At 43.8% G+C, this 47,942-nt stretch carries 50 protein-coding genes, 2 tRNA genes and 1 other annotated feature; of the genes, 41 read left to right on the top strand and 11 right to left on the bottom strand.

The annotated features are described in order from the left end of the window. Positions 1–53: 53 nt before the first annotated feature. The 16 genes from Hs20B_RS09050 (at position 54) to Hs20B_RS08975 (ending at position 13,262) form a co-directional block, all read left to right on the top strand. Positions 54–127 (top strand) — tRNA-Asn (locus Hs20B_RS09050). 62 nt (positions 128–189) lie between these two features. Further along, positions 190–840, top strand: coding sequence for a phosphatase PAP2 family protein (locus tag Hs20B_RS09045; protein WP_172357756.1), 651 nt, complete (start codon positions 190–192; stop codon positions 838–840). 5 nt (positions 841–845) lie between these two features. Continuing rightward, positions 846–1,763 carry a tRNA modification radical SAM protein MnmL/YtqA gene (gene mnmL, locus Hs20B_RS09040; protein WP_172357754.1) on the top strand — a complete coding sequence of 306 codons (918 nt, stop codon included), beginning with the start codon at positions 846–848 and terminating at the stop codon, positions 1,761–1,763. Next, positions 1,757–2,296, top strand: coding sequence for a tRNA 5-(aminomethyl)-2-thiouridylate-methyltransferase MnmM (mnmM, locus tag Hs20B_RS09035; RefSeq protein ID WP_172357752.1), 540 nt, complete (start codon positions 1,757–1,759; stop codon positions 2,294–2,296). The genes mnmL and mnmM overlap by 7 nt, the downstream gene beginning before the upstream one ends. Positions 2,297–2,399: 103 nt before the next feature. Next, positions 2,400–2,620: a binding site (T-box leader), on the top strand. A 69-nt stretch (positions 2,621–2,689) separates the two neighbouring features. Then, positions 2,690–3,742 (top strand): histidinol-phosphate transaminase, encoded by a 1,053-nt coding sequence (hisC, locus tag Hs20B_RS09030; RefSeq protein WP_172357764.1) that lies wholly within the window; start codon positions 2,690–2,692, stop codon positions 3,740–3,742. After that, positions 3,742–4,716, top strand: coding sequence for an ATP phosphoribosyltransferase regulatory subunit (locus tag Hs20B_RS09025; protein ID WP_172357750.1), 975 nt, complete (start codon positions 3,742–3,744; stop codon positions 4,714–4,716). The genes hisC and Hs20B_RS09025 overlap by 1 nt, the downstream gene beginning before the upstream one ends. After that, complete coding sequence (gene hisG / locus Hs20B_RS09020; protein ID WP_172357748.1) at positions 4,713–5,354, top strand: ATP phosphoribosyltransferase; 642 nt, start codon at positions 4,713–4,715, stop codon at positions 5,352–5,354. Before Hs20B_RS09025 ends, hisG begins: the two co-directional genes overlap by 4 nt. Before the next feature lies 1 nt (position 5,355). Next, entirely contained in the window at positions 5,356–6,642 is a 1,287-nt protein-coding gene (hisD, locus tag Hs20B_RS09015) for a histidinol dehydrogenase (RefSeq protein WP_172357762.1), read from the top strand. Between the two features lie 8 nt (positions 6,643–6,650). Further along, complete coding sequence (gene serB / locus Hs20B_RS09010; protein ID WP_172357746.1) at positions 6,651–7,304, top strand: phosphoserine phosphatase SerB; 654 nt, start codon at positions 6,651–6,653, stop codon at positions 7,302–7,304. Beyond that, a complete protein-coding gene (gene hisB / locus Hs20B_RS09005) occupies positions 7,301–7,885 on the top strand; it encodes an imidazoleglycerol-phosphate dehydratase HisB (protein WP_172357744.1) in 585 nt (194 codons plus the stop codon). Before serB ends, hisB begins: the two co-directional genes overlap by 4 nt. Further along, positions 7,882–8,505: an imidazole glycerol phosphate synthase subunit HisH gene (hisH, locus tag Hs20B_RS09000; RefSeq protein WP_172357742.1), complete on the top strand. Its 624-nt coding sequence runs from the start codon at positions 7,882–7,884 to the stop codon at positions 8,503–8,505. The genes hisB and hisH overlap by 4 nt, the downstream gene beginning before the upstream one ends. Then, the gene (gene hisA / locus Hs20B_RS08995) at positions 8,483–9,196 is read left to right on the top strand and encodes a 1-(5-phosphoribosyl)-5-[(5-phosphoribosylamino)methylideneamino]imidazole-4-carboxamide isomerase (RefSeq protein WP_172357739.1); all 714 of its coding nucleotides are present in this window, start codon (positions 8,483–8,485) and stop codon (positions 9,194–9,196) included. The genes hisH and hisA overlap by 23 nt, the downstream gene beginning before the upstream one ends. A gap of 1 nt (position 9,197) precedes the next feature. Continuing rightward, positions 9,198–9,959 (top strand): imidazole glycerol phosphate synthase subunit HisF, encoded by a 762-nt coding sequence (gene hisF, locus Hs20B_RS08990; RefSeq protein WP_172357737.1) that lies wholly within the window; start codon positions 9,198–9,200, stop codon positions 9,957–9,959. After that, a complete protein-coding gene (gene hisI / locus Hs20B_RS08985) occupies positions 9,956–10,309 on the top strand; it encodes a phosphoribosyl-AMP cyclohydrolase (protein ID WP_172357735.1) in 354 nt (117 codons plus the stop codon). The genes hisF and hisI overlap by 4 nt, the downstream gene beginning before the upstream one ends. A 1-nt stretch (position 10,310) precedes the next feature. Continuing rightward, a complete protein-coding gene (gene hisE / locus Hs20B_RS08980; protein ID WP_172357733.1) occupies positions 10,311–10,625 on the top strand; it encodes a phosphoribosyl-ATP diphosphatase in 315 nt (104 codons plus the stop codon). A gap of 138 nt (positions 10,626–10,763) precedes the next feature. Then, positions 10,764–13,262, top strand: coding sequence for a hypothetical protein (locus Hs20B_RS08975; RefSeq protein WP_172357666.1), 2,499 nt, complete (start codon positions 10,764–10,766; stop codon positions 13,260–13,262). A 523-nt stretch (positions 13,263–13,785) separates the two neighbouring features. On the opposite strand, the gene Hs20B_RS08970 is transcribed toward Hs20B_RS08975, so the two are convergent. Next, the gene (locus Hs20B_RS08970) at positions 13,786–15,474 is read right to left on the bottom strand and encodes a hypothetical protein (RefSeq protein WP_172357731.1); all 1,689 of its coding nucleotides are present in this window, start codon (positions 15,472–15,474) and stop codon (positions 13,786–13,788) included. A 115-nt stretch (positions 15,475–15,589) separates the two neighbouring features. On the opposite strand from Hs20B_RS08970, the gene Hs20B_RS08965 reads away from it, so the two are divergent. Further along, on the top strand, positions 15,590–15,970 hold the full coding sequence (locus Hs20B_RS08965; protein ID WP_172357729.1) for an LPXTG cell wall anchor domain-containing protein: 381 nt from the start codon (positions 15,590–15,592) through the stop codon (positions 15,968–15,970). Between the two features lie 87 nt (positions 15,971–16,057). Here Hs20B_RS08965 and lepB read toward each other — a convergent pair whose 3' ends face one another. Together lepB and rnhC are read right to left on the bottom strand one after the other, a co-directional pair. Further along, a complete protein-coding gene (gene lepB, locus Hs20B_RS08960) occupies positions 16,058–16,654 on the bottom strand; it encodes a signal peptidase I (protein WP_172357727.1) in 597 nt (198 codons plus the stop codon). Continuing rightward, positions 16,651–17,529, bottom strand: coding sequence for a ribonuclease HIII (gene rnhC / locus Hs20B_RS08955; RefSeq protein WP_172357725.1), 879 nt, complete (start codon positions 17,527–17,529; stop codon positions 16,651–16,653). Before rnhC ends, lepB begins: the two co-directional genes overlap by 4 nt. 170 nt (positions 17,530–17,699) lie before the next feature. Here rnhC and rplM point away from each other — a divergent pair, with 170 nt between their 5' ends. Further along, positions 17,700–18,146, top strand: coding sequence for a 50S ribosomal protein L13 (gene rplM, locus Hs20B_RS08950; RefSeq protein WP_172357723.1), 447 nt, complete (start codon positions 17,700–17,702; stop codon positions 18,144–18,146). 13 nt (positions 18,147–18,159) lie between these two features. Beyond that, complete coding sequence (gene rpsI, locus Hs20B_RS08945; RefSeq protein WP_172357721.1) at positions 18,160–18,552, top strand: 30S ribosomal protein S9; 393 nt, start codon at positions 18,160–18,162, stop codon at positions 18,550–18,552. Between the two features lie 108 nt (positions 18,553–18,660). On the opposite strand, the gene Hs20B_RS08940 is transcribed toward rpsI, so the two are convergent. Further along, on the bottom strand, positions 18,661–19,062 hold the full coding sequence (locus tag Hs20B_RS08940) for a MarR family winged helix-turn-helix transcriptional regulator (RefSeq protein ID WP_172357719.1): 402 nt from the start codon (positions 19,060–19,062) through the stop codon (positions 18,661–18,663). 113 nt (positions 19,063–19,175) lie between these two features. Here Hs20B_RS08940 and Hs20B_RS08935 point away from each other — a divergent pair, with 113 nt between their 5' ends. Beyond that, positions 19,176–19,730 carry a LysE family transporter gene (locus Hs20B_RS08935; RefSeq protein WP_172357717.1) on the top strand — a complete coding sequence of 185 codons (555 nt, stop codon included), beginning with the start codon at positions 19,176–19,178 and terminating at the stop codon, positions 19,728–19,730. A gap of 22 nt (positions 19,731–19,752) precedes the next feature. Here the strand turns inward: Hs20B_RS08935 and Hs20B_RS08930 are convergent, their stop codons facing one another. Next, a complete protein-coding gene (locus Hs20B_RS08930; protein ID WP_172357715.1) occupies positions 19,753–20,547 on the bottom strand; it encodes a putative ABC transporter permease in 795 nt (264 codons plus the stop codon). Between the two features lie 73 nt (positions 20,548–20,620). On the opposite strand from Hs20B_RS08930, the gene Hs20B_RS08925 reads away from it, so the two are divergent. The 4 genes from Hs20B_RS08925 (at position 20,621) to Hs20B_RS08910 (ending at position 23,398) form a co-directional block, all read left to right on the top strand. After that, positions 20,621–21,124 carry a YbhB/YbcL family Raf kinase inhibitor-like protein gene (locus Hs20B_RS08925; protein ID WP_172357713.1) on the top strand — a complete coding sequence of 168 codons (504 nt, stop codon included), beginning with the start codon at positions 20,621–20,623 and terminating at the stop codon, positions 21,122–21,124. A gap of 56 nt (positions 21,125–21,180) precedes the next feature. Next, positions 21,181–21,924 carry a tRNA1(Val) (adenine(37)-N6)-methyltransferase gene (locus tag Hs20B_RS08920; RefSeq protein WP_172357760.1) on the top strand — a complete coding sequence of 248 codons (744 nt, stop codon included), beginning with the start codon at positions 21,181–21,183 and terminating at the stop codon, positions 21,922–21,924. After that, a complete protein-coding gene (locus Hs20B_RS08915; protein ID WP_172357711.1) occupies positions 21,917–22,384 on the top strand; it encodes a GIY-YIG nuclease family protein in 468 nt (155 codons plus the stop codon). The genes Hs20B_RS08920 and Hs20B_RS08915 overlap by 8 nt, the downstream gene beginning before the upstream one ends. Before the next feature lie 129 nt (positions 22,385–22,513). Further along, positions 22,514–23,398 carry a hypothetical protein gene (locus tag Hs20B_RS08910; RefSeq protein WP_172357709.1) on the top strand — a complete coding sequence of 295 codons (885 nt, stop codon included), beginning with the start codon at positions 22,514–22,516 and terminating at the stop codon, positions 23,396–23,398. A gap of 48 nt (positions 23,399–23,446) precedes the next feature. On the opposite strand, the gene Hs20B_RS08905 is transcribed toward Hs20B_RS08910, so the two are convergent. Genes Hs20B_RS08905 through Hs20B_RS08895 form a run of 3 tightly spaced genes read right to left on the bottom strand, consistent with a single transcriptional unit; the run spans position 23,447 to position 26,059 of the window. Further along, positions 23,447–23,671, bottom strand: a complete 225-nt coding sequence (locus Hs20B_RS08905) for a DUF1797 family protein (protein ID WP_172357707.1) — start codon at positions 23,669–23,671, stop codon at positions 23,447–23,449. 29 nt (positions 23,672–23,700) lie between these two features. Beyond that, positions 23,701–25,041 carry a glycosyltransferase family 4 protein gene (locus Hs20B_RS08900; protein WP_172357705.1) on the bottom strand — a complete coding sequence of 447 codons (1,341 nt, stop codon included), beginning with the start codon at positions 25,039–25,041 and terminating at the stop codon, positions 23,701–23,703. A gap of 16 nt (positions 25,042–25,057) precedes the next feature. Next, positions 25,058–26,059 (bottom strand): LTA glycolipid anchor biosynthesis glycosyltransferase, IagA/BgsA family, encoded by a 1,002-nt coding sequence (locus tag Hs20B_RS08895; protein ID WP_172357703.1) that lies wholly within the window; start codon positions 26,057–26,059, stop codon positions 25,058–25,060. 182 nt (positions 26,060–26,241) lie between these two features. Between Hs20B_RS08895 and Hs20B_RS08890 the strand changes: the two genes are divergently transcribed. Both Hs20B_RS08890 and Hs20B_RS08885 read left to right on the top strand, forming a co-directional pair. Further along, positions 26,242–26,313: transfer RNA gene (locus Hs20B_RS08890), tRNA-Glu, on the top strand. Between the two features lie 91 nt (positions 26,314–26,404). Beyond that, entirely contained in the window at positions 26,405–26,743 is a 339-nt protein-coding gene (locus tag Hs20B_RS08885) for a bacteriocin immunity protein (RefSeq protein WP_172357701.1), read from the top strand. Positions 26,744–26,842: 99 nt separating this feature from the next. On the opposite strand, the gene Hs20B_RS08880 is transcribed toward Hs20B_RS08885, so the two are convergent. Beyond that, the gene (locus Hs20B_RS08880) at positions 26,843–28,114 is read right to left on the bottom strand and encodes a S1C family serine protease (protein WP_172357699.1); all 1,272 of its coding nucleotides are present in this window, start codon (positions 28,112–28,114) and stop codon (positions 26,843–26,845) included. Positions 28,115–28,390: 276 nt separating this feature from the next. Between Hs20B_RS08880 and rlmH the strand changes: the two genes are divergently transcribed. From rlmH to Hs20B_RS08855, 5 genes are all read left to right on the top strand, one after another. Next, positions 28,391–28,867, top strand: a complete 477-nt coding sequence (gene rlmH / locus Hs20B_RS08875; RefSeq protein ID WP_172357697.1) for a 23S rRNA (pseudouridine(1915)-N(3))-methyltransferase RlmH — start codon at positions 28,391–28,393, stop codon at positions 28,865–28,867. Beyond that, on the top strand, positions 28,864–29,541 hold the full coding sequence (locus Hs20B_RS08870) for a DNA alkylation repair protein (protein ID WP_172357695.1): 678 nt from the start codon (positions 28,864–28,866) through the stop codon (positions 29,539–29,541). Before rlmH ends, Hs20B_RS08870 begins: the two co-directional genes overlap by 4 nt. Continuing rightward, positions 29,534–30,211, top strand: a complete 678-nt coding sequence (locus tag Hs20B_RS08865; RefSeq protein ID WP_228407539.1) for a YoaK family protein — start codon at positions 29,534–29,536, stop codon at positions 30,209–30,211. The genes Hs20B_RS08870 and Hs20B_RS08865 overlap by 8 nt, the downstream gene beginning before the upstream one ends. Positions 30,212–30,341: 130 nt before the next feature. Further along, entirely contained in the window at positions 30,342–31,823 is a 1,482-nt protein-coding gene (gene guaB, locus Hs20B_RS08860) for an IMP dehydrogenase (RefSeq protein ID WP_172357692.1), read from the top strand. Between the two features lie 175 nt (positions 31,824–31,998). Next, a complete protein-coding gene (locus tag Hs20B_RS08855; protein ID WP_172357690.1) occupies positions 31,999–32,883 on the top strand; it encodes a GRP family sugar transporter in 885 nt (294 codons plus the stop codon). A gap of 38 nt (positions 32,884–32,921) precedes the next feature. Here the strand turns inward: Hs20B_RS08855 and Hs20B_RS08850 are convergent, their stop codons facing one another. Next, a complete protein-coding gene (locus tag Hs20B_RS08850) occupies positions 32,922–33,833 on the bottom strand; it encodes a magnesium transporter CorA family protein (protein ID WP_172357688.1) in 912 nt (303 codons plus the stop codon). 152 nt (positions 33,834–33,985) lie between these two features. Between Hs20B_RS08850 and Hs20B_RS08845 the strand changes: the two genes are divergently transcribed. From Hs20B_RS08845 to Hs20B_RS08820, 6 genes are all read left to right on the top strand, one after another. Further along, complete coding sequence (locus tag Hs20B_RS08845) at positions 33,986–34,429, top strand: MarR family winged helix-turn-helix transcriptional regulator (protein WP_172357686.1); 444 nt, start codon at positions 33,986–33,988, stop codon at positions 34,427–34,429. Continuing rightward, positions 34,422–36,194, top strand: a complete 1,773-nt coding sequence (locus Hs20B_RS08840) for an ABC transporter ATP-binding protein (protein ID WP_172357684.1) — start codon at positions 34,422–34,424, stop codon at positions 36,192–36,194. The genes Hs20B_RS08845 and Hs20B_RS08840 overlap by 8 nt, the downstream gene beginning before the upstream one ends. Before the next feature lie 50 nt (positions 36,195–36,244). Next, complete coding sequence (locus tag Hs20B_RS08835) at positions 36,245–38,056, top strand: ABC transporter ATP-binding protein (RefSeq protein ID WP_371863854.1); 1,812 nt, start codon at positions 36,245–36,247, stop codon at positions 38,054–38,056. 192 nt (positions 38,057–38,248) lie between these two features. Continuing rightward, a complete protein-coding gene (locus tag Hs20B_RS08830; protein WP_172357680.1) occupies positions 38,249–39,520 on the top strand; it encodes a PTS sugar transporter subunit IIC in 1,272 nt (423 codons plus the stop codon). A gap of 11 nt (positions 39,521–39,531) precedes the next feature. Then, positions 39,532–40,980, top strand: a complete 1,449-nt coding sequence (locus Hs20B_RS08825; protein ID WP_172357678.1) for a glycoside hydrolase family 1 protein — start codon at positions 39,532–39,534, stop codon at positions 40,978–40,980. Between the two features lie 44 nt (positions 40,981–41,024). After that, positions 41,025–41,987, top strand: coding sequence for an AEC family transporter (locus Hs20B_RS08820; protein ID WP_172357676.1), 963 nt, complete (start codon positions 41,025–41,027; stop codon positions 41,985–41,987). Positions 41,988–42,022: 35 nt separating this feature from the next. On the opposite strand, the gene pbp3 is transcribed toward Hs20B_RS08820, so the two are convergent. Then, on the bottom strand, positions 42,023–43,309 hold the full coding sequence (gene pbp3, locus Hs20B_RS08815) for a D-alanyl-D-alanine carboxypeptidase PBP3 (protein ID WP_172357674.1): 1,287 nt from the start codon (positions 43,307–43,309) through the stop codon (positions 42,023–42,025). A 303-nt stretch (positions 43,310–43,612) separates the two neighbouring features. Between pbp3 and rpsL the strand changes: the two genes are divergently transcribed. The 4 genes from rpsL (at position 43,613) to purR (ending at position 47,747) form a co-directional block, all read left to right on the top strand. Next, complete coding sequence (gene rpsL, locus Hs20B_RS08810; RefSeq protein ID WP_172357672.1) at positions 43,613–44,026, top strand: 30S ribosomal protein S12; 414 nt, start codon at positions 43,613–43,615, stop codon at positions 44,024–44,026. 19 nt (positions 44,027–44,045) lie between these two features. Further along, positions 44,046–44,513, top strand: coding sequence for a 30S ribosomal protein S7 (gene rpsG / locus Hs20B_RS08805; protein ID WP_003140269.1), 468 nt, complete (start codon positions 44,046–44,048; stop codon positions 44,511–44,513). A gap of 219 nt (positions 44,514–44,732) precedes the next feature. Continuing rightward, positions 44,733–46,808, top strand: coding sequence for an elongation factor G (fusA, locus tag Hs20B_RS08800; protein WP_172357670.1), 2,076 nt, complete (start codon positions 44,733–44,735; stop codon positions 46,806–46,808). A 126-nt stretch (positions 46,809–46,934) separates the two neighbouring features. Next, on the top strand, positions 46,935–47,747 hold the full coding sequence (gene purR, locus Hs20B_RS08795) for a pur operon repressor (protein ID WP_172357668.1): 813 nt from the start codon (positions 46,935–46,937) through the stop codon (positions 47,745–47,747). The last annotated feature ends 195 nt before the right edge of the window (positions 47,748–47,942 follow it).

The raw sequence follows: 47,942 nt of genomic DNA, 5'->3' as shown, positions 1-47,942 counted from the left end.
CCGGAAGTAGTTGGGGGTTGCCCCCTGTGAGATATGGTCGGTGCCAAGCTTATTCCGCTTTAGCTCAGTTGGTAGTAGCGCATGACTGTTAATCATGATGTCGCAAGTTCGAGTCTTGCAAGCGGAGTCATAAATAATACTGACACATCTATTGTTTCAATAGATGTGTTTTTTTGTTATAATGGAGAGATGAAACTGAAAAAATCTTATCATTTATATGCTAGTTTTGGGCTAGTTTTATTTGTCATGTTGGGGTATTTGGTGAAATTTTATCCAGATACTTTGCATGGCGTGGATAGTAGTGTTCAATCTGCGGTTAGGAGCTGGATGTCTGCGAACATGACTCATTTTTTTCGCTTTGTAACTAATTTTGGTGGTTATATTTTTGTACCTGTAATCGTGATACTTTGTCTTTTTTTCTTTATTTTCAAGAAATGGTATGTGGAAGTTATCTTTCTTGTGGGTAATGTGATAGTTGTGGCGCTGCTGGTTCAATTTTTGAAAGGTGTTTATGGGCGTACTCGGCCTAGTTTGAAACATTTGGTTGTTGAAAATGGCTTGAGCTTTCCGTCTGGCCATGCCAGTGCAAGTATTGTTTTATATGGTGCATTAATGGTGCTAATATGTCAGCGACTACAGTCATCAGAGCTAAAATGGCTTGTTCGTGTGATATTCAGCATTATCATTGTCTTAATCGGTTTATCGCGGATTTATCTGGGGGTCCATTTTCCGACGGATATTTTAGGTGGCTGGTTGCTTGGCGCTAGTTTACTGCTTGCAACTTTTCCTTTTTATGATGAAATTCGATTTAAGTGGCGGTTTAAAGGGGTTCAAAGGTGAATATGATGAGCAAACGATATACGACATGGAATGATTATTTGCGTGATAGTTTTGGGGAGAAGATTTTTAAGGTGCCGATTGATGGCGGGTTTGATTGTCCAAATCGAGATGGAACTGTAGCGCATGGGGGCTGTACTTTTTGTACGGTTTCAGGCTCTGGTGATGCGATTGTGGCCCCAGATGAGCCGATTCCTGTCCAGTTTGATAAGGAAGTTGAATTTTTGCATCAGAAGTGGCCAGGTGTTAAAAAATATATTGCTTATTTTCAAAATTTCACGAATACCCATGCGCCTGTTGAAATCTTGCGGGAGCGTTTTGAGCAGGCGGTAAATCGACCTGATGTGGTGGGTATCAACATTGGGACACGGCCTGACTGTTTGCCTGAAGATGTGCTGGACTATTTGTCTGAGCTCAATGATCGTATGACGGTTTGGGTGGAGCTTGGTTTGCAGACGACCTATCAGGCGACGAGCGATAAGATCAACCGAGCGCACGATTATCAGACTTATCTTGATGCTGTGGCGAATTTGCGAGCTCGTGGCATTTTGGTCTGTGTTCATCTGATCAATGGATTGCATGGTGAAACGCTAGAAATGATGGTGGAAAATGTTCGCCGTGTGGTCACGGATTCTGATATTCAGGGCATCAAGCTACATTTGCTACATCTGATGAAAGGGACGCGGATGCAGCATGACTTCCATCGAGGCGACTTGCAGTTGATGCGATTTGATGATTATGTTACTGTTATCTGTGATCAACTGGAGATCATTCCACGGGAGATTTCGATTCACCGGTTGACGGGGGATGCGCCACGTGAATTATTGATAGGGCCAATGTGGAGTTTGAAAAAATGGGAAGTGCTGAACGCCATTGACGCAGAAATGACGCGCCGAGGTGCTGTGCAAGGAGATAAGGCATGTTAAGACCACTAGATTTGGCGCATGAGTTGCTAGAGGCGGTCATCGAAGTTGGTGATACAGTCGTTGATGCAACTATGGGGCAGGGGTATGATACGGTTTTTTTAGCGAAATTAGGCGCTAAAGTTGTTGCATTTGACGTGCAGGCGCAGGCACTTGAAATGACGCAAGCCTTACTTGAAAAGGGAAATGTTTCAGCAGAGTTGATTTTATCTGGGCATGAACATGTGACAAACTATGTCAAAGTGCCGATAAAAGCTGGTATTTTCAACTTGGGCTATCTACCAAAGTCGGATAAGCAAGTCATCACGCATGCTGAGACGACGTTGCAAGCACTTGAAAGCTTGCTTGATCTGCTTGTAAAGGGCGGTCGGATTGCTGTGATGATTTATTATGGTCATGAGGGAGGTATTGATGAGCGTGATGCGGTTGTTGATTTTGTGTCAGCTTTGCCTCAGCAAACTTTTCAGGTCATGCAGTATGGTAGTCTTAACCAGGTGAACCAGCCGCCGTTTTTGGTGATGATTGAGAAGCGGTGAGTAGGTAAATTACTCGTCGCACAATAAATGCTTGCTCCTGCGATTACTCGTCGCATATAAATGCTTGCTATTTTCTGAATTTTCTAGTAAAATGAAGTCAATAGAAAAATCGACGATGGAAAGAGACTTCTGATGAGTCGGCAGAGAGCGTTTGGTGGTGAAAAAACGTGTCTAATCAGAAGTTACACATTCCTGAGAGTTTTGCTGAACTCAAGTAAGCAAGAACGTGGTCAGCGTTAATGACAGAGTTTGTAAAAACTCGCTGAGAAAGCGGCGGTGACGTCGTTTTGAATAAAGGTGGCACCACGTTCAAACGTCCTTGTGAAGAAATTTCACACGGGCGTTTTTTGCTAAAATCGTCGAATTAGAGCGAGCTTGGCTGATAAAGGAGGCATTATCATGAAAGGTCTGAGAAAGATTGCGCCGTATGTTGCGGGAGCGCAGCCGCAAGAAAAAAATATCATCAAAATCAACACAAACGAAAACGCATTTGCGCCGAGTCCACGTGTGATAAAGGCTTTGTCAGATTTTGATGCGAATAACTTACGCCGTTATTCATCTTTGACAAACGATGACTTGCGTGATGCGTTGGCTAAAAATCTGGGCGTTTCACGCGATCAGCTTATTATTGGTAATGGTTCTGACGATATTTTGGCATTGGCGTTTTTGAGTTTTTTCAATTCTGATGCGCCGATTTTGTTTCCAGATGTGACGTATGGTTTTTACAAGGTCTGGGCAGAGCTTTTTAGGATTCCGTTTACTGAGGTTGACTTGTCTGATGACTTTGAGATTGTGACGTCTGACTATATTGGACGTGATAATGGCGGCATCGTCTTGACAAATCCTAATGCACCGACGGGAATTCATAAGACTTTGGATGAGGTTGAGAAAATCGTTGCTGCCAATCAAGATATGGTGGTTATTATCGATGAAGCCTATATCAATTTCGGGGGAGAAAGTGCCCTACCGTTACTCAAAAAATACGAGAATATCTTTATCACACGAACATTTTCAAAAGACGCGGCGCTTGCGGGCTTGCGCGTGGGTTATGGTATCGGTTCACCCAAGCTGATGGCGGTCCTAAATGCGGTAAAAAACTCCTACAATCCCTACTCGGTGGACATGGTGGCGGAAAGACTTGCCCTTGCTGCTACTGAGGATGTGGCTTACTATGCGCAGGTCAATCATGAAATCGCTGAGACGAGAGATTGGTTTTCTGATGAGTTGCGTGCACTCGGATTTGACGTTTTGCCGTCTCAGACCAACTTTATTTTGACCAAGCCTGCGGGAATTTCTGCGGCGGATCTGTTTGCATTTTTGCAAAGTAAAAAAATCTATGTGCGCTATTTTGGTGGCACAACACGGTTGAGCGACTATCTGCGAATCTCTATCGGGACACAAGACGAGATGGCAAAAGTCGTTCAAGTAATAGGAGATGTATTTTGATGAAAAAGAAACAACTGGCACCAGGAATGCACGACAAGCTTTTCAAACGGGCGAGAAGTGTCTATCAGATCGAGACGCGAGTCGCAAATTTTCTGATGGCAAATGGCTTTAACCGGATTGACACGCCGATGATTGAGTATGCAGGCGTTTTCGAGGATGAGCTTGATACGCACAATTATCATCTGTTTGATAAGCATGGAGAGCTTTTGGTGGTGCGTCCCGATGTGACACAGGCGATTGCGCGTGTGGTGACAACGACAAAAGTGACGTTGCCAGTCAAGTTTTCATATAGCGGTAAGGTTTTTCGCAATCACGATGAACTCAAGGGGCTGCAAAATGAGCGAACGCAGGCGGGAATTGAGATTATCGGATTTGATGCGGATACGGCGATTACTGAAGCTTTGGACCTTGCGAAAACGAGTTTGACAAAGTCTGGTGTCAAGGATTATCGGATTGAGCTCAGCCATGCGGGCATTTTACAGACGATTTTTGCGACATTTGATGCAGCTCAGGTGTCTGAGTTGTCAAAATGCATTAAAAACAAGTCTATTACGGGTCTGACGGAATTTGTCAAGCAAAACCCGAGTGAATTTGACGCCTTTTTACAGGCGCTGCCACGGTTATTTGGACCGTCAGAACGGGTGATTGCTGAGGCGAAAAAATTGGTCAGCAATCCTACCATCTTGGGGAATCTGACGGAAATCGAAAATCTCAGCCATAGCTTTGACAACTCGACCATTGACCTGGGGATGCTTGCAAAGCGTGATTACTATACGGGTGTGATGTTCCGCGTTTTTAGCGATAAGGTGCCCTATGCCTTTTTAAGTGGCGGGCGTTATGACAAGCTCTTTGAGCGTTTTGACGAGAAGGCGGGTGCGATTAGTGCGGTTGGCTGGGCGCTTGACGTTGATGCGATCTATGAAGAAATTCGTGATAGCATTATTTTTGATAAAAATGGAGGGCAAGAAGCATGATTACCATTGCATTGACTAAGGGGCGAATTGAAAAAGACACGGTCAAAATTCTTGCTGAGGCAGGGTTTGATATGAGTTTTATGGCGGATAAAGGTCGGAATTTAATCTTTTTTGACAAGGCTCAGGATTTGCGATTTTTGTTGGTCAAGGCGCCTGACGTTGCGACTTATGTGGAACATGGCATTGCAGACTTAGGTGTTGTGGGCTCTGATGTTCTTTATGAGCATCCTGGGAGTTATCTGGAGATGCTGGATTTGAATATCGGTCTATGCAAGTTTGCGGTGGCAAGTATTCCAAGTTATGACCCGCTAGATCATAAACGGAAGAAAATTGCGACCAAGTATCCGAATATTGCAACGGATTATTTTCGGAGTAAGGACGAGGACGTGGAGATTGTCTCAATTCAAGGCTCTGTCGAAATTGCACCCGTTATCGGTCTGACAGACGCCATTGTCGATATTGTCGAGACAGGCAACACCCTTGTCGCAAACGGTTTGGTCGAGTTTGAGGACATCATTCGCGTGTCATCGCGGTTGATTGCAAATAGCGCGAGCATCAAAAAAAATCCAGAAATTATGACATTGATTGGCCGACTTGAAGCGGTCGTTGGAAATGAAGAGGTGGCTTTTAATGGTTAAAATGAAACGTTTGACAGGTTCAGCTAAAGAAATTTCAGAGATTTTGGACGCCGAATATGCGGCATACTCAAAATCACAAGACAACTTTGATGGCATTGTCGCAGACATTATCGCAGATGTTCGTGAAAATGGGGATGCGGCGCTTCGCGCCTATTCTGAAAAATTTGATAAACAAACGGTGACCGACTTTGAGGTTTCACGTGAAACCATCGATCAAGCATTTGCTGAAATCGACGCAGATGTTCTAGAAGCGCTCAAAAATGCCAAGGCAAATATCGAGTCATATCACAAGCATCAGATCGAGCCAGGCTTTGTTGATGCGCAAACAACAGGCGTCGTCAGAGGTCAGCTGGTTTTGCCCATCGCAAAAGTGGGTGTCTATGTGCCAGGCGGTACGGCGGCGTACCCATCAAGTGTTCTGATGAATGTCCTGCCAGCTAAAATCGCAGGCGTATCAGAAATCTACATGGTGACCCCGCCACAAACTAAGTTCAATCCTGCGATTTTGGTTGCAGCGCAGCTAGCTGGTGTCACAAAAATCTATCAAGTCGGTGGTGCACAAGCCATCGCAGCGCTTGCTTACGGTACGCAGTCGATTCCAAAAGTTGATAAAATCACGGGGCCTGGGAATGTCTTTGTTGCCACAGCTAAAAAACAAGTATTTGGTCAAGTTGGGATTGATATGATTGCAGGACCGTCAGAGATTGGTGTCATCGCAGATGATTCAGCCAATGCGGCTTATGTGGCGGCAGATCTGCTTTCGCAAGCAGAACATGATAAGTTAGCCCGTGCGATTCTCGTTACAAACTCAAAATCGCTTGCTGATGCCGTTGACATTGAGCTCGAAAAGCAGCTACAAACCTTGCCACGTGAAGAAATTGCGCGCAGCTCAGTTTCGGTCAATGGTCGCACGATTATCGCAAATTCAGTCGATGAGATGTTTGAGCTGATGAATGAAGTCGCACCAGAGCATCTGGAAGTTGCCATGGACAATGCTATCGAGTATCTGCCAAAAATCAAAAATGCTGGGAGCATTTTCCTAGGCCATTTCACGTCAGAGCCGATTGGCGACTACTATGCAGGAACAAATCACGTTTTACCAACGTCTGGCACGTCTCGTTTTTACAGTGCCTTGGGTGTTTACGACTTTGTCAAGCGTAGCCAGTTTACTTATTACAGCAAAGATGCAGTTGCGAAAGCAACGAAAGATATTACGACGCTTGCTTATTCCGAAGGTTTGCAGGCACACGCGCGCGCCATTGAGATTCGTGGCGAGATTGAAAAATGAGTGATTTTATGACGAAAACAAAAGGCCTTCTGGTCATGGATGTGGATAGCACCTTGATTCAGGAGGAAGGCATTGATTTGCTGGGCGAAATCGCAGGTAGCGGTGCAGAGATAGCGGATATTACCAGTCGTGCGATGAACGGCGAACTTGACTTTGCCGAGGCCCTTGATGCGCGAGTGGCATTGCTAAAAGGCTTGCCGGAGACAGTTTTTACTGACCTGCGTAGGCAGATTCATTTTACAGACGGGGCGCGTGACTTGGTTGAGACCTTGCATGACAATGGTTGGAAAATCGGCGTTGTGTCGGGTGGCTTTCACGAAACGGTTGATATGCTAGCCAAAGAACTCGGGATTGATTATGTTCGTGCCAATCATCTGGCAGTCGAAAATGGGCATCTGACAGGTCGTGTGACTGGCGATATTGTCACCAAAGATGTGAAACTCGCAAGCCTAAAGGCATGGTCGCGTGAACTTGAGCTCGACTTGTCGCAGACAGTTGCCATGGGGGACGGTGCAAATGATTTGCCGATGATTTTGTCGGCTGGCGTAGGCATCGCCTTTAACGCAAAACCAATCGTCAGAAAACAGGCGCCTTATCAGATTAATGAACCAAATCTGGCGCTTGCGCTAGACATTATCACAGAAGTGAGAGGTGGATTATGAGAAAAGCAGAAATAACACGCAACACAGCAGAAACAAAAATCACACTTGCAGTCAATCTGGACGCGCAAGAACCGGTTGACATCGCGACGGGTGTAGGATTTTTTGACCACATGTTGACGCTTTTTGCGAGACATGGCAGGCTCAGCCTCGTTGTCAAAGCTGACGGCGATCTTTGGGTAGACAGCCACCACACGGTCGAAGATGTTGGCATTGCGCTAGGTACTGCACTACGTGAGGCGCTCGGAGACAAGGCGGGCATCAACCGCTACGGGACCTCTTTTGTGCCAATGGATGAAACACTTGGTATGGCAAGTCTTGACTTATCTGGTCGGTCATACCTTGTGTTTGACGCTGAGTTCACCAACCCGACGCTAGGAAATTTTGACACGGAGCTTGTCGAAGAATTTTTCCAAGCCCTTGCTTTTAACGTGCAGATGAATCTGCACCTGAAAATCCTGCATGGTAAAAATAATCATCACAAGTCAGAAAGTTTATTTAAAGCAACTGGCCGTGCGCTACGTGAGGCAGTGACGCTGAACCCTGAGATTCACGGGGTGAACTCGACGAAAGGCGTGCTATGATTATTGTCATTGACTACGATGCAGGCAATACTGCAAACGTGCTGCGAGCGCTTGAAAAAATCGGTGTGGCTGCAGAGTTGAGCGCGGATCAGGAAAAAATTCGTCAGGCTGATGGCTTGATTTTGCCTGGTGTTGGTGCTTTTCCAGCTGCTATGGCGGAGCTTGAAAAACGTGATTTGATCACGACGATCAAAGACACGGTTGCGACAGGCACACCGTTTTTGGGTATTTGTCTGGGCATGCAGCTTTTGCTCGACGCGTCAGAAGAACACGTTCTGACAAAAGGGCTTGGCTTGATTCCAGGTGTTTGCCGCGAGATTCCAGCGACACCAAGTCTGAAAGTGCCACACATGGGCTGGAACGCACTAGACATTCAGAGAGATACGGCGCTGACGTCAGATTTATCAGGCAAATATGTCTATTTTGTCCATTCTTACTTTACAGATGTGCCCGCAGCATTTTGCGATGTGACGGCCGATTACGGCATCAAAGTGCCAGCCATGATTTCTCGGGGAAATGTCTACGGGGCACAGTTTCATCCTGAAAAATCAGGCGACGTTGGACTTGGTATCTTAGCAAAATTTAAGGAGGTTGTCTATGCAGATTCTACCCGCAATTGACATAAAAAATGGCCGTGCTGTGCGACTTTTCAAAGGCGACTTCGCACAAGAAACCGTGGTAAATGCAAGTCCACTTGAACAGGCAAAGGTCTTTGCAGACGCAGGCATTGATTATATCCACGTGGTTGACTTGGATGGAGCGCTTGACGGTCGTGCGACGTCAGCTGCGATTATCAAAGACATCGTTACTGAAACGCAGCTCAAAATCGAGGTAGGTGGCGGTATCAGAACGCTTGAGCAGATTGCTGAGTATCTGGAAAATGGGGTTGCCCGTGTGATAATAGGCTCGATGGCAGTCAAAAGTCCAGACTTTGTCAAAACGGCTATCCAGGCTTTTGGTGCTGACAAGATTGTTGTTGGGATTGATGCTAAAGCTGGCAAGGTCGCAACAGAAGGTTGGCTTGAGACGTCAGATGTTGATTTTATCAGTCTGGCACTTGAGATGGAAAAAATCGGTGTTCGCTTGTTTGTCTACACAGATGTGGATCGGGATGGCACCCTGTCAGGACCAAACTTTGCCCACTATGAGCAGTTACAAGCAGCGCTTACTGATGCATCTGTCATCGCAAGTGGCGGGATCGCTCAGCTGTCCGACTTGACAAGATTAGCCGAAATCGGTGTTTCTGGTACTATTGTTGGCAAAGCCTACTATAACGGTAATATCACACTTGACGAATTAAAGGAGTTCTGACATGTTAGCAAAACGAATCATTCCCTGCCTTGATGTCAAGGACGGTCGTGTGGTCAAGGGCATCAACTTTGTCAATCTGGCAGATGTTGGAGATCCTGTTGAGACGGCGCGCAAATACTACGAAGCAGGGTGCGACGAGCTGGTTTTCTTGGACATTACGGCGACGCACGAGGCGCGTGACACCATGGTTGATGTTGTCAAAAACGTGGCGGATCAAGTTTTTGTGCCCTTTACTGTGGGGGGCGGCATCCGCACGGTTGACGACATGAACGCCATGTTAAAAGCTGGCGCGGATAAGGTTGGCGTCAACTCAGCGGCAGTGGCAAATCCTGATATCATCAGACAAGGTGCAGAAAAGTTTGGCAATCAATGTATCGTTGTTGCCATTGATGCGAAAAAGCAAGATGACGGCACTTGGCACGTCTATGTGGCTGGCGGGCGAAAAGATACAGGACTTGATGCACTTGAGTGGGCGAAAAAAGCCGTGTCACTTGGTGCTGGCGAGATTCTACTGACCTCTATGGACAAGGACGGCACCAAATCAGGCTATGACCTAGAGCTGAATCAGGCTATTGCCTCAGCGGTCAATGTTCCTGTCATCGCATCAGGCGGTGCGGGAACGGCTGCGGATATTGTTGATGTATTTGAAAAAACGCCTGTCACAGCAGCGCTTGCAGCAAGCGTCTTTCATTATGGCGAGATCGAGATCAGCGACGTCAAAAAAAAGATGCGAGAAAATAAAATCGAGGTACGCTTGTCATGACAAAAGAACAACTAACGCCAGACTTTAGCAAAAGTCCCGACGGTCTCATCCCAGCTATCATCACGGATGTGGAAAACGGGCAGGTTTTGATGCTTGCCTACATGAACGCTGAGAGTTATCAGCTGACACTTGAGACAGGGGAGACCTACTATTGGTCACGTTCTCGCAGTGAACTATGGCACAAAGGCGAGACGTCTGGACATTTTCAACATGTCAAAAAGATTGCACTTGACTGTGATTTGGATACCATTTTGATTGCAGTTGAGCAGATTGGTCCCGCCTGTCATACAGGGGCACGGAGCTGTTTTTTCAATGACGTTGACCTGATAAACACGAAAGAAGAAAAATAAAATGATAAATGAACTCTATGAACAAGCTATTGATCGCAAAAATGCGCCAAAAGAAGGCTCATACACAAACTATTTGTTTGACAAAGGATTAGACAAGATTCTCAAAAAAGTAGGAGAAGAAGCAACAGAGGTCGTCATTGCCGCAAAAAATGCCGATAAAAATGAAATCGCAAATGAAACGGCAGACGTCTTGTATCACATGGCTGTCATGCTGGCTGAAACAGGTGTCACGCCTGACGATATCCAAGCCGTATTGGATGAACGCAATGGTAAACAAAGTCGCGTGCATGACAGACCTGAAATTAAGGAATATTGAGATTGAGATGAAGGCCGTAAGGTCTTTTTCTTTTTTTCAAATTTTACAAAATATTGATATAACCACTAACACAAACCATGTAAAATAGTGTATAATAAAGAAAACTAAGAATAATATATTGGGAAAAGGGTATTATTTATGAAACGAAAACGACTAAATCAAATTTTAGCTATTTTTGTTGGCTTTTTATTAGTTGGTGCTGTGATTGGTGTGAGGCAAGTAGTTGCTGAAGACACGCAGCCATCTGCAGAGAAAGTACAGACAAATAGCGCACCTGCAACAAGTGGACCTGTGTTAGTCAATCAAGGGACACGAATCGCAGTCGGACAACCAAACTATGTAGTAAAAATCAGCACAGATATCAATAGCTATACGGATTTTAAGGTAACATCTGCAAATCCGCTGATTGCTGATGCACTAGAAAAAGATTTCGACCATGCCAATGGGACATTTGTGATAAACGGTAATAGCGCAGGTACGACAAAATTTCAAGTTAGTATTTTGAGTACAAATGGTACTTGGTATACCACGAGTTTTTCTCAGACGGTAACTCAGTACTATCCGCTTTCAGTCGCGATTGGTGCTCAAAAAATTGTCAAAGGAGATACTCAGAAAATCCCTGTAAAAGTGTCTGATACACCATCAGCAAATGGTGTGCCCGATAGTTATAAACACGTTGATATAACAGATGCAAACTTAACATTTTCAAGTAGCGATACCAACATTTTTACGGTAGATGCTGATGGCAATATCACAGGCGTTAACTACGGCACTGCTAACCTGTATACGGTATTTTCTACAGGTTATGGTATAAAAAGAACAGTTACAACTAAAATCACGGTGATCAATGCTAACCCGCTGTTTGAGCAACTCTATCTTGCTTATTACGTCCCACCGTATGTCGAGCCAAACAACGATAAAAATATCATTTTACGGACATCTGAAAAGCAGGTGACAGCCCAAGATTTGGCTGATAATCACCTGACTGTGACTTACAGCACAAGTGATAGTAATGTCGCCTTTTTCAAGGATCCAACAAAACCAGTTGTAACTGCGGCAGCAAACCCAGACTATACTAAACCCTTTGTTGTGACGGCGACCATCACAGACACAGAGCAAAATATCAGCCGAACCCTCAACCTGTCACTACTCAATGGTGTGAAATCTCACTGGATTTCACAAGCGGTGTCAATCCACAAAGATGACGACTGGTCGGGAGTAATCAACGACGATGAAATGGTTCTAGGACTAAAAGATAACCTAACCATTGACTCAAAAGTAACAAAAAATCCCGACTATGATACCACAAATGGCGGAAAATACACTGTTTCATTTTCAAGCAGTAACGCCAAAGTCGCACAAGTAGTCTCAAATGGTGATGACACAGCATCGGTTCACGGTTTATCTGAGGGATCAACGATGATCACCGTGACCTTAACCGACCAGTGGGGGCTGCAACAGCATACCTATCTGACTGTTTATGTACGCTCTGCGGTATTGGCTAATCCAGGAGATCCTGTCCCACCACAGTATATGCACGTGGGGGACGTCTTCTATGTGTACACCCAGGTGGAAAATGAAGAAGCAAACTATCTTGCAAAAGTTACGCCAGCAGATAGTAAGCAAAGCTACCTTAGATTAAGCGGTGGGGATGATAGCGCAACATCAAACCAAAAAATTGGTAGTATCAAATCAGTTGTTAGAGTAACAGCTAGTTTAGAAACACCAGAAGTAGGAACTGATCTAAAAGTAACCTACCATAATGCAGAAGGTGAGGATCAGGTAAGCCTGATTACAGTGCATGTCCTACCAAATGAACAAGCCTTGCCACCCAAAGTAGCAGATACCGACTTGACAAAGGTCTATGTTCATTATCTTGATGAGCAAAATAACGAAATCGCACCTGTATCAGTTGTCGGCACAACAAATGGCTCATGGAATGGTGGCTTACAAGCCATGCCAATCCCAGGTTACACCTACCTGAGTTATAGTGCAACATTATCAGGTGGCACACTGCCTGATAACTTGCAAACACCGGTAACGATTGCCTTTGTTTATCGCAAAGATACAGATACGACACCGACCGATAACTACGCTTTTTTGAAAGCTTACTATTTGTTTGAAGATGGGACAAAAGTCCCTGTGACTCAAAACTTTTTTGACGTAAAACAAGCAACTACTCAACCCGTTCAGTACAACGTTTCAGACGCACGTGCGCAAGTCGCAGCGGCCGGCAACCTTGTTTATAACGAGGAGAGTGAGTTGACCTTGGTTGATCCAGCAGGAAATACTAAGCCACTTGCAGGTGCAACGCTTTCAAATACTGCACAAGTTCAAGAACTTGATATTCCAGTCAAATCAGCCAATAAAACTAAAAAAACAGATTATGTCCCCGTGAATGTCTACGTTGTAGACAAGTCCGGTAAGATGACTACTTTGGTAGAGGCGATGAGTAATACAGTTGAACAGCTAGAAGGCTTTTCAGACGAGTTGATCCAGTCTTTAGGAAAACAAGCAATCTTACAAGGAGCATTAGGGACGAAAGTTATTAGCACGACTTATAATGGTTTTTCACAAACTAATTTTTATAAGTACTATATAGGGGGTGCAGTCAATATCGTGCTGTACTTAGGGTAAAATTTATGAAAACAAAACGTATTGGGAAGTACCTTTTTGTGGTCCTTCTGTCAAGTGGCTTGTTAAAAGCACCGATGATGCTAGAGTCAGTTCATGCGGAAGATACTATTGGTTGGACTGATATGGCACCTCTAGAGTTCGAAGGAATTGGAGATTACTTTACTCCGGGCCCAAGGGGCAAAAATGTACGCGTTAAATTTGTTTACTATTTTTTTGTAGTCAATTCACCTACATTTAATATACACTCTGAAGTACAAACTGGTATATTCTTTGGATATGATCCAGATACAGGACAGCCAAGATATCGTGTTACAGGTACAAATCCAGTAGATTTCACAACAGATTTCTACAGCTCGGAAGCAGCTCAACAGTTTCCACATGTGACACCATTACCGGAACTAACTGTTGCTCTTGAGGTTGAAGGGAGGGAGGCAGCTTATGCAGAGAGGGAATCATTTCGTACTGAGGCCTTTTATAAGTACATTCCTGAGGGTTATACCTTTGACCTGGCGGATCAGCCAGATTATGTATTAGATTTTGGAGTTTGGGGTGACGGGACAAATGATGTATGGGCGGTTTTTTCGCGTGAAGTTATCATAAGACCTATCGTTCCGATAGAATCTACGGCACCACCGTCTTCAGAAGCATCTACAACAGTTTCAGAGCCAGAAACGACATCTGAGTCGTCTACTGAAGCTGAAGAACCATCAACAAGCTCAGAGTCATCGGAAGCGCCAAGTGTTCCAGAACCAAGCTCATCCCCAGAAGAGACACCAGAAACGACAGCGCAACCACCAGTTGAGTCTGAAGCACCATCAACAAGTTCAGAGTTATCTGAAGCACCGAGTGTTCCAGAACCAAGCTCAGACCCAGAAGAGATACCAGAAACGACGACAGCACAACCACCAGTTGATTCTGAATCTCCATCAACAAGTTCAGCCCCAACGGAAGCACCAAGTGCTCCAGAATCGAGCTCATCCCCAGAAGAGACACCAGGCACGACGACAGCACAACTGCCAGTTGATTCTGAATCTCCATCAACAAGTTCAGCCCCAACGGAAGTAGCAAATACTCCAGAAACAGAATCCGAACCAGAGGAAATACCAGACACGACGACAGCGCAATCACCTGTTGAATCTGAATCTCCATCAACAAGTTCAGCCCCAACGGAAGCATCAAGTGCTCTATCATCGAGCTCAGCCTCAGAAAAAACACCAGACACGCCGACAGCGCAACCCCCTGTTGATTCTGAAGAACCATCAACAAGTTCAGAGTCAGCAGAAGAACCAAATGTTCCCGAAACAAGTTCAGAAACACCTTCTGAATCCGTTCCCAACTCGGAAGAATCACCAGAAACAACGACAGCGCAACCACCAGTTGATCCTGAGGAACCATCAACAAGTTCAGCCCCAACGGAAGCGCCAAGTGTTCCATCATCGAGCTCAGCCCCAGAAGAAACACCAGACACGCCGACAGCGCAACCCCCTGTTGATTCTGAAGAACCATCAACAAGTTCAGAGTCAGCAAAAGAACCAAGTGTTCCCGAAACAAGTTCAGAAACACCTTCTGAATCCGTTCCCAACTCGGAAGAATCACCAGAAACAACGACAGCGCAACCACCAGTTGATCCTGAGGAACCAGAAACAAGTTCAGCCCCAACGGAAGCGCCAAGTGTTCCATCATCGAGCTCAGCCTCAGAAAAAACACCAGACACGCCGACAGCGCAACCCCCTGTTGATTCTGAAGAACCATCAACAAGTTCAGAGTCAGCAGAAGAACCAAATGTTCCCGAAACAAGTTCAGAAACACCTTCTGAATCCGTTCCCAACTCGGAAGAATCACCAGAAACAACGACAGCGCAACCACCAGTTGATCCTGAGGAACCAGAAACAAGTTCAGCCCCAACGGAAGCGCCAAGTGTTCCATCATCGAGCTCAGCCCCAGAAGAAACACCAGACACGCCGACAGCGCAACCCCCTGTTGATTCTGAAGAACCATCAACAAGTTCAGAGTCAGCAAAAGAACCAAGTGTTCCCGAAACAAGTTCAGAAACACCTTCTGAATCCGTTCCCAACTCGGAAGAATCACCAGAAACAACGACAGCGCAACCACCAGTTGATCCTGAGGAACCAGAAACAAGTTCAGCCCCAACGGCAGCAGCAAGTGTTCCATCATCGAGCTCAGCCCCAGAAGAGTCACAAGAACCAACCACGGCTCAACCTCCAGTTGAATCTGAATCCACATCTACAAGTTCAGAGTTAACGGAAGCACCGAGTGCTCCAACGTTAAGTCCAGAATCAACAGACTCAACTTCGACGCCAGCGAAGTTGACATCTGAGCCAGTTTCAAAAACAGAAGAATCGTCTGAACCGACGACAGCATCTGTTGATTCCAGCGAAGTAGAAAAAAGTACAAAATCAGCGGAAAATCCAAGTACCCCGGCATCAACTGAGACAAAAGCCTCAGCAAATGCTGCAAAAAAATCGACACCGCAAAAAGAGCAATCAGATGTCAAGCTAACACCGACTTATGAAGTGCTTCCTACGACGGCAAGGCCAGTGAGTAACGCAAATAAAGTAGTACAAACTCAACAAAATATCCTCCCCGCAACAGGAGAGGACATTGAGAACAAGACACTATTTTCTGGCGTGTTTACCCTGATGTCACTTGGTCTAGGCTACATTATCAATCGCAAACGTCAGTCATGATTGAGAGAGTCTTGTCAAATTATTAAATTCATTTTATCAAAAGTAAAACACCTACTCATATCTTGTGAGTAGGTGTTTTACTTTTTCTTATTTCAAACCACCGATTGATTTGAGTGGCCAAATACGAAGTTTGGCTTCACCAACGATGTCTTTTTTCGGGAAAGCCCCGACACGTCTGGAGTCGTTTGACACGATTCGGTCATCGCCCATCAGGAAATACTGACCTTTCGGCACTTTTATGGTAAAGCTAACGTTACCATTTGCTGCCGTTGTAAACGCTTTGGAACTACTTGCCAGACTTTGGAAAAATGTACTGTAACTGTACGTTTTTTGTAATTTATCATCGGCAAATTTTTTCTTGTAATCTGCTAAGTAAGGCTCATCAACAACTTTGCCATTGATCGTCAGAACGTCTTTGTTATAACTAATCGTGTCGCCCGGCATGCCAATGACACGTTTGACGATATTTTTTTCTTTACGGTCATCGGTGTCAAACTCTTTTGCGACAACGATGTCAAAACGAGAAATTTTCGCCGTTTTGATGATGATCAGGCGCTGTTTATCAGCAAGCGTCGGGTCCATCGAGTGCCCCTCAACAAGGACAGGCTGCCACACAAAGACACGTAACAAGATGATAATGATGATAAAAAGGCTGAATGGCCCCCACTCTTTTAAAAATTTCATTTGGATAGTTTCCTCGCTTTTTCGGTGTTGGCAAAATGCAGTTTCGCCACATTGGCTAGGCTCGTTTCGCCGAATTGTCGGATGACCTTTGCGGCTATGGCATCTGATGCGTGTCCCGCCCCACTAGGCAGCTTTAGGCCAATCATGTGGGATAATTGGTCAAGTTCGTCTAAAAACAGGCTACGCGCGATAACAGAGGACGCAGCGACCGCGTAAAACTGACTTTCAGCTTTTTGGATCAATGTGATCTGCCCACGTGTGTGATTTTTTTCATTTTTGAGATACTTTGTATAATTTTTTTCAGTCGTAAAGGCATCAATGATGATGTTGTCAGCAGGACTTGCCAGCTTTTTTTCAAGCAAATAAATGGCTTGATTGTGCAGCGCTACTTTGACAGAAACCGCATTATAGCCTGAGGCAATGACCTCGTTGTATTTACTGGGCGTCAGAAGTAAGGCCTGATGCTGCAACTTGTCGATTAAAATCGGCGCAATCTGACGAATCTTGGTATCAATGAGTTTTTTCGAATCGTCAACGCCTAGTTTTTTTATCAAGGGCAAGTCAGTGTCAGACAGATAAGTCGCAACAACAGCTAGGCCACCAAAGTAGGAGCCATTGCCAACTTCATCTGTGCCAATGAGGTTGGTTTGTGCGATCATATGCGTTTCAATTTTTTGATAACCATAGTGGCTCGCATAATCACTAGCCTTCTCACCTTGAAACATGACCTTGCCAGACGTATAGACGGTGATGACACAGCCTTGTGGTTTGGCTAAAAACTGGACATATTGACCATTTGACGGCTGTGCAAAGTCTTGAAAATCTGTCATAAGATTTGCTATTTTTTCAGATGATAATTTCAAAACAATGTTCATAAGAACTATTATAACAAAAAAAACTTGACAAAACCTACAAAAATATGATATTATATTAAACGGTATTGTTTACCCCATTTTTTAAGTCCCGGAAACTTGAAAATACCGCGAAAGGATAAGGAACGATCCGATCGCACCTAGTAAACTACAGTAAAAAAATTGGAGAAATCATGAATAAAACAACATACATGGCTAAGCCAGGTGAAGTTGAACGCAAATGGCACGTTGTTGACGCAACAGATATTCCTTTGGGACGTCTGTCAGCAGTCGTTGCTAGCATCCTTCGCGGCAAAAACAAACCTCAATTCACACAACACACGGACACTGGCGATTTCGTCATCGTTGTCAATGCTGAAAAAGTGAAATTGACAGGTAAAAAAGCATCAGACAAGATCTACTACAAACACTCAATGTACCCAGGTGGATTGAAATCAATCACTGCTGGTGAGTTGCGTGAAAAAAATGCAGTTCGTCTTATCGAAACTTCTGTAAAAGGCATGTTGCCACATAACACGCTTGGTCGTGCACAAGGCATGAAACTTAAAGTATTTGTTGGCGCTGAGCATACACACCAAGCTCAAAACCCAGAAGTGCTTGACATTACAGGATTAATCTAAGGAGGACTAGACATTGGCACAAGTACAATACCTCGGCACTGGACGCCGTAAAAACTCAGTAGCTCGTGTACGTTTGGTACCCGGCACTGGTAAAATCACAGTTAACAACAAAGATGTTGAAGAATATATCCCACACGCAGACTTGCGTTTGGTCATCAACCAACCATTTGGCGCAACTGAAACTGTTGGCGCTTACGATGTACTCGTAAACGTAAACGGTGGTGGTTACGCAGGTCAAGCTGGCGCAATCCGTCACGGTATCTCACGTGCATTGCTCGAAGTTGACCCTGACTTCCGCGCATCACTTAAACGCGCTGGCCTTCTCACACGTGACGCTCGTATGGTCGAACGTAAAAAAGCAGGTCTCAAAAAAGCCCGTAAAGCATCACAATTCTCAAAACGTTAATATCATGTTTGGACATCTTGCTTGCGAGGTGTTTTTTTGTGCGAAAATAAATAGAAAAAGGCTGTAAACTGATCGTCTACAACCTCTTAAAATTGATAGTTACACCGCTCAATATCGCAATTTCCCAATCAAACGAGTCAATTCGTTGATTTCATCACTTGTGAGATCGACTAGAAGTTGGTCGGATTGAGATTTTTCGTAGTCATGGAGTAGGGGATAGATATCCGCTGCTTTTTTTGTTGGAAAAATGCGTCTGATTTTCTGATTGTCGGGATCATTTTCCAGTGTGACATAACCTGCTTTCTCTAGTTTTTGAACAGTGCGAAAGCTGGTTGTTCGGTCGATTTGAATGGCATCAGCAAGCTCGGCTAAAAACATGCCAGGATTTTCTGTGACACGGATGACGTAGATAAATAGGTTATTTGATAAGCCCAGTGACTTGAACTGATGATTACTGTCTGATTGGATTTTGCGCGTGATGCCACCGATAGTTCTGATGATTTTAAACATGACAACTCCTTTTGAAAAAAATTTTACAGATATGATTGCATTTACAATCATACCATGATATAATGACTTTAGCAAATATAATTGCAAATACAACAAAAAGGAACAACAAGAAAATGATACAATTTTTGATATTTCTCGTTATTATGAGTGTGACACCTGGACCAAACACGATTTTAGCCATGTCGGCTGGCGCAGAACAAGGATTTAAAAAAACGTTGCCATATCAGCTTGGCATTGGTATTGGCGTCTTTGTGATTGCACTGATTGCCATGGTTTTTGGTGAGCTGATCAAGGATAATCACCTGCTTATGACACTGATGAAGCTCGTTGGCACAGGCTATCTGCTCTATCTCGCCTATCATGTGCTGAAAAGCCAGCAGCTCTCTGACGGCACGCATCAGGCAGTCACGCTAAAAACAGGACTATTGCTGCAGTTTACCAACGTCAAGGTTTATCTTTATGCTGTGACGGGGCTGACGGGATTTGACGTGATGCACGATTTTACTTTTGGCAAGATCCTGCTCATGGTAGTGATTGGCGTTGTAGGGACACTCATGTGGGCAGCTTTCGGACACGGGCTCAAAGATGTTTATAATCGTCATTTTACAGGCATCAACCGCGTGATTGCTGTCTTATTGGTGTTTTCTGCGCTTGATTTATGGCGCTAAAAAACAGCCACTCGGCTGTTTTTTATGAGTTGTTTTTCTTGTAACTGTCGTAAGCCTTGCGCATGCTTGCCAGTGCCTTTGCCTCGGTGTCGTGCTTGGCTTTAGGAAAGGCCGTGAGTAGGCGTGTGCGGACATGGCTGCGCTTGCTGAGTAGCTCTTCTTTTTGTTTTTCAAACTCAGCTTTTTGCGCTTCAAACTTGTCAGCTGCATCGACCGCAAGTGTGCCGATATTTTCAGCGAGACTATCGCTACCGTGGCGAATCATGCGGGAGAGCTCGTGAACTTGTTTGAGATCACGATTGAGGTGAGAGATTGCGATCACAGTCACGGTGATGTCGCTGACAAATACTAGGTAAAAAACGATCAGAAGAAGGATGACAGGCAAGATTGGCAGTTTGAAGAGTAGATGTGAAATGCCAGGTTGGATGATTTTCATCAGAAAGACACCAGCAAGTCCCCACAATAGTGAAAATTTGAGGCAGATAAAACCGCCGATATTAAAAGGCTCGTCAGAATAGTCCCACCAGCGCATGTGAAACAGTTTTTCAAGCAGGTAACCGCCAACAAGTTCAAGTAAACTTGCTATCAAAACGGAGATGAGATATAAGAGCGCAACATTGTCAACAAGTGGCGTCAGAAGTAGAATGAGTAAACTCGCACCGAGGCCATAGATCGGACAAACGGCGCCGTTCAAAAATCCCCGATTGACAAATTTTCCGGTATTGACCGAGGCGTAGACGACCTCAAGACACCAGCCTAGAAAGGCGTAGACGGGAAAATAGGTCAAAAAAGTTAATATAATGTGTTGACTAATCATAAAACTATCTTAACATAAAGTGATAAGTTTGTGATAAAATAAAGTGACAAATAAACTAAAAAAGGATGATTTCATGAAAATAATAGTAAAACTTGACGATCAGGGCTTGCTCCCAGATCAATATGGCAAATATGCGGCTGATGATTTAAAAGTATCAGGTCACCCGATTTTGTCATTTCCTTTTGAGTTGGTAGATGTCCCTGCTGATGCGCAATTTTTATCGTGGTCTTTGGTTGACTATGACGCGGTGCCAGTTGCAGGTTTTCCGTGGATTCATTGGCTGGTTGCGGACGTTCCAGTGACAAGTCAGATTGCTGAAGATTTTTCGAGGAAGACGCGAGCTGCACAAGGTAAAAATAGCAATGCCTCACGCTTTTTGACAAAGTCGAGTGAGCGCATCATCAATCGCTACACGGGTCCCTCACCGCCAAATGAAACGCACGATTATCAGCTCATCGTCTATGCGCACAAGGATGCGTTGGGACTTCAAGAAGGCTTTTATCTCAATGACTTGATGAAAGCAGTCGAGCCAATTGCCCTAGCTCAGGCGAAGATTTATCTGCCGTCACGTTCTTGATTGATTTTTTTGCTTATATGCTACACCACAAAATTTGCTATAATAGTAACATGACTATGCCCACTATCAACCTCAAACCAAACGAGCGAATTGACCAGCTTACGACAAATGATGTGAAAATCATCCAGTCGCGAGATGTTTTTTCCTATTCTGTAGATGCGGTTTTGCTTAGCCGTTTTCCAAATATCCCAAAACGTGGGCAGATCGTTGATTTGTGTGCGGGAAATGGCGCGGTGGGCCTGTTTGCAAGCGTCAGTACAAACGCTAATATCATAGCAATTGAAATCCAAGAACGCTTGGCAGATATGGCACAAAGAAGCGTGCAGCTAAACGAGCTTGAGCAGCAAGTGCGCGTGATAAACGCAGATTTGAACAAATCGCTCGACTACCTAAAACCGTCAAGTACAGACTTGGTTTTCTGCAATCCGCCTTATTTCAAGCTTGATGAGATGTCGCGGGTCAATGAAAGTGAGCATTATTTGCTTGCACGCCATGAACTTGCGACTAATCTGGATGACATCTGCCGGATTAGTCAACAGCTGCTCAAAACAAATGGACATCTCGCCATGGTGCATCGCCCGGAGCGATTTTTTGAGATTATTGAGACCATGAAGCAGTACAACCTTGTGCCCAAACGGATTCAGTTTGTCTATCCCAAAGCCGATAAAGACGCAAATATTCTCTTGATTGACGCCATAAAAGACGGCAAACCAGGCGGCGAAAAATTTCTGCCCCCCTTGATTTTACATAAGGCTGACGGCAGTTACACAGACGAGGTGCACCAGATTTATTATGGCTAACCACTATTTTTACGTGTTGCTGTGTGCAGATAACACGCTTTATGGCGGGTACACAAACGACCTTGACAAGCGTTTAGCTGCGCACAATGCAGGCCAGGGCGCAAAATATACCAAGGCACGACGACCTGTAGAGATGATTTATACTGAGGCATTTGCAGATAAATCTACCGCCATGAAACGTGAGTATTGGTTCAAAGAAACGCTCAAAACACGACCTAAAAAACTGAAATTTTTGAAAGAAAATGGTATTATAGTAAAAAAAGAAGGAGGCATCATCAAAATGGACAACCAAACAAAAGTACTTGAGGCATTCAAAGCTGTCGCAGGCCCAGCACGCCCAGGCGAAATCGCAGAAACGACAGAGATTGACAAAAAAGAAGTCTCAAAAATCATCAAAGTTTTGAAAGAAAACGGGGAGATTTTTTCACCCAAACGTTGTTTTTATCAGTATAAAGCGTGAGATTTTACACCTAGCGATGAGCTGGGTGTTTTTTTGTTGGTGGGGAAAATTCTGATGAGTTTGACAATTCTTTAAAATTAATATAGAACAAATCCAGGACATGTCAATAAATTGAAAAAGAGGTAGCATATGTGGAGAAATATTTTCAAAAAACGTTTTTATCTATTTATCTTGATTGCAATCATCAGTTTTGTGATGAACTTTGTCGTTTGGAACAACATGAGTATTGTGATAAAAGATTTTCCAACAATGATGAACCTAAGGGCTCATCGCCACGACAAGAAGTTTTATGAGCTAGAATATACCCCAATAACAGCTGATAAATCTGGCTATGTGCGAGAGTTTACGGACTCTGAAAAGGTAAATATAGAAAAATTTATCAGTCAAGAATTTTACCATAAAGCAGGCCCAGTTAGGCTATATACTGGAAAAAGCGATTTTCTCAACTCTGGTAAAATACCCCAAGAAATAAGTGAGTCTGACTTTTTGGATTTGCTATATTTAGAGTCAGAGAACCAATCTGATATGGATGAAATTTTAGTATCGGGTCTATCTACCTCTGATGTGGCACGGTTGGAGGATAAGGCACAATCAGTTAAATTAGGCTTGAGTGCGAAGACTTTTGAAAAAAGTTACGAGTCAGAGTATCGCTATTTTCTGAGTACGGTTTTGTTCACGCTACTCATAGTTGTTATATCGGTGATAATTGAACTGATTACGATGAGGATACTGGTGCTTTCCAGCTTAAAAATACTAGAAAAAGAAATTCGTTTATCACGATTAGTAGGACAGTCACAAAAAAGTATAAAAAACGCTTTAACGCTACTTTTTCTAACACCAATTTGGGCAGGACTTGTAGCCATCCTTATTTTTGTAGGTGTTATCATAACAGCGAGTGTTCATAGTCACCAATTAACAGTAATTGATTTTGGTTATTTAGTGCTAATGGCTATTCTGACAAGTTTGTTAATCGCTCAAGTGGTAGGCAAAATGGAACAGAAGTTTTTAATTTAAAACACAAAAAAACGCCTTTCAACTGAAAGGCGTTTTCGCATTATCTGATTAGTAAATCAAGTCAAAGATTTCCATCGCAACAAGGTCGATGCTGTCAAAGTCAGATGTTTCTTTGACTTTTGGATATTTGACGATGAAGACTTGGTTTTCGCCGTCAAAGCTGACGGTGATTTGGACTTGTTCGTCTTTTTCAAAGTTAAAGGTGTCTTTTGGGTCACCTGATGCGATCAATTTTTCAAGACGGTTGATAATAGCAGAGAGATGAGATTTCATTTTATACAGTTCCTTTGATTTTTCTAGTGTTACTTTATTTTACCATACTTGCGCAATATTTTGGCATGTTTGACGGTTTTTTTCGCAATTAGTGCTAATTTTTTTGGTGTTCTGACGACAGTTTTGACTGTTTTTGCAGGTGCTTGTCTGACAATGCGTGCTGTTCGTCTTGGCACGGACTCGCCTATTGTCTCAAGCTCTTGCGTGTTTGAGATGATTTTGTCAAGATAAAATTCATAGACTTGCTTGGCAAAATACTCAGCAGAAATCTCGTAGAGCTTGGTATCATATGCGGCCTTGTCATAGTTATCTGTGCTTTTTGCTGCTTTTAGGATGACGTCTGCAATCTCATCGTCATTGTCAAAAAGGTAACCGAAAGTAGGTGCAGTTACGAGTGTTTGCAGGTAAGCGTTGTTGGTTGCAAGGACAGGCGTACCGGATGCAAGCGCCTCAATATAGGTCAGCCCCTGCGTCTCGCTTGTCGACGCCGAGATGAAATAGTCGGCAGCCTTGTAGTAGTAGGCAGTCAGGTTGTTTTCGACAAGACCTGTAAAGGTCACGATGTCAGCCAGATCTAGTTTTTTAACTAGTTTTTTAAGATCGTCCAGATACGGTCCTCTACCGACGATCACGAGTTTGACGGGAATCTGTGTGCGCACCTTGACGAGACTTTTGATGATGGCCTGGATATTTTTTTCTTCAGCGATGCGTGACAGTGACAGCAGCATGATCTCGTCAGAAGTGATGCCCAGATCAGCACGAATATCTGCCGTGTCTGACGGCGTAATCTCAGGACGCTGGAACTTATCAAGCTCAATACCTGTTGCAATGACCCGTTTTTCGAGGTCAACACCGTAGTTATTGACGATGTCAAGCACAATCTGACTTGGCACGATGATGCCGTCTACGCCGTGTAGATAGCTTTTGATGACATACTTGACCATACCAGGCCGCAAAATCTTGCCTTTTGCGATATAATGCACGTAGTCTTCATACTTGGTATGCAGCGTGTGAATCACAGGGATTTTCAGCTGTCGCGCAACGAGTTTACCTAAAATACCAAGTCCAAACTCAGTTTGCGTGTGGATGATGTCTAGGTCATAGGCCTGTGCCACACGATAAGCAGCGACAACGCCTTTCATGACGATGCGGCGCTCAGCAAGTGAGATCAAGGGAATGCTCGATAGTCGGATGACATTTTCAGCGTCCTTTGTGACGTCGGCTTTTGGGTCAGCGGTGGTGAAGATAAAAACGCTGTGTCCCATTTTTGTGAGCTCATCAGACAAGGTCTCAATCGATGTTGCAACCCCTGAAACTTGCGGTAGATAAGAGTCTGTAAATAGGCCAATATTTAGTTTTTCTGTGGTCATGTTTGAACTCCTGTTTTTACTGTTGATTTAGCAGGCGCGTGTAGGCAGCAACGAGCAGTGTAGAGATGTTCTCAATTGAACGGCTTTCAGCGACTTGATAGCCACGGTCACGCTTGTCAATCTTGCCTGAAATCGTGTCAGAAAGTGCTGAGACAAAGTCGTCATTTGTCTTGACAAGTGTTGCTGCGCTGTTATCAAGCCAGCCCGCATAGACAGGAATATCGCGTGCGACAACATTTTGGTCAGACGCAAGCGCCTCTAGCACGACGATCCCTTCAGTTTCTTCGTGGGACGGGAAAAAGAAGGCATCACTGGCTGTCATGGCACCTTCGTAAATGTCACCCTTGATATAGCCAGGAAATTCGGCGTTTGACGGGTGATTTTTCTTGACAAGGCGACGCACCCAACCTGGCACCGTCCAGAGATTTGTTTCACCAAACCAGATAAACCGCACGTCAGGCATCCTTTTTGCCACGGCAACAAAGTCGTCAATGCCCTTGCGCTTAAAATAAAGTGCCGCACACATGACGACTTTTTCACCGTCCTTGATGTCAAAATGTTGCTTGAAAGCAAGCTCTTTAACAGTGGATTTTTTGTATTTACTGAGGTCAATGCCATTTGAAATGGCGACAATTGGCGCTTTGACGCCGTAAGAGGCGATAAGCTTTTTTGAGTAATCAGTTGGTGTGATGATCATGTCAGCCTGGCTATATAGGAAAGTCAGGTATTTTTTGACCAGGGGCGCAAGGACGTTTGAGCCGACAAATGAATTTCTAAAATCTTCCATCGTTGAGTGACCGTGACAGATCACTTTTTTACCCATGCGTTTGGCACGAAAAATCAACATCAGACTTTTGATGCCGTAGGTATTGATATGCGCGATGTCAAAATCATCATGAGGATCAGTTGTATAGTCAACGCCAGCAATATCTAGCGCTCGTTTTTGGTGGAGAATGGCGCGACCAATTCCTGATTTGCGTAGGAAATTTTCGCCCTCCAAATAGAGTAATATTTTCATAACTTATCCCTATTATAACAGAAAAGTGGCAGGAAGAATCAGACTAATGGTGTAAATGTCGGAAAAATACACGGCAGTGTAAAAAAGTAAAAATTTTTTTCATAAAACACTTGACCTGTATTTTATTTTACGATATAATTATTTATGTTGCTAAAGAACGAAAGCAATCAAAACACTACCCTGGTCCGTTGGTCAAGGGGTTAAGACACCGCCTTTTCACGGCGGTATCACGGGTTCGAATCCCGTACGGACTATCAGTTAGATACCTCTTGTATGATGAGAGGTATCTTTTTTTGTTTTTTTCCAGTCAAGTGCTAAAATAATTGGGTAGAAAGTGTGAAAAAAATGTCAAGAAAAGAAAAAGAATCAAGAACAGAAGCAGACTTAGCACAGTTCAAAACACTTTTAGCAGCGGCGATTGCAGCACCGGATGTTGTAGGGAATGTTGCGATTCAAGATATCTTACAGACGCATTTGCGTAACGTCACAAAAACAGGAAATATCGAGCGTGAGCTTGCGCAGCTGACATCTGATCTTGGTCCTCTCGCCATTAAACAAACGCTTCCTCACTCAACAGGTGAGCTCTATCTGGTCTTGAAACAGCAGAAGCTGAGCTTAACTGAAATCATGCGAGATTCTGCTATGTTATACGGTTTGCAGGTTGGAATTGGTCGGGGAATTTGAAGATAAAGCAGGTTAAATAACTATCGGCGCAGTGAACTTACTGAAAAACGACACAAAAAAGCAGACTTCAAACGAAATCTGCTTTTTTATACCATCTATCTATTTACTACTATCTTCAGTTTCTGTATCACTGAAACTCAGCTTATCTGAGGTTTGTGTGAGTTTGACAGTGGTCGTTTTTTCTTTGCCGTCACGATAGTAGGTCACTTTCATGCTGTCGCCGACGTTATATTTGTAAAGTGCACTTTGGAGTTCGGTGCTAGTTGTGACTTTGGTACTGCCGATTTTTGTGATGACGTCGTATTTTTTAAGGCCTGCAACCTCAGCAGGGAACTTGCTTTGGACGCTTGCAATCACGACGCCCGAGGTGACGCTATCCGGCAGTTTGAGCTTTTCGAGATAAGTCGAGTTGAGATTGGTTAGATCGACCATTTGCACGCCCAGGGCTGGACGGATGATTTTGCCATCTTTTTCGAGTTTATTGATGATTTCAACGACGTCATTTGACGGGATGGCAAAGCCCATCCCCTCGACAGAAACGTCGCTTGAGCTTGAGCCAGTGGTTGTGATTTTACTTGAGTTGATGCCGATGACTTGCCCCTCAACATTGATGAGCGCACCGCCAGAGTTACCTGGGTTAATGGCAGCATCCGTCTGGATGGCGTTGACATTGATCGTTTCGTTACTGTCATTTTGCATGATCACTTTGCGAGACGTGCTTGAGATGATCCCCTCAGTCGCCGAGTTTGCGTACTCACTACCGAGTGGCGAGCCGATGGCAATGGCAGGTTCACCAACAGTTAGCTTGGCTGAATCACCAAAAGTTGCGACTTTGGTTACTTTTTTCGCTGAAATCTTGATGACCGCAAGGTCGCTATAAGCGTCTTTGCCAACTAAGGTGCCCTTGACTTTGTCGCCATTTGCAAGCATGATGTCAAGGGAGCTTGCACCATCTACGACGTGGTTATTTGTGACGACGTAGGCTGTGTCACCGTCCTTTTTATAGATGACACCAGAGCCTTCACCAGCCTCAGTTTCTGATGAACTATCATCGCTTGAGCTGCTACTGTCATCTCCACTAATATCACCAAAATAATCATCTAGTGAGTCGCTTGATGATGCTTTTTGATAGTTGATGACAGAAACCACTGCATCAGAAACCTTGGCAATCGCTTTGGTTGTGTCACTTGAGACACTATAAGAAACCTTGGCAACTTTTGTCGAGCCTGTGTTGCTCGTCGTGCTTGTTGCTGTTGTCGTAGTTGTATCTGTATTAAAATGGTCATAGACAGCATTACCGCCTAGAGCTACAGCACCACCGATAACACCCGTCACAATCAATTTTGCAGCAGTTTTTTTATTTTTTTTCATTGTTTATCTTATATCCTTTACATAATTTAGCTAGGTTCAGTTTAGCCTACCTCACTTAATGATACCTTAAAATCATGGATTTGTTAAATATTTTGGTACTTATCCACAAAAATGTGGATAAAAAATATTTTTTGTGAACAAGTGTGTAAAAATCTTTGAGTTTTCCACAAAATTGTGGAAAATTTTATCGAAATGTGGATAAATAGTGTTTTCACAGATTTACATTTCAGAGGGATTGTGGATAAAAAAACACAATTTTTGATATAATAGAACATAATGAAAATCAAACTAATCAGTGTTGGCAAACTCAAAGAAAAATATTTAAAAGATGGCATCGCCGAATACGTCAAACGTTTATCACGTTTTGGACAGGTTGAGCAGATCGAGCTACCTGACGAAAAGACGCCAGACAAGGCGTCAGATAAGGAAAATGCGCAAATCCTAGCAAAAGAAGGTGATCGGATTTTAGCCAAGTTGTCAGAACGCGATTTTGTGGTTGCTATGGCAATCGAGGGCAAACTCATCTCGTCAGAAGAGCTCTCAAGTAGACTAGAGCTGGAAATGCAGCAGGCCTCAACCTTGACTTTCATCATTGGCGGCAGTCTAGGACTTGACCCGCGCGTGAAAAAACGTGCCAATAGCCTTATGAGCTTTGGCCGGATTACCTTGCCGCACCAGCTGATGCGCCTGGTCCTAGTCGAGCAGATCTACCGAGCTTTTATGATTCGTGAAGGGAGTCCTTATCACAAATGACAAATGATATACCGACAATAATTGCGCAATTTCAAGCGCATAAAAATCCTGAAAATGCCCTAGCTATGGCGAGTTACATGAAAGATAACTTTATTTATCTAGGCATCAAAACGCCAGAGCGTCGCAAGTTGTCAAAAGATTTTTTGCAGGAAAAAGCAAAGCAAGATAAAGCAGTGAAGCTAGTAGACTGGGAGTTTATCAAGCTCATGTGGCAGCAGGACTACCGTGAGTTTCAGTATCTGGCGACGGATTATCTGAAAAAAGTGCAAAAAAATCTGCAGCTGGCAGATTTGCCAAAGTTATATCAGCTCGCTGTAAGTAAGTCTTGGTGGGATTCTGTGGATAACTTAGATGAGCATGTTGGCAGTATTGTCAGGCGTGAGCCGAGTGCCAAGGCAATCATGCGAGATTGGTCAAGAGATGAAAATTTTTGGATTCGCAGGCTTGCCATTGACCACCAACTGGGTTTCAAACTTGAAACGGATGCTGAGCTTTTGAGTGAGATCATCCAAAACAACTTTGACAGTGACGAGTTTTTTATTAACAAAGCCATCGGCTGGGCGCTGCGGGATTATTCGAAAGTCGCACCTGACTGGGTGCGGGACTTTATCGAGAATCACCGCAGTAAACTTTCGAAACTATCTATCAGGGAAGGCAGTAAATACATTGACTGAACAAAAAAATCATATCCGAATCTTTGAGCGCGTGCGTATCGCTGTGCTCTTGACATTTATCAGCGGCTTTTTAGACGCCTACACTTTTTCAACGCAAGGGGAACGATTCGCTGGCATCCAGACGGGAAATCTGATCTATCTGATGAAAAGTCTGGCAGATCAGGACTTTGCTATGGCGGGCAGCTATCTCCTACCGATAGTAGCTTTCATGCTTGGCGGGATTTTTACTTATTTTGCTAGAAAATATGCCGTGGAACATAAACGCCTCCACTGGCACGCCTTTGCGGCACTCATCATTTTTGTGATTGTGCTCATCACGAGTCTGGTCGCAAAGGCAGCGCCTGCCCAGTGGATGATCATCTCGCTAGCCTTTGTATCGGCGATCCAGCTTGAGTCGTTTAAAAAAATGCGAGGTGCGCCTTATACTAATATCATGATGACAGGAAATATCAAAAATCTCTCTGTTTTTATCACACAGGGGCTGGTTGAAAAAAATAAAACAGTGCTCAAACGCGGTCTGAATACCTTGTCTGTCGTGCTGAGCTTTGCACTTGGAGCATTTGTCTCAACTTCACTGGCCTTGCATTTTGGAAAAGTGGCATTATTTGCTGTTTTGCCAGTTATTTTGATTTTCAATCTCGCACTGCATTTTGAAAAACATGATTTATAATGAAAGAAACTGTTTTTTGTGACTTCAAGCATATCTATTGACAAAGTTGAAAAGCGTGATAAAATAGTTACAATATCAAAAACTAAGCAAGGTTCTTGCTCGCAAATTCTAGAAAGAAGGAAACATTTCAATGTCAAATTGGGACACTAAATTTTTGAAAAAAGGCTACACATTCGACGACGTACTGCTTATTCCAGCGGAGAGCCACGTGTTGCCTAACGAAGTCAGCATGAAGACACAACTCGCACCCAACTTGACCTTGAATATCCCCGTGATTTCAGCGGCGATGGATACGGTCACAGATAGCGCTATGGCGATTTCTATGGCACGTCAAGGTGGTCTTGGCGTCATTCACAAAAACATGAGCATCACTGAGCAAGCTGACGAAGTGCGCAAAGTAAAACGTTCTGAGTCTGGTGTTATCACAGATCCATTTTTCCTCACGCCTGAGCACACAATTCAAGAGGCTGAGGACTTGATGGCGACTTACCGCATTTCAGGTGTGCCAATCGTTGAAACGCTTGATAATCGTAAGTTAATCGGGATTTTGACAAACCGCGATTTGCGATTTGTTGAAAACTATGATCAAGAGATCAGAAATGTCATGACGTCAGAAAACCTTGTGACAGGACAAGTCGGCACAACTTTGAAAGAAGCTGAGTCATTGCTCCAAAAACATAAGATTGAAAAATTGCCACTTGTTGACGCTGAAGGTCGTTTGTCAGGTTTGATTACGATTAAAGACATTGAGCGCGTGATTGAGTTTCCAAATGCAGCAAAAGACGCAAAAGGTCGCTTGATCGTAGCGGGAGCTGTTGGCGTGACATCTGATACGTTTGAGCGTGCTGAGGCACTGTTTGAAGCGGGTGCAGATGCCATTGTCATCGATACAGCACACGGTCACTCAGCAGGCGTTTTGCGCAAGATTTCTGAGATTCGTGCTCATTTCCCTGAACGGACACTGATTGCAGGTAATATCGCGACGTCAGAAGGCGCACGTGCCCTCTATGATGCAGGGGTTGACGTCGTGAAAGTCGGCATTGGTCCTGGGTCAATCTGTACAACACGTGTTGTCGCGGGTGTCGGCGTCCCACAAATCACAGCTATCTATGACGCGGCAGCCGTGGCGCGTGAATACGGCAAAACAATCATTGCTGACGGCGGTATCAAGTACTCAGGTGACATTGTCAAAGCCCTTGCAGCTGGTGGCGACGCCGTCATGCTTGGTTCAATGCTTGCTGGAACTGACGAATCACCAGGCGAATTTGAAATCTACCAAGGTCGTAAATACAAGACGTATCGTGGCATGGGCAGCCTTTCTGCGATGAAAAAAGGCTCGTCAGATCGCTATTTCCAAGGTGGCGTGAACGAAGCCAACAAACTCGTGCCAGAAGGTATCGAAGGACGTGTGGCCTATAAAGGCTCTGCAACAGACATCGTCTTCCAGATGATTGGCGGCCTCAAAGCGGGTATGGGCTACACTGGAGCAGCAGACATCGAAGCCTTGCATGAAAATGCACAATTTATGGAAATGTCAGGCGCCGGTCTTAAAGAAAGCCACCCACATGACGTCCAAATCACTAAAGAAGCACCGAACTATTCAGTACATTGATCGGCTGAAAATAACAACGACATAACCCGGAAAACAGCATTTTGCTGTTTTTTTGTTTTTTAGTACGATATCATTGATTTTTTTCCAAATTTAAGTTAAAATAGTAAAGATTTCATTTTTGAAAACGGTTTACAAACTAACAGAAAATTACAAAGAAAAAAGGAAAACAGTTACAATGACAGGTATACTTCTCGCATTAGTCCCTATGATTGCATGGGGCTCGATTATTTTTGTTTCAAGCAAGATTGGTGGCGACGCCAATCAACAAACACTCGGCATGACATTTGGGGCATTTATTTTCGCCCTGATCGTGTTTGTGGTGCACAGACCCACGATCGATCTCAAAACGATCATCATCGGTCTTGTTGGCGGCGCACTCTGGGCGTTAGGCCAAAACGGGCAGTTCAATGCTGCTAAGTTTATGGGCGTTTCTGTTGCTGGTCCGCTTTCAAGTGGCTCACAGCTAGTTGTCGGTAGCCTGATTGGCGTCCTTGCCTTTGGTGAATGGACAAAGCCGATTCAGTATTTGCTAGGATTTATCGCAATTATTGTGCTTGTGGTCGGGTTCTATTATTCGTCGAAGCGCGACCCAAATGCAGCAGCAGCACCGCAACATCATGACCTAGGAAAAGGTCTACGCTCGCTTACCTACTCTACATTTGGCTACGTGATGTATACTGTTTTGTTCAATAACTTGGCTGAAAAACTCTTTCATGTCAAAATCGATACGCTGACGGTCATTTTACCGATGTCAGTCGGGATGATGATTGGAGCTTGGGCGATTGCAGGTGGCAAGATCAAAATCGAGCCCGTTGTCTTCAAAAACATCCCTGTTGGTCTCATGTGGGGTGTGGGTAATGTCTTCATGCTGCTTGCGGCGGCAGAGGCAGGACTTGCTATTGCCTTCTCATTTTCACAGCTTGGCGTGATCATCTCGACGATTGGTGGCATCCTCTTTCTTGGCGAAAAGAAGACCAAGCTTGAGATGCGGTATGTTGTCATCGGCATTGCACTATTTATTGTAGGTGCTCTGCTACTTGCGGTGGTTAAAGTTCAGTAAATAAAAAAAGCTCATTTTCATGATGAAGATGGGCTTTTTTATTTGAGGAGTCGTCGGAGTCTGTAATAGAGTAGCGCCCAGAGGATCAAGCTGATGCTGATTACGATGATGGTGCCGAGTGCGTTATGTTCAAGCGGCAGTGGCATGTTCATCCCGAAAAATCCTGTGACGATTGTTGGGATGGTCAGAAGGATTGAGAGCATGGTTAGGAGCTTCATGCGATCATTTAGGTCATTATTTAGGACGTTGTTGTAGGAGCTTGAGAGTTGCTGCAAGATTTGTGACGTGAGCTGAGTCATTTCGACTAATTGTTTGGCTTCAATCGTTGCGTCGTCAAGTGATTCTTTCTCGTCGTCAGAAAATTCTTTATAGATGGCGTGAGTTCTGATTTGCTCTAATAAAACAGCATTTTGCTTGGCGGCAGCAACGTAGAAAACAACACCAATCTCAAGGTCGGACAAGGCAAGTAGATTTTCCTTAGAGGTCTTCTGACGAAGCTTGAGATTGACATTCTGACGCGCATCGTTCATGCTCTCAATATCAGGAAAAAACTGGTCAGTAATCCAAAATAAACTATCGAACAAAAACTCAAAAATGCTACTATCAGGCGTTATGACGAGCTTTTTTAGCATCTTTTCATAGAGATGCTCAGAGTGCGGATGCGTGACGGTGATCAGATGGCTGTCTTTTACGATAAATGTCATGGGAACAGTCTCATAATGGTTGTCGACTTTATTGGGATTTGGCGCATTATAGATCAGGACGAAAACACCTGTCGCTTTGTCATAGTCCAGATGGGGTCGTTCATTTTCATCAAGTGAGTAGGCGATGACCTCCTCGTCAATCTCATAGTCGGTATAAACTTTTTTTAGCTCAGATTTGTCAGTATCTGCCGCATCCAGCTTGATGTTAATCCAAGTGTTCTGGTTAAATTTTTGTGTTGTGATCATGGTTGAAAGCCTTTCTTTTGACAGTATCATATAAATCATGGAAAATGTCAATTATTTTTGTTGACAATCTGTAAAAATAAGTCTATCATTGTTACTATGCTAACAGTTAAGTACCTAACGGTTATCTAACTAACAAAAAAGAAAGGACACTCATGACAGAAGACAAGATTGGCGTTGAATTGCGGGAATTGACGATTTCTATCACACGTTTTGTGGCAAAACATCGGCCGCAGGAGGCATTTGATGAGGTGACTGGCTTGCAGATTTGGGTCACGGAATATCTGATTAGGCATCAAGATGAAGACATTTTTCAAAAAGACATTGAAAAAAAATTTATCATGCGCAGACCAACGGCGACGACATTTATCAAAAAAATGGAACAGACAGGTTTGATTACCCGTGAGCCTGTTGCCTACGACGCAAGGCTCAAAAAAATCATCCTAACGGACAAGGCGTTTGCCATGTATGATGTGGTGGAAGCGCGCATGACGCAGTTTGAAACGGTTTTACGTGGAGATTTAGACGCGGATGAAATTGCAGCTTTTATCGCAACAATCAATAAAATAAAGACAAACCTAGGAGGCGAAAATGTTTAAGGTACTCAAAAAAATAACAGGTCGGGAGCTATCTTACGTGGCAATCAGCTTGGTATTCATCGTGGCACAGGTCTATCTGGACTTGAAATTGCCAGATTACATGAGCAAGGTCACAAAGTTAATCCAGACAAAAGGCACGACGGTTTCACAGATCGTTGATGAAGGCAAATGGATGGTGCTCTGTGCGCTAGGGTCGCTCGTTGCGGCAGTTATCGTGGGTTATTTTGCAGCCAAAGTGGCAGCGGGTCTGTCGCGCAAACTCCGCCACGAAGTTTATCACCAAGTGTCTGAGTATTCGATGGCTGAGATCAACAACTTCTCAACAGCCAGCTTGATTACACGCTCAACAAACGACATCACACAGGTTCAGATGATTGTGGCAATGGGGCTGCAACTCGTGATTAAGGCGCCAATTACAGCAGTTTGGGCCATTTACAAAATCGCAGATAAGTCGTGGGAATGGACCACAGCACTTGGCGTTGCCGTTGTTTTCATCTTGATTGTGATTGGGATTATCATCGCTTTTGCCATGCCGAAGTTCAAGATTATCCAAAAACTGACAGATAAGCTCAACTCGGTAACGCGCGAAAACCTGACAGGGATTCGTGTTGTGCGTGCTTACAATGCTGAAGGCTATCAAAGCGAGAAGTTTGAAGCGGCAAATAACGATATTACGCAAACCAATCTCTTTATTCAACGGATGATGGCGATGATGATGCCGATGATGTCACTTGTTTCATCAGGTTTGTCAGTCGCAGTTTATCTGATTGGGGCAAATATCATCAAGGCAGCAAAAGTCGGATTGCCCACTAATTCACCACGTGTCAACCTTTTTTCTGACATGGTTGTTTTCACGTCATATGGTATGCAAGTGGTGATGGCCTTTATGATGCTAACGATGATCTTTATCATGTGGCCACGTGCCAATGTGTCTGCCAATCGGATTATGGAAGTCATCGAAACGCAAAGCTCTATCAAAGATGGGACCAAAGACGCCACAGCAACCACAGAAGTTGGAACTGTTGAGTTTAGAAACGTGTCATTTAGCTACAACGACGCGTCAGAACACGTCATTGAAAATGTGTCATTTAAGGCTGAAAAAGGTCAGACCGTGGCATTTATCGGATCGACCGGATCTGGTAAGTCTACTCTGATCAATCTGATACCACGTTATTATGACGTAACTGGTGGTCAAGTTCTTGTAGACGGTGTTGACGTCAGAGAGTTTAAGGAAGAAGTCCTGCATAACAAGCTTGGCTTCATTCCTCAAAAACCTGTTATGTTCAATGGTACAATCCGCTCAAACCTTGAGTTTGGTGAAAATGGGCATACCGCCTTTACAGATGAAGAACTTATGACGGCAGTTCGGATTGCACAAGCTGAAGAATTTGTTACAAAAGATCCCAAAGGTCTTGACGCTGAGATTTCTCAAGGCGGTCTGAACTTGTCTGGTGGTCAAAAACAACGTCTTGCGATTGCACGTGCCATTGCCAGACACCCAGAAATCTTGGTTTTCGATGATAGTTTTTCAGCGCTTGACTACCGGACTGACCGTGTCTTGCGTGATACGCTGAAAGCGGAAACAGCTGAGACGACAAAACTGATCGTTGCGCAACGGATTGGTACGATTATCGATGCTGATCAGATTATTGTTTTGGATCAAGGTAAGGTTGTGGGTCACGGCACGCACGACGAATTGCTTGCCAACAATGCGATCTATCAAGAGATCGCCTATTCACAACTTTCTAAGGAGGAATTAGCCTAATGAGTGAAGAAACTAAATCAAGACGTCCTCAGCAACAGCCAGGCGGTGGCATGGGTGGTCGACGTGGAAGTGGTGAGAAGCCAAAAGACATCAAAAAAGCGCTCGGAGATCTAGTCAAATATGTGAAACCGTGGTATCCTGCGATTATCATTGCGGCGCTTGCAGCCTGTGGTGGCGCCTATCTGACCATCATCGGTCCTGATAAACTCTCAGAAATCACAAATAAAATCATGGAAGGTCTGACAAAGAGCTTCATTCCAAAAGGGATGCCTGGTCACGGCGATATTGATCTGAAAAAGATCACGTCGATTGGTCTTGTCCTAATCTCGTTTTATGCGGGATCTGCGGTGCTTAGCTATATTCAAGGCTTTATCATGGCGACGGTCACACAACGCACGTCTAAAAAACTGCGTCATGACATTTCTGACAAGATTAACAAGTTGCCCTTGCGCTATTTTGACAGCCATCCCTATGGTGATACGCTGTCGCGCGTGACAAATGATGTGGACACGATTGGTCAAGCTTTGAACCAATCTGTCGGCAGCCTCGTGTCAGCTCTGACATTGTTTATCGGCTCTATCATCATGATGTTTAAGACCAACGTTCAAATGAGTCTGACCGCCATTGGCACGACGGTTATCGGTTTTGGTCTGATGATGCTCATCATGGCAAAATCACAAAAATTCTTTAACGCACAACAAAATGGTTTGGGCGAAGTCAATGGCTTTGTCGAGGAAGTTTATACAGGCCATAACATGGTCAAGGTTTCAAATGCCGATAAAGCCAAACAAGACGAATTTGACGAAATCAATGAGCGACTCTATGACTCAGTCTGGAAATCACAGTTTCTATCTGGTCTGATGATGCCACTCATGCAATTTGTCGGGAATTTCGGCTATGCGGCAGTTTCACTTGTCGGTGCCGTGCTTGCTATTGATGGCAAGATTAGCTTTGGTGTTATCGTTGCCTTCATGGTTTATATCCGCCTGTTCACGCAACCCTTGACGCAAATCGCACAGGCCGTGACGTCAATGCAATCTGCAGGTGCTGCGTCAGAACGCATCTTCTCATTTTTAGCAGAAGATGAACTTGAAGACGAAACTGGCAAAGCCTCAACGATTGACAATCCAAAAGGCGCAGTTGCTTTTGACAATGTTCACTTTGGCTACAACGCAGATCGTGTGATTATCAATGACTTCTCAGCTAAAGCTGAACCTGGTCAGAAAATCGCAATTGTCGGCCCTACAGGTGCTGGTAAGTCAACCATGGTCAATCTGCTCATGCGTTTTTATGACACAAACTCAGGCAGCATCACGATTGACGGGACGCCTATCAAAAATATCACGCGAGAAGCGGTGCATGATCAGTTTTCAATGGTGCTACAAGATACGTGGTTGTTTGAAGGAACGGTCAAGGAGAACTTGATATATAACCAAACAGGTATCACAGATGCACAGGTCATCGCAGCAGCCGAAGCAGTGGGCGTTGACCACTTTATCAATACGTTGCCAAATGGCTATGACTCACTCATCAAAGATGCTGAAGAATTGTCAGTTGGCGAGCGTCAGCTCTTGACCATTGCCCGCGCGCTCCTGAAAGATGCGCCAATGCTCATTCTCGATGAAGCAACGTCATCAGTTGATACACGGACAGAAGAACTGATTCAAAAAGCGATGGACCGACTGATGGAAGGTCGTACAAGTTTTGTCATCGCACACAGATTGTCAACAATCAAAAATGCCGACTTGATTCTCGTGATGAAAGATGGAGACATCATCGAAAGTGGCAACCACGATACGTTGCTTGCTGCAGATGGTTTTTACGCAGGGCTCTATAATTCACAGTTTGAAAGTGTTGCTTAAGCTAAAAATGACTTTGTTTTATATAAACAAAGTCATTTTTTTGATTTATTCAGAAATGCTTGACAAAAACGTTATTTATGTATATACTAAATTAATAACGGTTAGAAAACGTTTACATTCGATATTTTTATTTCAATTCATCAAGGTCTTTTAAGTTTTAAAAAGGGGACCATTACTAGAAAGAGTTCACAAATGAATAAATTTATGGATGCACTTGGCGCAAAAATCGCACCAATTGCTGCAAAAATCGGAGGAAATCTGTATCTGACAGTTCTCCGTGATGCTTTTATGATGAGCTTTCCGCTGACCATGTTCGGCTCGTTCATCGTCGTATTTAACAACTTGCCATTTTGGCCAGACAGTTTAAAATCAACTTTTTCAACACTCTTTGGCAATGGTCAAAACGCAACGATGTCAATCTTGACAGTCTTTGTGACAATTGGTGTCGGTTATTATTACTCAAAAGCCAAAGATGTTGAAGCTATATTTGGTGCCATTGTTGCACTTGCGTCATATTTGATTTTAACGCCATTTTTCGCAGTATTTGACAAAGTCACACAAAGCGGTCTATTGACATTGGATCGTTTGGGTGCTAAAGGGATGTTCCTTGGAATTATCAGTGCTTTTATCGCTGCTAAACTTTATGTTTTCCTCGTTCAAAAAGGATTTACAATCAACATGCCTGACGGTGTTCCACCAGCAGTTTCAAAATCATTTTCAGCGCTTATTCCAGTTATGGGTACACTTTTTGTATTCCTAATTGTAAACGCTCTCATGGTTGGCGTATTTGACACAAACTTGCATGACGTCATCTACGATGTCATCCAAAAACCATTGACAGGTATCGGTACATCGCTTCCAGGTACAATCGTTGCGGTTTTCTTGGTTCAGTTCCTATGGTTCTTTGGTCTTCACGGTCAAGTTATCGTAAACTCAGTATTTGAACCGTTTTGGCAAACAAACGCCCTTGAAAATGCTGACCTGCTGAAAAAAGGCGGTTCAGCATTGCGTGACCATGGTCATATCGTTACAAAATCATTCATGGATACATTTACCGTGAGTCTCGGTGGTTCAGGCTCAACTCTGATCGTTTTGATCCTCATCCTTGCCATTGTCAAGAAAAAACAATATAAAGAAGTAGCGCGTCTTGGTCTTGCGCCAGGTATCTTTAACGTAAATGAACCCGTTATCTTCGGGATGCCGGTCGTTATGAACGCCTCACTCTTTATCCCGTGGATCTTGGCGCCAGTGGTATCTGTTATCATCGCCTATGCAGGCTTTGCAAGTGGTCTTGTACCGCTCACAACAGGGGCACAAGTACCGTGGACAATGCCAGTATTGATCTCAGGTTTCCTAGCAACTAACTCAATCATGGGATCCGTACTACAATTAGTTCAAATGATTGTAATCGGTATTATCTGGTTGCCATTCCTGAAAATGATCGATAACTCAGCAGAAATTTAACGGGGGATAACATGACTGAAAAACTCAAATTTCCCAAAGATTTTTGGTGGGGAGCTGCAACTAGCGGTCCCCAGACTGAAGGCCGTTTCAACAAAAAACACGCCAATGTATTTGACTATTGGTACGAAATCAAGCCTGAGCTATTTCATAACCAAGTAGGCCCAGACACTGCTTCAAACTTTTACAATTCGTATAAAGAAGACATCAAACTGATGAAAGAAATCGGTCTGAACTCTGTTCGCACGAGTATTCAGTGGTCTCGTTTGATTGACGATTTGGAAACAGGTAGCGTTGATGCCGATGCGCTTAGATTTTACAACGATGTGATTGACGAGTTTATCAAAAATGGCATCCGTCCGATTATGAACCTACACCATTTTGACTTGCCGGTAGAGCTTCTGCGTCAGTACGGCGGCTGGGAAAACAAGCATGTCACAGACCTATATGCCAAGTTTGCAAAAACGTGTTTTGAGTTATTTAGTGACCGTGTCAAGGACTGGTTTACTTTTAACGAACCAATGGTTATCGTTGAAGGAGGGTACCTATACGATTTTCACTATCCGCAGATTATTGACGGAAAAAAGGCCGTCCAAGTGGCCTATAATCTGCAGTTGGCAAGTAGTAAAGCCATTGCAGAATTTCGTAAAGTGGCAGCAAAAGATGCCAAAATTGGTATCATTCTAAATCTAACACCGCCATACCCGGCGAGTGATGAGTCAGAAGACCTCAAGGCCAGCCACATTGCCAATCTATGGAAAAATCGTTTGTTCATGGATGCTAGTGTACACGGTGAATTTCCAGCTGAACTCGTTGACTTGCTAACAAGTGAAGACGCCATCTGGACGTCAACACCTGAAGAACTTGCACTGATCAAGGCAAACACGATTGATTATCTAGGTGTGAATTTCTATCACCCTGATCGCGTGTCACGGCCCGAGTTTTCAACCAATAGCCTTGCCGTTGACTGGATGCCAGATAAGTTCTGGAAAGAGTACCACATGCCAGGACGCCGCATGAATCACGACAAGGGCTGGGAGATTTATCCCAAAGCCATGTACGACATTGCCATGGACGTCAAAGAAAACTACAAGAATATCCCGTGGTTTGTCTCTGAAAATGGGATGGGCGTGAGCCGTGAAGAACGATGGATGGGTGAGGACGGTGTGATTCAAGACGATTATCGCATTACCTTTATCAAAGAGCATCTTTACTGGGTTCATAAAGGGATTGAAGAAGGGTCAAACTGTTTTGGCTACCATCTCTGGACGCCGATTGACTGCTGGAGTTGGCTAAATTCCTATCGTAACCGATATGGATTTATCTCAAACAATATCCACACGCAGGTCAAAACAATCAAAAAATCTGGTCATTTTATCAAAACGGTCGCTGAAGCCAATGCACTCGATATTGACATTGAGATTGAAGAGGCTGATAGTTACACCAAAATCACAGGCTTATAGAGGAAAAGCAAGCGCCTACGGGCGTTTTTTGCTATAATAAAGGCATGATAGAAGCGTACTTCAATATTTTTGCCATATTTGCCATGATGTTCGTGGGCTATTTTTTGTCCTATAAAAAGTGGTTTGACAGTCACACAGCAGATGTTTTTTCAAAGATGGTGCTTGCACTTGCACTGCCTTTTGAGATGTTTATCACGATTACACAAAAATTTTCTAAAGCTGAGTTTATCCATCTGATTGGCGGCATCGTGGTGCCCGTCCTGTCAATGATTATCGCCTACTGGGCTTCTAAAGCTGTCGCCAAGTTACTGGGCGTGAAAAGCTCACGTTTAGGGACTTTCAGCACCATGTTCACTTGCAGTAACACGATTTTTATCGGTTTGCCGATCAATATTGCTGTTTTTGGTAGTGCGTCAATTCCTTATGTTTTGATTTACTATATCGCAAATACCACGTTTTTCTGGACTTGGGGTGTCTATAAGATTGCGCAGGATTCGCAAACATTTGCAGGGCTTGAAGAAGCGCCAGTACCACAAAGTTTCGGGCTCTTGGCAGGTTTAAAGAAGGTTATGAATCCTGCTATGCTAGGATTTACTATTGGTATTATCTGGCTGCTGATAGGTATCAAAGTGCCGCTTGCTCTGGGGAATTTTGCAACCTATATCGGTAATTTGACAACGCCATTATCTATGTTTATCATCGGAATTACTGTTTATTTTCTAGGTATCAGAACGCTCAAGCTAAACAAGGCGATTGTCGGTGTTCTGATGGGGAGATTTATCATCTCGCCTTTGATCATCGTTGTTCTGACGCGTTTTATTCACATTCCGGATCTGATGGTAAAAGTGTTTTTTATCCAGTCGTCAATGCCAATTCAAAATTCGGTGCCAATTTTAGCACGGCTATATCATGCTGATGTCGAGTTTGCGACGTCAACGCTTGGCTATACGGTTCTATCGTACTTAGCAGTTGTGCCTGTTCTACTTGCTGTTTTGCAGTGGCTATAAAAAAATATCCGGCTGATTTTTGGCCTGATATTTCTTTATAATTTTTCATTGACAAATCTGACGAAATGATTCCACATAACCTTGACAGAGTTACTGCGAGGAACGGCTGATGTTGCCGTCAGATAGAATTTTTCCCCGTCAGAACCAGGGAGATAGCCTAGCTTATCTTTGATATTAAATGTCACTTTGACGAGTTTTTGATGTTTGGTGATAGCAGCAGTGACGTCAGCGCCTTGTTTTTTACTAAAGCTGAGGGATGTCTTGCTGTCAGATGCCATTGGCACAACCGTCGAAAAGTTGTCAGAAGGCAGGACGTTGACGCTAGTTTTTTGTCCGTCAAGGACCGTCAGCTTGGTTGGGGCTTCGGGAACGCTCATTTTGACGTCTTTGTTAGCAATGATGCGTGCGGTCCAAGTTCCGTAGACATAGTTCATGAGGCCACCTGTTGCAGTGAAACGGGCGTAGTCATCGGTGTCTGCACCATCAGCGTTTAGCACCACTGTGATTATTCGGAAGTTATTTTGCATGGTTGTTGCGACAAAACAAGCACCGGCAAATTCGGTCGTTCCCGTTTTGAGACCATCCACACCTGCACGAGCAGCAGGTAAGCCAGGGAGCATGTAGTTATAGGTCGCAAGGGTTTGCTCTGAAGCACCGCCCTTGTCAAAAGTTTCTGTTGCTTTTTTGGTTGTTGCAAGCGTGTCTGGAAAGTCGCGGATCAGGTGCTGTGCAACGATGGCGACGTCTTTGGCTGACAGCTCATTTTCAGCTGTTTCTGACGAGCCTGGATAGATATTTTTGCCTAGAACGCTATTGTTTAGGCCGGACGCATTGACGAGCTTGGCATCCGTGATGCCCCAGTAAGCGAGCTGCGACTTCATCATATCGACAAACTTGGGCTCAGTACCACCAACTTTTTCAGCCAGGGTAATGGCAGCGGAGTTAGCAGACTGGATCATGGTAGCATTGAACAGATCTCGGATTGAAAAACTCTCGTCTTTGTCATTGACAGCGATATTTGACGCCTCAGGATTTTGCGTCAATTCGTAAGCATAGTCGCTCATCTTAACCTTATCATCCCAGTGTAGCGTTCCTTTTTTGATGGCGTCGAGCGTCAGATAGGCCGTGATGATTTTGGTAATGGAGGCAATCCCCATGGCTTTGTCAGCATTTTGTGCGTAGAGGATTTTACCACTATCAGAATCAATGGCAATGGCAGCCTTAGCAGGCGTTTCGTAGACATCATCAGCAGAAACAAAGGCAGTAACCGGCGTGAAAATCGCACCAAAACAAATAATCAATAGTAAACATATCTTTTTCATAGTTTAAATTATAACAAAAAAGCAAGGTTTTGTCTGAAAAATCTAGGCTGGAAAAGAAAAATTTGACATTTATCAAAAAACATGATAAACTATAAGACGGTACTTTTTCATTTGGTCAAACAAAAGGAGCATGCTTGAAGATGGCAACATCTCTAGCATGTAAGTATCCAAAACTTCTTGTCGGAACTTGGCGTAAGCGACCATATACCGACGCAACTAAACGAAAAAACGAAAGGAATGCTTTCAAGATTATTACCGCTTATTGACTTTTAGTCAAAATAGTCTTTTGGAAGCAAGCAAGAAATGCCTACTATTAACCAATTGGTTCGCAAACCGCGTAAATCAAAAATCGTTAAATCAACAGCACCAGCATTGAACGTTGGCTTTAACAGCCGCAAAAAAGTTCAAACGAAAACAAACTCACCACAAAAACGTGGGGTTGCAACTCGTGTTGGGACAATGACACCGAAAAAGCCCAACTCAGCTTTGCGTAAATTCGCACGTGTGCGTTTGTCAAACCTGATTGAAGTAACAGCCTACATTCCAGGTATCGGTCACAACCTGCAAGAACACAGCGTGGTATTGCTCCGTGGTGGCCGTGTAAAAGACCTTCCAGGGGTACGTTACCATATCGTTCGTGGTGCACTTGATACAGCTGGTGTAACAGATCGTAAACAAGGTCGTTCTAAATACGGTACTAAAAAACCAAAAGCATAATCGAAAGGAGATAGATTAAATGCGTAAAAATCGTGCACCAAAACGCGAAGTTTTGGCAGATCCACTTTATAACTCAGTAGTCGTTACTCGTCTCATCAACCGCGTTATGCTTGATGGTAAACGAGGTACTTCAGCAAGTATCGTTTACGGCGCCTTTGAACAAATCAAAGAAGCGACTGGAACAGAAGCTATCGAAGTTTTTGAACAAGCAATGGAAAACATCATGCCAGTTCTTGAAGTTCGTGCTCGCCGTGTTGGTGGGTCAAACTACCAAGTACCCGTTGAAGTACGTCCTGAACGTCGTGTGACACTTGGTTTGCGTTGGTTGGTAACAATCGCCCGCAAACGTGGTGAACACACAATGCAAGATCGTCTTGCAAAAGAAATCATGGATGCAGCTAACAACACGGGCGCTGCTGTCAAAAAACGTGAAGATACTCACAAAATGGCAGAAGCTAACCGTGCGTTCGCTCACTTCCGCTGGTAAGATTTTCTTAATTCTAAAACCACATTATTATCAAGTTATCAGATTTAACTCTTGAAAACTAACATAAACCTAAAACACTAGGTGGGCAACCTGCCTATCTAGTGTTTTTAGACGGAATGTGATAAAATGAGATGTAATACCAAGTAATTAAATAACATTAACTCAGTGAAGTCCCTAAAAGCAGGAGATTTTACAAGAAACAATTAGGAGACCTAAATAATGGCACGCGAATTTTCACTTGAAAACACTCGTAACATCGGTATCATGGCTCACGTCGACGCTGGTAAAACAACGACAACAGAACGTGTACTTTACTATACTGGTAAGATTCATAAAATTGGTGAAACCCATGAGGGTGCATCACAAATGGACTGGATGGCGCAAGAACAAGAACGTGGTATCACAATCACATCAGCAGCAACAACTGCTGCATGGCATGACACACGCATCAACATCATCGACACACCAGGTCACGTGGACTTCACAATCGAAGTACAACGTTCACTTCGCGTACTTGATGGTGCTGTAACCGTGCTTGATGCGCAATCAGGTGTTGAACCTCAAACTGAAACTGTTTGGCGCCAAGCAACTGAATACGGCGTACCACGTATCGTATTTGCGAACAAAATGGATAAAATCGGTGCAGACTTCTTCTACTCATTGTCTACACTTCATGATCGTTTGAATGCAAATGCTCATCCAATCCAAATTCCGATTGGAGCTGAAGATGACTTCGAAGGAATCATTGACCTTGTTACAATGCGCGCTGAAGTCTACACAAATGACCTTGGTACTGACATTCTTGATGAAGAAATTCCAGAAGCATACCGCGAGCAAGCTGAAGAATGGCGTGCTAAATTGATTGAAGCTGTTGCAGATACTGATGAAGACATCATGATGAAATATCTGGAAGGCGAAGAAATCACAGAAGCTGAACTTAAAGCAGCTATCCGTAAAGCAACAATCAACGTTGAGTTCTACCCAATGCTTGCAGGTTCTGCCTTCAAAAACAAAGGTGTTCAAATGATGCTTGACGCAGTCGTTGACTACTTGCCAAGCCCAGTAGACGTTCCAGCTATCAAAGGGATCACACCTGATGGCGACGAAACTGATCGTCCTGCTGATGATTCAGCGCCGTTTGCTGCCCTCGCCTTCAAAGTTATGACTGACCCATTTGTAGGACGTTTGACATTCTTCCGTGTTTATTCAGGTGTCTTGTCAGCTGGTTCATACGTTTTGAATGCTTCAAAAGGCAAACGCGAACGTATTGGCCGTATTTTGCAAATGCACGCAAACAGCCGTACTGAAATCAACGATGTTTACTCAGGTGACATCGCTGCCGCTGTTGGGTTGAAAGACACAACAACTGGTGACTCGTTGACAGACGAAAAGAATCCAGTGATTCTTGAATCTATCGAATTTCCAGAACCCGTTATCCAAGTCATGGTTGAACCTAAATCTAAAGCTGACCAAGATAAAATGGGTGTTGCCCTCCAAAAACTTGCCGAAGAAGATCCATCATTCCGTGTTGAAACAAATATTGAAACTGGTGAAACACTGATTGCTGGTATGGGTGAGCTTCACTTGGATATCCTCGTTGACCGCATGCGTCGTGAATTTAACGTTGATGCAAATGTCGGTGCACCACAAGTATCTTACCGTGAAACATTCCGCGCACCTGTGACACAAGCCGAAGGTAAATTCGTCCGTCAATCAGGTGGTAAAGGTCAATACGGTCACGTTTGGGTTGAGTTTACACCAAACGAAGAAGGTAAAGGCTTCGAGTTTGAAAACGCAATCGTCGGTGGTGTGGTACCACGCGAATACATCCCAGCCGTTGAAAAAGGTTTGGAAGAAGCAATGCAAAACGGTGTCCTTGCTGGCTACCCACTTGTTGACGTGAAAGCTAAACTTTACGACGGATCATATCATGATGTCGATTCAAATGAAACGGCTTTCCGTGTTGCAGCATCATATGCGCTTAAAGCAGCTGCACCAAAAGCTAATCCAGTTATCCTTGAACCAATGATGAAAGTTACAATCACCGTTCCTGAAGACAACTTGGGAGATATCATGGGTCACGTAACAGCACGTCGTGGACGTGTTGAAGGTATGGAAGCGCATGGTAATAGCCAAATCGTTCATGCTTTTGTACCACTTGCTGAAATGTTCGGATACGCAACAACATTACGTTCATCTACACAAGGCCGCGGTACCTTCATGATGGTGTTTGACCACTACGAAGATGTACCGAAATCAGTACAAGAAGCAATCATCAAAAAAAATCAAGGTTAATTTCTAGAAATTTCCGAATATTAAAACACGTTCAAGTTTAATTGTTCGTGTTTTTTTGTTATAATGAGGTATAAAGTCTCAAGGCAAAATCTTTGGATGTTTGAGAGGAAAAAAGAGGACAAGGGTATGAAAAGAAGTGAACGTTTAGTTGATTTCACAAATTATTTACTAAATCACCCCAGAAAATTGACAACGCTATCATTTTTTAGTGAACGTTACAAGGCAGCAAAGTCATCCATTTCAGAAGATTTGGTGATTATCAAACGCATTTTTTCAGAAACAGAAGTTGGGTCAGTTGAAACATTTGCGGGTGTTTCAGGTGGTGTTGTATTTACGCCAGGCATTTCTGACGAAAAATCACGAGAAATCGCACTTGAAATTACAGATCTGATGAAAGAAAGCAACCGCATTTTACCGGGTGGCTATATCTACCTATCTGACATTTTAGGGAGCCCGAAAAATTTAGATAAGATTGGGAAAATTATCGCCCATGAATATGTTGGCAAGCAGATTGATGCTGTCATGACGATTGCGACCAAGGGAATTCCGATTGCCCAAGCGGTCAGTGAAATCCTTGATGTACCTTTTGTCATTGTCAGGCGCGATCCTAAGGTTACAGAAGGCGCCACGCTCAATGTCAACTATATGTCAGGCTCAAGCTCAAAAGTCGAGAACATGACCCTTTCCAAGCGTTCCCTTGCCCCTGGACAGCGTGTTTTGATCGTTGACGATTTCATGAAAGGCGGAGGCACACTCAATGGTATGAAATCGTTAGTGCATGAATTTGATTGTCTGCTCGCGGGCGTTGCTGTTTTTGCAGAAGGACCATTTAAAGGCGAACGCCTAATCTCGGACTATAAGTCGATCTTGAAAATAGATGATATTGATGTTGAAAATCGTTCTATTGTGGTTGCTCTAGGGAATATTTATTCTGACTAAAAGCCCTTTGTAAGCTACCAAAATAAAAAAATAAAAAAGGTGAAGAAAGTAGTTGACAGGGGTGAAGTAATTTGATAAGATATTAAAGTACTCAATTCGAGGAGACGAACGATTGAAAGAAAAATAAAAAAACTTTCAAAAAGTAGTTGACAAGGAGCGGAAGTTCTGATAGAATTAAGTAGTTGTCTCACAAGA

Origin of the sequence: Pseudolactococcus insecticola, from assembly GCF_011170065.1 — a bacterium.
Classification (GTDB): Bacteria; Bacillota; Bacilli; order Lactobacillales; family Streptococcaceae; genus Pseudolactococcus; species Pseudolactococcus insecticola.
The sequence above is the reverse complement of the archived record's forward strand: the minus strand, read 5'-3'. Positions and strand labels throughout refer to the sequence as shown.

Bases quoted from the DNA above. Each gene is read 5' to 3' on its own strand.
- Hs20B_RS09045 (WP_172357756.1), top strand. From the start codon at position 190: ATGAAACTGAAAAAATCTTATCATTTATATGCTAGTTTTGGGCTAGTT.
- mnmL (WP_172357754.1), top strand. From the start codon at position 846: ATGAGCAAACGATATACGACATGGAATGATTATTTGCGTGATAGTTTT.
- mnmM (WP_172357752.1), top strand. From the start codon at position 1,757: ATGTTAAGACCACTAGATTTGGCGCATGAGTTGCTAGAGGCGGTCATC.
- Hs20B_RS09025 (WP_172357750.1), top strand. From the start codon at position 3,742: ATGAAAAAGAAACAACTGGCACCAGGAATGCACGACAAGCTTTTCAAA.
- hisG (WP_172357748.1), top strand. From the start codon at position 4,713: ATGATTACCATTGCATTGACTAAGGGGCGAATTGAAAAAGACACGGTC.
- hisD (WP_172357762.1), top strand. From the start codon at position 5,356: ATGAAACGTTTGACAGGTTCAGCTAAAGAAATTTCAGAGATTTTGGAC.
- serB (WP_172357746.1), top strand. From the start codon at position 6,651: ATGACGAAAACAAAAGGCCTTCTGGTCATGGATGTGGATAGCACCTTG.
- hisB (WP_172357744.1), top strand. From the start codon at position 7,301: ATGAGAAAAGCAGAAATAACACGCAACACAGCAGAAACAAAAATCACA.
- hisH (WP_172357742.1), top strand. From the start codon at position 7,882: ATGATTATTGTCATTGACTACGATGCAGGCAATACTGCAAACGTGCTG.
- hisA (WP_172357739.1), top strand. From the start codon at position 8,483: ATGCAGATTCTACCCGCAATTGACATAAAAAATGGCCGTGCTGTGCGA.
- hisF (WP_172357737.1), top strand. From the start codon at position 9,198: ATGTTAGCAAAACGAATCATTCCCTGCCTTGATGTCAAGGACGGTCGT.
- hisI (WP_172357735.1), top strand. From the start codon at position 9,956: ATGACAAAAGAACAACTAACGCCAGACTTTAGCAAAAGTCCCGACGGT.
- hisE (WP_172357733.1), top strand. From the start codon at position 10,311: ATGATAAATGAACTCTATGAACAAGCTATTGATCGCAAAAATGCGCCA.
- Hs20B_RS08975 (WP_172357666.1), top strand. From the start codon at position 10,764: ATGAAACGAAAACGACTAAATCAAATTTTAGCTATTTTTGTTGGCTTT.
- lepB (WP_172357727.1), bottom strand. From the start codon at position 16,654: ATGAAATTTTTAAAAGAGTGGGGGCCATTCAGCCTTTTTATCATCATT.
- rnhC (WP_172357725.1), bottom strand. From the start codon at position 17,529: ATGAACATTGTTTTGAAATTATCATCTGAAAAAATAGCAAATCTTATG.
- rplM (WP_172357723.1), top strand. From the start codon at position 17,700: ATGAATAAAACAACATACATGGCTAAGCCAGGTGAAGTTGAACGCAAA.
- Hs20B_RS08940 (WP_172357719.1), bottom strand. From the start codon at position 19,062: ATGTTTAAAATCATCAGAACTATCGGTGGCATCACGCGCAAAATCCAA.
- Hs20B_RS08935 (WP_172357717.1), top strand. From the start codon at position 19,176: ATGATACAATTTTTGATATTTCTCGTTATTATGAGTGTGACACCTGGA.
- Hs20B_RS08930 (WP_172357715.1), bottom strand. From the start codon at position 20,547: ATGATTAGTCAACACATTATATTAACTTTTTTGACCTATTTTCCCGTC.
- Hs20B_RS08925 (WP_172357713.1), top strand. From the start codon at position 20,621: ATGAAAATAATAGTAAAACTTGACGATCAGGGCTTGCTCCCAGATCAA.
- Hs20B_RS08920 (WP_172357760.1), top strand. From the start codon at position 21,181: ATGCCCACTATCAACCTCAAACCAAACGAGCGAATTGACCAGCTTACG.
- Hs20B_RS08915 (WP_172357711.1), top strand. From the start codon at position 21,917: ATGGCTAACCACTATTTTTACGTGTTGCTGTGTGCAGATAACACGCTT.
- Hs20B_RS08910 (WP_172357709.1), top strand. From the start codon at position 22,514: ATGTGGAGAAATATTTTCAAAAAACGTTTTTATCTATTTATCTTGATT.
- Hs20B_RS08905 (WP_172357707.1), bottom strand. From the start codon at position 23,671: ATGAAATCTCATCTCTCTGCTATTATCAACCGTCTTGAAAAATTGATC.
- Hs20B_RS08900 (WP_172357705.1), bottom strand. From the start codon at position 25,041: ATGACCACAGAAAAACTAAATATTGGCCTATTTACAGACTCTTATCTA.
- Hs20B_RS08895 (WP_172357703.1), bottom strand. From the start codon at position 26,059: ATGAAAATATTACTCTATTTGGAGGGCGAAAATTTCCTACGCAAATCA.
- Hs20B_RS08885 (WP_172357701.1), top strand. From the start codon at position 26,405: ATGTCAAGAAAAGAAAAAGAATCAAGAACAGAAGCAGACTTAGCACAG.
- Hs20B_RS08880 (WP_172357699.1), bottom strand. From the start codon at position 28,114: ATGAAAAAAAATAAAAAAACTGCTGCAAAATTGATTGTGACGGGTGTT.
- rlmH (WP_172357697.1), top strand. From the start codon at position 28,391: ATGAAAATCAAACTAATCAGTGTTGGCAAACTCAAAGAAAAATATTTA.
- Hs20B_RS08870 (WP_172357695.1), top strand. From the start codon at position 28,864: ATGACAAATGATATACCGACAATAATTGCGCAATTTCAAGCGCATAAA.
- guaB (WP_172357692.1), top strand. From the start codon at position 30,342: ATGTCAAATTGGGACACTAAATTTTTGAAAAAAGGCTACACATTCGAC.
- Hs20B_RS08855 (WP_172357690.1), top strand. From the start codon at position 31,999: ATGACAGGTATACTTCTCGCATTAGTCCCTATGATTGCATGGGGCTCG.
- Hs20B_RS08850 (WP_172357688.1), bottom strand. From the start codon at position 33,833: ATGATCACAACACAAAAATTTAACCAGAACACTTGGATTAACATCAAG.
- Hs20B_RS08845 (WP_172357686.1), top strand. From the start codon at position 33,986: ATGACAGAAGACAAGATTGGCGTTGAATTGCGGGAATTGACGATTTCT.
- Hs20B_RS08840 (WP_172357684.1), top strand. From the start codon at position 34,422: ATGTTTAAGGTACTCAAAAAAATAACAGGTCGGGAGCTATCTTACGTG.
- Hs20B_RS08835 (WP_371863854.1), top strand. From the start codon at position 36,245: ATGGGTGGTCGACGTGGAAGTGGTGAGAAGCCAAAAGACATCAAAAAA.
- Hs20B_RS08830 (WP_172357680.1), top strand. From the start codon at position 38,249: ATGAATAAATTTATGGATGCACTTGGCGCAAAAATCGCACCAATTGCT.
- Hs20B_RS08825 (WP_172357678.1), top strand. From the start codon at position 39,532: ATGACTGAAAAACTCAAATTTCCCAAAGATTTTTGGTGGGGAGCTGCA.
- Hs20B_RS08820 (WP_172357676.1), top strand. From the start codon at position 41,025: ATGATAGAAGCGTACTTCAATATTTTTGCCATATTTGCCATGATGTTC.
- pbp3 (WP_172357674.1), bottom strand. From the start codon at position 43,309: ATGAAAAAGATATGTTTACTATTGATTATTTGTTTTGGTGCGATTTTC.
- rpsL (WP_172357672.1), top strand. From the start codon at position 43,613: ATGCCTACTATTAACCAATTGGTTCGCAAACCGCGTAAATCAAAAATC.
- rpsG (WP_003140269.1), top strand. From the start codon at position 44,046: ATGCGTAAAAATCGTGCACCAAAACGCGAAGTTTTGGCAGATCCACTT.
- fusA (WP_172357670.1), top strand. From the start codon at position 44,733: ATGGCACGCGAATTTTCACTTGAAAACACTCGTAACATCGGTATCATG.
- purR (WP_172357668.1), top strand. From the start codon at position 46,935: ATGAAAAGAAGTGAACGTTTAGTTGATTTCACAAATTATTTACTAAAT.